At 55.6% G+C, this 49,843-nt stretch carries 43 protein-coding genes, 1 tRNA gene and 2 pseudogenes; 26 read left to right on the top strand and 20 right to left on the bottom strand.

From position 1 onward, the window contains the following. The 3 genes from HEQ34_RS10835 to HEQ34_RS10845 form a co-directional block, all read right to left on the bottom strand. A partial coding sequence (locus tag HEQ34_RS10835; protein ID WP_296200305.1) for a Ppx/GppA family phosphatase occupies positions 1-1,374 on the bottom strand: 1,374 nt, incomplete at its 3' end. Between the two features lie 5 nt (positions 1,375-1,379). Beyond that, positions 1,380-3,503, bottom strand: a complete 2,124-nt coding sequence (locus HEQ34_RS10840; RefSeq protein WP_296200307.1) for an RNA degradosome polyphosphate kinase — start codon at positions 3,501-3,503, stop codon at positions 1,380-1,382. A gap of 361 nt (positions 3,504-3,864) precedes the next feature. Further along, on the bottom strand, positions 3,865-5,121 hold the full coding sequence (locus HEQ34_RS10845) for an IS701 family transposase (protein WP_296195891.1): 1,257 nt from the start codon (positions 5,119-5,121) through the stop codon (positions 3,865-3,867). Between the two features lie 153 nt (positions 5,122-5,274). On the opposite strand from HEQ34_RS10845, the gene HEQ34_RS10850 reads away from it, so the two are divergent. The 10 genes from HEQ34_RS10850 (at position 5,275) to HEQ34_RS10895 (ending at position 13,960) form a co-directional block, all read left to right on the top strand. Beyond that, entirely contained in the window at positions 5,275-5,937 is a 663-nt protein-coding gene (locus tag HEQ34_RS10850; RefSeq protein ID WP_296200369.1) for a helix-turn-helix domain-containing protein, read from the top strand. A 100-nt stretch (positions 5,938-6,037) separates the two neighbouring features. Next, a complete protein-coding gene (gene ccoN, locus HEQ34_RS10855) occupies positions 6,038-7,696 on the top strand; it encodes a cytochrome-c oxidase, cbb3-type subunit I (RefSeq protein ID WP_296200309.1) in 1,659 nt (552 codons plus the stop codon). 12 nt (positions 7,697-7,708) lie between these two features. Continuing rightward, a complete protein-coding gene (gene ccoO / locus HEQ34_RS10860) occupies positions 7,709-8,455 on the top strand; it encodes a cytochrome-c oxidase, cbb3-type subunit II (RefSeq protein ID WP_296200310.1) in 747 nt (248 codons plus the stop codon). Further along, positions 8,452-8,610: a cbb3-type cytochrome c oxidase subunit 3 gene (locus HEQ34_RS10865; protein WP_296200311.1), complete on the top strand. Its 159-nt coding sequence runs from the start codon at positions 8,452-8,454 to the stop codon at positions 8,608-8,610. The genes ccoO and HEQ34_RS10865 overlap by 4 nt, the downstream gene beginning before the upstream one ends. Next, entirely contained in the window at positions 8,603-9,535 is a 933-nt protein-coding gene (ccoP, locus tag HEQ34_RS10870) for a cytochrome-c oxidase, cbb3-type subunit III (RefSeq protein WP_296200312.1), read from the top strand. Before HEQ34_RS10865 ends, ccoP begins: the two co-directional genes overlap by 8 nt. Continuing rightward, positions 9,522-10,991 (top strand): cytochrome c oxidase accessory protein CcoG, encoded by a 1,470-nt coding sequence (gene ccoG, locus HEQ34_RS10875; RefSeq protein ID WP_296200313.1) that lies wholly within the window; start codon positions 9,522-9,524, stop codon positions 10,989-10,991. Before ccoP ends, ccoG begins: the two co-directional genes overlap by 14 nt. Beyond that, positions 10,988-11,455 (top strand): FixH family protein, encoded by a 468-nt coding sequence (locus tag HEQ34_RS10880; RefSeq protein WP_296200314.1) that lies wholly within the window; start codon positions 10,988-10,990, stop codon positions 11,453-11,455. The genes ccoG and HEQ34_RS10880 overlap by 4 nt, the downstream gene beginning before the upstream one ends. After that, positions 11,452-13,581, top strand: coding sequence for a heavy metal translocating P-type ATPase (locus tag HEQ34_RS10885; protein WP_296200315.1), 2,130 nt, complete (start codon positions 11,452-11,454; stop codon positions 13,579-13,581). The genes HEQ34_RS10880 and HEQ34_RS10885 overlap by 4 nt, the downstream gene beginning before the upstream one ends. Next, positions 13,578-13,727, top strand: coding sequence for a cbb3-type cytochrome oxidase assembly protein CcoS (ccoS, locus tag HEQ34_RS10890; RefSeq protein WP_296200316.1), 150 nt, complete (start codon positions 13,578-13,580; stop codon positions 13,725-13,727). Before HEQ34_RS10885 ends, ccoS begins: the two co-directional genes overlap by 4 nt. Then, on the top strand, positions 13,724-13,960 hold the full coding sequence (locus HEQ34_RS10895) for a hypothetical protein (protein WP_296200317.1): 237 nt from the start codon (positions 13,724-13,726) through the stop codon (positions 13,958-13,960). The genes ccoS and HEQ34_RS10895 overlap by 4 nt, the downstream gene beginning before the upstream one ends. 63 nt (positions 13,961-14,023) lie before the next feature. On the opposite strand, the gene HEQ34_RS10900 is transcribed toward HEQ34_RS10895, so the two are convergent. Both HEQ34_RS10900 and HEQ34_RS10905 read right to left on the bottom strand, forming a co-directional pair. Next, positions 14,024-14,689 carry an OmpW family outer membrane protein gene (locus HEQ34_RS10900; protein ID WP_296200319.1) on the bottom strand — a complete coding sequence of 222 codons (666 nt, stop codon included), beginning with the start codon at positions 14,687-14,689 and terminating at the stop codon, positions 14,024-14,026. A 26-nt stretch (positions 14,690-14,715) separates the two neighbouring features. Beyond that, on the bottom strand, positions 14,716-14,904 hold the full coding sequence (locus HEQ34_RS10905; protein ID WP_296200320.1) for a DUF2892 domain-containing protein: 189 nt from the start codon (positions 14,902-14,904) through the stop codon (positions 14,716-14,718). Between the two features lie 131 nt (positions 14,905-15,035). Here HEQ34_RS10905 and hemN point away from each other — a divergent pair, with 131 nt between their 5' ends. Continuing rightward, positions 15,036-16,358, top strand: coding sequence for an oxygen-independent coproporphyrinogen III oxidase (gene hemN, locus HEQ34_RS10910; protein ID WP_296200321.1), 1,323 nt, complete (start codon positions 15,036-15,038; stop codon positions 16,356-16,358). 193 nt (positions 16,359-16,551) lie between these two features. Here hemN and HEQ34_RS10915 read toward each other — a convergent pair whose 3' ends face one another. Both HEQ34_RS10915 and traF read right to left on the bottom strand, forming a co-directional pair. Next, positions 16,552-17,133 (bottom strand): hypothetical protein, encoded by a 582-nt coding sequence (locus HEQ34_RS10915; protein ID WP_296200322.1) that lies wholly within the window; start codon positions 17,131-17,133, stop codon positions 16,552-16,554. A 95-nt stretch (positions 17,134-17,228) separates the two neighbouring features. Continuing rightward, positions 17,229-17,393, bottom strand: a pseudogene (gene traF / locus HEQ34_RS10920) (conjugal transfer protein TraF); the annotation flags it as partial. Between the two features lie 111 nt (positions 17,394-17,504). Between traF and HEQ34_RS10925 the strand changes: the two are divergent. Genes HEQ34_RS10925 through HEQ34_RS10935 form a run of 3 tightly spaced genes read left to right on the top strand, consistent with a single transcriptional unit; the run spans position 17,505 to position 19,318 of the window. Further along, positions 17,505-18,209, top strand: coding sequence for a transglutaminase-like cysteine peptidase (locus tag HEQ34_RS10925; protein WP_296200324.1), 705 nt, complete (start codon positions 17,505-17,507; stop codon positions 18,207-18,209). 36 nt (positions 18,210-18,245) lie between these two features. Then, entirely contained in the window at positions 18,246-18,845 is a 600-nt protein-coding gene (locus HEQ34_RS10930) for a hypothetical protein (protein WP_296200326.1), read from the top strand. Continuing rightward, positions 18,842-19,318, top strand: coding sequence for a nuclear transport factor 2 family protein (locus tag HEQ34_RS10935; protein WP_296200328.1), 477 nt, complete (start codon positions 18,842-18,844; stop codon positions 19,316-19,318). The genes HEQ34_RS10930 and HEQ34_RS10935 overlap by 4 nt, the downstream gene beginning before the upstream one ends. Before the next feature lie 227 nt (positions 19,319-19,545). Here the strand turns inward: HEQ34_RS10935 and HEQ34_RS10940 are convergent, their stop codons facing one another. Then, on the bottom strand, positions 19,546-22,059 hold the full coding sequence (locus tag HEQ34_RS10940) for a TonB-dependent receptor (protein WP_296200330.1): 2,514 nt from the start codon (positions 22,057-22,059) through the stop codon (positions 19,546-19,548). Positions 22,060-22,144: 85 nt separating this feature from the next. On the opposite strand from HEQ34_RS10940, the gene HEQ34_RS10945 reads away from it, so the two are divergent. The 9 genes and pseudogenes from HEQ34_RS10945 (at position 22,145) to HEQ34_RS10985 (ending at position 32,286) form a co-directional block, all read left to right on the top strand. Further along, positions 22,145-22,819, top strand: coding sequence for a GntR family transcriptional regulator (locus tag HEQ34_RS10945; RefSeq protein WP_296200332.1), 675 nt, complete (start codon positions 22,145-22,147; stop codon positions 22,817-22,819). 24 nt (positions 22,820-22,843) lie between these two features. Next, on the top strand, positions 22,844-23,773 hold the full coding sequence (locus HEQ34_RS10950) for a hydroxymethylglutaryl-CoA lyase (RefSeq protein WP_296200334.1): 930 nt from the start codon (positions 22,844-22,846) through the stop codon (positions 23,771-23,773). 10 nt (positions 23,774-23,783) lie between these two features. Beyond that, complete coding sequence (locus HEQ34_RS10955) at positions 23,784-25,832, top strand: hydantoinase/oxoprolinase family protein (protein ID WP_296200336.1); 2,049 nt, start codon at positions 23,784-23,786, stop codon at positions 25,830-25,832. A gap of 13 nt (positions 25,833-25,845) precedes the next feature. Beyond that, complete coding sequence (locus tag HEQ34_RS10960) at positions 25,846-27,720, top strand: hydantoinase B/oxoprolinase family protein (RefSeq protein ID WP_296200338.1); 1,875 nt, start codon at positions 25,846-25,848, stop codon at positions 27,718-27,720. Continuing rightward, entirely contained in the window at positions 27,717-28,898 is a 1,182-nt protein-coding gene (locus HEQ34_RS10965; protein ID WP_296200340.1) for a CoA transferase, read from the top strand. The genes HEQ34_RS10960 and HEQ34_RS10965 overlap by 4 nt, the downstream gene beginning before the upstream one ends. Beyond that, positions 28,898-29,539: an isochorismatase family protein gene (locus tag HEQ34_RS10970; RefSeq protein WP_296200342.1), complete on the top strand. Its 642-nt coding sequence runs from the start codon at positions 28,898-28,900 to the stop codon at positions 29,537-29,539. Before HEQ34_RS10965 ends, HEQ34_RS10970 begins: the two co-directional genes overlap by 1 nt. A 9-nt stretch (positions 29,540-29,548) precedes the next feature. Further along, a pseudogene (locus HEQ34_RS10975) lies at positions 29,549-29,632 on the top strand (VOC family protein); the annotation flags it as partial. A 342-nt stretch (positions 29,633-29,974) separates the two neighbouring features. Next, positions 29,975-31,087: a hypothetical protein gene (locus HEQ34_RS10980; RefSeq protein ID WP_296200343.1), complete on the top strand. Its 1,113-nt coding sequence runs from the start codon at positions 29,975-29,977 to the stop codon at positions 31,085-31,087. 512 nt (positions 31,088-31,599) lie between these two features. Continuing rightward, positions 31,600-32,286: a DUF1629 domain-containing protein gene (locus HEQ34_RS10985; protein WP_296200345.1), complete on the top strand. Its 687-nt coding sequence runs from the start codon at positions 31,600-31,602 to the stop codon at positions 32,284-32,286. 121 nt (positions 32,287-32,407) lie between these two features. On the opposite strand, the gene HEQ34_RS10990 is transcribed toward HEQ34_RS10985, so the two are convergent. The 6 genes from HEQ34_RS10990 to HEQ34_RS11015 all read right to left on the bottom strand — a co-directional run bounded on the left by HEQ34_RS10990 (position 32,408) and on the right by HEQ34_RS11015 (position 38,091). Further along, a tRNA-Lys gene (locus HEQ34_RS10990) sits at positions 32,408-32,483 on the bottom strand. An 88-nt stretch (positions 32,484-32,571) separates the two neighbouring features. Beyond that, positions 32,572-33,684, bottom strand: a complete 1,113-nt coding sequence (gene rodA / locus HEQ34_RS10995) for a rod shape-determining protein RodA (RefSeq protein ID WP_296200347.1) — start codon at positions 33,682-33,684, stop codon at positions 32,572-32,574. Further along, on the bottom strand, positions 33,681-35,588 hold the full coding sequence (mrdA, locus tag HEQ34_RS11000) for a penicillin-binding protein 2 (RefSeq protein ID WP_296200349.1): 1,908 nt from the start codon (positions 35,586-35,588) through the stop codon (positions 33,681-33,683). Before mrdA ends, rodA begins: the two co-directional genes overlap by 4 nt. Continuing rightward, the gene (gene mreD / locus HEQ34_RS11005; protein WP_296200351.1) at positions 35,585-36,139 is read right to left on the bottom strand and encodes a rod shape-determining protein MreD; all 555 of its coding nucleotides are present in this window, start codon (positions 36,137-36,139) and stop codon (positions 35,585-35,587) included. Before mreD ends, mrdA begins: the two co-directional genes overlap by 4 nt. Beyond that, complete coding sequence (gene mreC / locus HEQ34_RS11010; protein WP_296200352.1) at positions 36,136-37,038, bottom strand: rod shape-determining protein MreC; 903 nt, start codon at positions 37,036-37,038, stop codon at positions 36,136-36,138. Before mreC ends, mreD begins: the two co-directional genes overlap by 4 nt. Before the next feature lie 12 nt (positions 37,039-37,050). Then, a complete protein-coding gene (locus HEQ34_RS11015) occupies positions 37,051-38,091 on the bottom strand; it encodes a rod shape-determining protein (RefSeq protein WP_296200353.1) in 1,041 nt (346 codons plus the stop codon). 160 nt (positions 38,092-38,251) lie between these two features. Here HEQ34_RS11015 and mutL point away from each other — a divergent pair, with 160 nt between their 5' ends. Both mutL and HEQ34_RS11025 read left to right on the top strand, forming a co-directional pair. Then, positions 38,252-40,084 carry a DNA mismatch repair endonuclease MutL gene (gene mutL, locus HEQ34_RS11020; protein ID WP_296200360.1) on the top strand — a complete coding sequence of 611 codons (1,833 nt, stop codon included), beginning with the start codon at positions 38,252-38,254 and terminating at the stop codon, positions 40,082-40,084. A gap of 192 nt (positions 40,085-40,276) precedes the next feature. Then, positions 40,277-41,818 carry an anti-phage dCTP deaminase gene (locus tag HEQ34_RS11025; protein ID WP_296200361.1) on the top strand — a complete coding sequence of 514 codons (1,542 nt, stop codon included), beginning with the start codon at positions 40,277-40,279 and terminating at the stop codon, positions 41,816-41,818. 481 nt (positions 41,819-42,299) lie between these two features. Here the strand turns inward: HEQ34_RS11025 and ychF are convergent, their stop codons facing one another. The 6 genes from ychF to HEQ34_RS11055 all read right to left on the bottom strand — a co-directional run bounded on the left by ychF (position 42,300) and on the right by HEQ34_RS11055 (position 48,877). Continuing rightward, a complete protein-coding gene (ychF, locus tag HEQ34_RS11030) occupies positions 42,300-43,400 on the bottom strand; it encodes a redox-regulated ATPase YchF (protein ID WP_296200362.1) in 1,101 nt (366 codons plus the stop codon). Positions 43,401-43,492: 92 nt separating this feature from the next. Beyond that, a complete protein-coding gene (gene pth / locus HEQ34_RS11035) occupies positions 43,493-44,065 on the bottom strand; it encodes an aminoacyl-tRNA hydrolase (protein ID WP_295492613.1) in 573 nt (190 codons plus the stop codon). A gap of 115 nt (positions 44,066-44,180) precedes the next feature. Next, complete coding sequence (locus HEQ34_RS11040; protein WP_296200364.1) at positions 44,181-44,792, bottom strand: 50S ribosomal protein L25/general stress protein Ctc; 612 nt, start codon at positions 44,790-44,792, stop codon at positions 44,181-44,183. A gap of 109 nt (positions 44,793-44,901) precedes the next feature. Then, positions 44,902-45,678 (bottom strand): sulfite exporter TauE/SafE family protein, encoded by a 777-nt coding sequence (locus HEQ34_RS11045; protein ID WP_296200365.1) that lies wholly within the window; start codon positions 45,676-45,678, stop codon positions 44,902-44,904. Between the two features lie 142 nt (positions 45,679-45,820). After that, the gene (locus HEQ34_RS11050; protein WP_296200370.1) at positions 45,821-48,184 is read right to left on the bottom strand and encodes a TonB-dependent receptor; all 2,364 of its coding nucleotides are present in this window, start codon (positions 48,182-48,184) and stop codon (positions 45,821-45,823) included. Between the two features lie 255 nt (positions 48,185-48,439). Continuing rightward, positions 48,440-48,877, bottom strand: coding sequence for an Rrf2 family transcriptional regulator (locus tag HEQ34_RS11055; protein WP_296200366.1), 438 nt, complete (start codon positions 48,875-48,877; stop codon positions 48,440-48,442). 188 nt (positions 48,878-49,065) lie between these two features. On the opposite strand from HEQ34_RS11055, the gene HEQ34_RS11060 reads away from it, so the two are divergent. Next, positions 49,066-49,843, top strand: a 778-nt coding sequence (locus HEQ34_RS11060; RefSeq protein WP_296200368.1) for a TonB-dependent receptor plug domain-containing protein, incomplete at its 3' end; no start/stop codon positions are given.

Raw genomic sequence — 49,843 nt, forward strand, 5'->3', positions numbered from 1 at the left:
CCGCACCGCTGAGCCGCTTAAGTGCAGCCGTAACGTCGCGCCGTCGCCGTCGATGCGGCTGTTGGGTAATGCGCCGCCGGTGCCGCCGTCGAGGCGGTGGGCCAAGCGGATGGCTAGGCCCCAGATAACGGCTTGCGCCAGCGCGCCGGGCTTGGCCAAGGCAAGCAGCATTTCGGGCAAGGTCCGCTTTCCGGCGTGCACCGTCCACAGGGCCGCCGCGATGACCGCGCGGTCGCTGGCGCTGACGCCGGGCCAACTGCCGTCCAATGCAAGGTCGAGTGCGTGGTCGGCGCGATATTCGGGGTTCACGTTCCACACGCTGTCGGACAGCAAGCACGCCGCGCGGCACAATCGTGCGTCATGCGCGCTTTGCCCGGCAAAGACCGGCGCAATCCATTGGGCCAGCGTATCACCGTGAAAGGGAAAACGCCCCAGCCGTTCGCCTTCAAACCGGGCCGCCGCGATCAACGGGTCTTGGCTGCGCTCCTCTGCGGTCAGTTGTTCGTACAACAACCCCTCACGCAGGCCGTAGATGCTCGTCACAAGCTTGCGGGGCTTTAACAGCCCGATTATGCCACCCAATAAAGCGGTCGCCCCCGGCAGCGCCGAAATACGGCCCGCAGCGACGACGTTTGACCGCGTCAGGGCATCGCGATCTTGCGCAAGCGGCGCGAGCAATTCGGGTGCCTCCGGCGGCATTTCATAATTGGATAATATGGTCAGCGGATAGCCGGTTTCATGCATATACAACCGCGCAAAAGTCCGCCACGAACCGCCGATCATGTAAAAGGGCAGGCCGGTTTCTATCGGAAAGGCGCTTTTGCCCATCGTTCTGGCAATATCATCGCGCAGCATTTGCGTGATTTGCTTGGCCGATTTGCCCGTCAAAATGTCATGCCGTAATGTGCCAAGTGGCAGCGACACCCGCGCGCCCAATTTGCCGTCGGCTATGCGGATAAGTTCAAGGCTGCCGCCGCCCAAATCGCCGACATAGCCATTGGCGAAGGGATTGTCGCTGAGCACGCCATAGCCCGCCGCCGTCGCCTCGGCATCGCCGTCCAGCACATCGACGCGAATGCCCAAGGCAGCGGCCTTATCGACCAATTCCTGACCGTTTTTCGCTTCGCGCGTTGCGGCGGTGGCGACCACGCGCATGCTGTCGACCTTCATCGCGCGGGCAAGTGTTTCAAAGCGGGCCAATGCGGCCAGCGCCTTTTTCATCGTCACCTTGTCAATTTCGCCGTCGCCTGCAAGGCACGCACCCAGCTTTACGCGGCTTTTTTCATTGTAAATGGGCAAAGGTGCGCGCGGCGATCCGGCATACACCACGAGCCGGACCGTGTTGGAGCCAATATCTATGACGGCCTGACGCACCGCCTTCATCTTTGTCGGACGAGGCTCAGCGTTGGAACCTGCTTGTCATCCGCGAGCGCGCCTCCGCGTCCCGAAAGCGACGCATTGGTCATGAAATAATGATGCAGATTAAATGGCATGCTTCCGGCTTTCACCCTTTCATAACGCCCGTCCGGACGGAGCATCCAGCTTTGCTGATTGTCGAGCAGGTTTGCAACCATAACCTGATCAAGGATCTGGTCATGGACGGTAGGGTTTTCAATTGGCAGCATATATTCGACGCGGCGGTCGAAATTGCGCGACATCCAGTCCGCAGAGGAGATGAAGACCTTTGCATCGGGATTGGGCAGATCCGCGCCATTGCCCATCGCCCAGATGCGGCTATGTTCCAAAAAGCGGCCGACGACCGACTTTACGCGGATGCGCGACGACATGCCCTTTACGCCGGGCCGCAAACAACAAATACCACGCACCACAAGGTCGATTTCAACCCCAGCTTCGCTTGCCTGATATAATTTGTCGATGACCGCCTTATCGACCAGCGAGTTGAGCTTTGCCCAAACTGCGCCGGGCCGTCCGGCGGCGACATGGGCGATTTCATCGTCGATCAACGACATGACTTTTTCCCGCAAGCCAAGCGGGCTCATGGTCAACAGCTTCAGCTCCGATGGCGGGATATAGCCGGTGATATAATTGAATATCTGTCCGGCATCATGGCCGACGCGCGGGTCGGCGGTGAAGAAGCTGATGTCGGTATAAACTTTGGCTGTGATCGGGTGATAATTGCCCGTGCCCAAATGACAATAGGTGCGGAAACCATCCGCCTCACGCCGGACGACCAACGAAATTTTGGCGTGGGTTTTCATGTCGACAAAGCCGTAGACCACCTGAACGCCGGAATTTTCCAACTGCGACGCCCAATGAAGGTTTTGTTCTTCGTCAAACCGGGCCTTTAGCTCGACAATTGCGGTGACAGATTTGCCGGCCTCGGCAGCTTCACACAAAGCACGGATGACGGCGGATTGTTTTCCGGCGCGATACAATGTTTGCTTTATGGCCACGACGTCCGGGTCCACTGCGGCCTGTTGCAGGAACGCGAGCACGACGTCGAAGCTTTCATAGGGGTGGTGGATGACGATGTCTTTTTGGCTGATCGCCGAAAAACAATCGCCATCATGTTCCAATATGCGTTCGGGAAAACGCGGGGAATAAGGCGGGAATTTCAGCGTCGGGCGGTCTTCGTCGACCAACTGGCTCAAATCGCCAATGCCCAAGAACCCGACGGTTTCGACAACAATCGACGCGCCTGCGCCAAGTTCGGAACGGATCAACGTCGCCAATTCGCTTGGCAGGCCTTTTTCCAGCTTCAGCCGGATAATCCGCCCGCGACGGCGGCGTTTGATAGCGCTGCGGAAATAACGGACGAGGTCTTCGGCCTCTTCCTCCACTTCGATATCGCTGTCGCGGATAATGCGGAATGCGCCAGCGGCGATCAACCGATAATCTGGGAACATTTGCCCCACGAAATGCTTGATCAACGCCTCAATGGTGACGAACCGTGTGCCAAGGCCGGGCAGCCGGACAAAGCGGGCGAGCGATTGTGGGATCATCACCAATTGCCGCACAACCTCTCCATCATCCTTGCGGCGCATATCGAAAATGAGGCTCAGGCCTTGGTTGGGAATGAAGGGAAACGGATGCGCAGGGTCCAGCGCCTGCGGGGTGAGCACCGGCAAGATTTGTTCGCGGAAATATTTGCCCACTTGCGTCTGCAGGGTCTTGCCCATCGCGGATGGTTGAACGATCTTAATGCCTTCGCCGGCCAGTTCCTTCATCAACTTGCGCCAAAGCTTTTGCTGCTGGATCATCAACCGGTCAGCGGCGGCAACGGTGTCGGCGAGTTGTTCGGAAGGCGTGCGGCCATCGATCGACAGTTCTTCGATCTTTCGTTGCTGCTGCCCGCGCAAGCCAGCCACGCGGACCATGAAAAACTCATCAAGATTGGTGCCGGAAATCGACAGAAAGCGCAGCCGCTCCAGCAAGGGGTGCGCTGGGTTCGACGCTTCTTCCAACACGCGTTCATTAAATTTCAACCACGACAGCTCGCGATTAAAATAGCGCGCATCGGCTGGCGTTTTTTGGGCTTTCAATCTGCTCGGACCTGGCACGGACTTCACGAAAAACTTCCTTCTTCAACTGCTAAGGCGCGGTGCCATGGAAACATTGCATATTTACGGCAGCAGACCGCCTTACTGTAACAGCATTGTCGCGCATATGTTATCATTGTTGTGCGGACAAGTTGCAGCCCCTGTCAACCAACAGCAACTTGGCGTGGTGTCGGGGCCAATTAGGGTCAGGACCACTTAAATCCACCTTCGCGGTTTGAGACGATTTTGACGCCGCGAAGGTGCATTTAAGTGGTCCTGACCCTAACACTACTTTGGCACTTTCTCATTATTGATGAATTTTCGGCAATGCGGGCATAGTGTTGGCGGCGGTTGGGCGAGAGCGTTAAGGATGGCTTGGCGCACTGCTGGCAGGCTGGGTTGTGGCGGAGGTCCGGAGATTCTTTTTTTCCCCTTTGGCCTGTTTGAGCCGCCGGGATTGGAGGAAGGCGAGCGCGATCATGCACATGAGGCAGTGCCGGTGCAGTCCTTGCCATGACCGCCCTTCGAAGTGATCAAGGCCAAGCTCTTCCTTAAGCTGCTGATGGGCCTGTTCACAAACCCATCGTGCCTTGATGGCCCCGGCAAGTTGCTTGATCGGGGTATCGGCAGGCAGGTTCGAGAGATAATATTTGCGTTCGCCGGTCGAACGATGTTCACCGATCACCCAGACCTCCTCACCGGGCAGATGCTGTGCCCCCATATCGTGGATGCGCTGAGTTGGCCCGTCGGCGACGCGCACCCGCACGGCGGCAAATCGAGCGGAAAGCCGTCCTTTGGTTCCCTTGCGCCAGCTGACCGTCCGCCAATTTGCAGCTTCCAGCATGGCTTTTGCCGTCACAGACTTCACGTCCGGGATATGGCGCTCGCGTGGCCTTCCCCTTCCTGATACAGGAAAGATCATGGTGACGTCGGCTGGATAGACCTTCTGTTTGTAAGGGATGCCCACGGCCCATGTTAGCCCACGCTCAGAAAGGCCCTGCCGGAACGGCGCGGACAGACCATATCCGGCATCAGCCAGCACACAGCCGAAGCGGACATCTGCTTGCCGAGCCCGGTCGATCTCTTCAAGGGCAATCTCGGGCTTGGTCCGGTAATCGCGGCGCGCTTCTGGCACTTTGGCGCGGTCAAGCCGTGCCAGATCACTGGTCCATATCTCGGGCAGGAACAGCCGCAAGCCTATCATCACCGGCACCTCCCGCCGCGCCAGTGTCAGCGATACCAGTGTCTGGCAGTTGGACGTCTTGCCCAGCGTCGAAGCATATTGCGGCGCAACCCCCACCGAATGCGTTCCCTTCTTGGGCAAAGACGTGTCATCGATGATCAACCAAGCATCGTCCCCGCCGATTTGCGCGTCCGCTTCTGTCAGTAAAGCTGTCTCCAATGGGGCCGCATCCCAGACGCCGCTCGAAACGAAATGGTGCAACTGGTCGTAGCTCGCACCCCCGCTACGGGCCGCCATGGGCTGAACACTCTTGCGATCCCCGGGCCCGATCAAACCAGCCACATACGATGGACACATCCGCCCCCGCGTCTTGTGCCGAAGCGCCGCAACAAACGGCTCTAGCCAAGCCTCAAGATCATCCCGCCAATCACCAACCATCGCCAGCCTCCATAAGCTAGCTCCCTATGAATCACCGATCCTACAAAAAGGGAATCCCCTAAATTACAAATCTGCCAAAGTAGTGCTAATTGGTGTTTACATTCATGCTTCCCAATCGTGTAATTTTCTGATTCAAGCTGCCGAAACAGCGCAATATGCGCCGCTTTGTCGCATGATGAACTCGATGCGTTGAGCAGACTTGGGCGAAAGCAGCGCGTGGTGCGTGGCCAGACGCTGGTATGGGAAGGTGACGACGCCATTATCGTCGCCAATATCATTTCCGGTATCCTGAAAGTTTCGATGAGCATATCTGACGGGCGTGAACAGATCGTCGGGGTAATTTTCCCGGCCGACTTCATTGGCCGGCCATTCGGGCAAAAAAGTCCATATAGCGTGACCGCGCTCAGCGACGCCGAATTATGTATCTTTTCGCGCTCCAGTTTTGATGCGTTCGCACGCAATCATCCGGCGCTGGAACATAAACTGCTCCAGCGGACTTTAGAAGAACTGGACCGTGCCCGCGAATGGATGCTGCTACTTGGCAAAAAGACAGCTACTGAGCGGATCGCGACCTTATTGCTCGAAATGTCTATCCGTTTGAGCGAAACTGGCTGTTCGGTTGAACAGAATGAATTAAACGAGTTTGCGTTGCCGTTAGACCGGCAGCAAATGGGCGATGTTCTCGGGCTGACTATCGAAACGGTAAGTCGTCAGCTTTCCCGCCTGAAGGCCGATGGCGTCATTGGCCTTCCCGACCGCCGCATGGTTTCGATTCAGGATCGGCGCCGTTTGCAGGATTTGTCTGCCGCCGCTTGAGGCGTTGTTTTTCTTCTGTTTGATCTGAATCAAGGAAGATCATGCTGCGCCGCCGCATGACAACGACAGGAGCCGTCATTTTGCGGCTCGGGGAAAGACTATGGATAAGCTTCTAACACGCGTCGGCGTGTTGTTCGTCGTTGCGCTTCTGGCCTTTGTAGCAATGGTATTGGGCGTCGATCAGGCCTTTTCTGTTCATATGGGGATTGCCTGTGTCGCCGCATTGATCGCGATGGCAGTGTCGATGAAAAAGTTCGATTTTCTAACCCAGCGTTTCCCCGTGCTCAGCGGCCCTACTGTAGCATCACGCTATGATGATGATCCAATCCGCTGGGGGGTTATTGCTACGATGTTCTGGGGCATCGCAGGGTTCCTTGTGGGGCTGATCATCGCGCTTCAGCTGGCCTTCCCGGTGCTAAACCTCAATCTGGAATATACTACATTCGGCCGCTTGCGGCCGCTGCACACGTCAGCAGTTATCTTCGCATTTGGAGGCAATGCGCTGATCGCGACGAGTTTCTACGTCGTCCAGCGCACCTGCCGGGCGAGACTCGCTTTCCCCGGTCTCGCCCGTTTCGTCTTCTGGGGCTATCAGCTGTTTATCGTGCTTGCCGCCACCGGCTATCTTATGGGCGTTACCGAGGCCAAGGAATATGCTGAGCCCGAATGGTATGTCGATATCTGGCTAACCGTTGTCTGGGTCAGTTATCTGGTGGTGTTTGTTGGCACTTTGGTCAAGCGCAAAGAGCCGCATATTTACGTCGCGAACTGGTTCTACCTTGCCTTCATCATCACCGTTGCGATGTTGCATCTGGTCAACAACCTGTCGATGCCGGTCAGCCTCTTCGGCTCAAAAAGCTATAGCGCCTTTGCTGGGGTGCAGGATGCGCTGACCCAGTGGTGGTACGGCCATAATGCAGTCGGATTTTTCCTGACCGCCGGCTTCCTTGCCATGATGTATTATTTCGTGCCCAAGCAGGCTGAGCGTCCGGTCTATTCCTACCGGCTTTCCATCGTCCACTTCTGGTCATTGATCTTCCTCTACATCTGGGCCGGACCGCACCATTTGCATTACACCGCTCTGCCCGACTGGGCGCAGACGTTGGGGATGGTGTTCTCGATTGTCCTGTGGATGCCAAGCTGGGGGGGAATGATCAACGGCCTGATGACGCTGAACGGCGCATGGGACAAGATCCGGACCGACCCGATCATCCGTATGATGGTAATGGCGCTCGCCTTCTACGGCATGAGCACTTTTGAAGGGCCGATGCTGTCGATCAAGGCGGTGAACAGCCTGTCGCATTACACCGACTGGACCATCGGCCATGTGCATAGCGGAGCGCTCGGCTGGAACGGCATGATCACCTTTGCCTGTCTCTATTATCTATTCCCGCGGCTCTGGGGACGGGCCCGCATGTATTCGCTACGGATGATAAACTGGCACTTTTGGCTCTCGACACTGGGCATCGTCTTTTACGCCTCTGCCATGTGGGTTGCGGGGATAATGCAAGGCCTGATGTGGCGTGAGTACGGGGCCGACGGCTATCTCGTTTACTCGTTTGCCGAAACGGTGGCTGCGATGTTCCCGATGTATGTCATCCGAGCCTTTGGCGGGCTGCTCTATCTCTGCGGTGCTCTGATCATGGTCTATAATGTCTGGATGACCGTTGCGGGCAAGCTCCGCGATGAAAAGGCGATGACCGAAACGCCACATAATCCCGACGCCGACCGCCCCTACGTCGCCGTTCCGGCCGAATAAGGAGCCATCATCATGACAAGCGACACCAAAACCGGAATGTTCAGCCACAAGAAACTGGAGCGCAATGTCACGCTGCTGGGGCTGTGTGCGCTGGGTGCCGTGGCGATCGGCGGTATCGTCGAAATCGCGCCATTGTTCTGGATCGACTCAACCGTCGAGAAGGTGGAGGGAATGCGGCCATACACCCCGCTAGAGCTGACGGGCCGCAACATCTACATGCGCGAAGGCTGTTATGTCTGCCACAGCCAGATGATCCGCCCGTTCCGCGACGAGGTCGAGCGTTATGGTGCGTATAGCCTGGCGGCCGAGAGCATGTACGACCATCCGTTTCAATGGGGGTCGAAACGCACCGGACCCGATCTGGCGCGTGTTGGCGGACGCTATTCGGACGAATGGCATCGTGCTCATCTTAAAGACCCGCGCAGCGTAGTGCCGGAATCAATCATGCCGCCCTATGCCTTTCTAGCAGGAAGGTCGGTCAAGGCAGGCGACATGTCTGCGCATCTTACGGCGTTGTCGCGCGTTGGCGTGCCCTACACCGATGAGGCTATCAAAGCGGCCGATGCCGATCTGATGGGGCAAGCCGACCCCAATGCTGACGGCGCCGCGCTAAAACAGCGCTACCCCAAGGCGCAGGTTCGTGATTTCGATGGAAACCCCGCCAAGGTTACCGAGATGGATGCCATTGTCGCCTATCTTCAGATGCTCGGAACGTTGGTCGATCGTCAAAAGGCCCAAGCACACGAGCAGCCGCGATGAACTATAACGATCTGCGGCACTTTGCCGACAGCTGGGGGCTGGTTGCAATGGGGATGATTTTTCTCGTCCTGGTCGCGTGGCCCTTTCGCAAAGGGGCATCCGGGCGAAATCATGATGCGGCGCATATCATATTCAGGGACGATGACGATGACTGAAAACAAGCGGATCGACGAGCCTACCGGCACGCAAACAGTCGGTCATGAATGGGATGGCATAGAAGAACTCGACACGCCGATGCCCCGCTGGTGGGTGTTCACCTTTTGGGGAACGATAGTCTGGGCATTAGCATATATCGTGCTTTATCCCGCAATCCCGATGGTAAACAGCGCGACCCAAGGCGTGTGGAACTGGTCGAGCCGAGGGCAGTTCGAACAGGAATTACAGGCCGAAGCAGTTCGTCGCGCGCCGATCACAAGCGCGCTTGCGGCAATTCCTGTCGAACAATTGGCGGGTGACGAACGGCTCTATCAGGCGGCCGTCGAAGGCGGACGCGCGGCGTTCAAAGTGCACTGCGTCCAGTGCCATGGTTCGGGTGCAGCGGGTTCGGCTGGCTATCCCAATCTCAACGATGACGACTGGCTGTGGGGCGGTGATATGCCTGCAATTCATTATACGCTGACGAATGGCATAAGGCAGCCAGACCATGACGAAACGCGTTTTTCGCAGATGCCGGCTTTTGCGGGTGTGTTGAGCAATGGCGAAATCGATGCAGTGACATCCTATGTCCGCTCATTGTCGGGTCTTGAAAAGGCAAGCCCAAAGTCGGCCACCGGCGCTGCATTGTTTTCCAACAATTGCGCGTCATGTCATGGCGTTGACGGTAAGGGCTTACGCGAATTCGGCGCGCCGAACCTGACCGATGGCATCTGGCTATATGGCGGGGACAAAGCGAGCCTGACGACAACCGTCAACAATGCGCGCTATGGCGTGATGCCACGCTGGAACAATCGTCTCGATCCGGTGACGATCAAGATGCTGGCAGCCTACGTGCATTCGCTCGGTGGCGGGGAAGCCAATCCCGCGCCAGCGGCAACACCGGTACCCGACCCGGCAAAGGTCGCATCCAATGTCAAGCCCTGAGCACCTCACTGGCCCGAACCAGCCGCTCTATGAGGCACGCAAGGGCGTCTATCCCAAGGCAGTCGACGGATTCTTCCGTCGGCTGAAATGGGGCATTATGGCGGTCACGCTGGCGATCTATTATATCACGCCGTGGCTGCGCTGGGATCGCGGACCTTATGCGCCTGATCAAGCGGTCCTCATCGATCTCGCGAACCGGCGTTTTTACATGTTCCAGATCGAAATCTGGCCACATGAATTTTATTATGTCGTCGGCCTGCTGGTCATGGCGGGTATCGGGCTATTCTTGGTGACCAGCGCGGTTGGCCGCGCATGGTGCGGCTATGCCTGTCCGCAGACCGTTTGGACCGATCTGTTCCAGCATGTCGAGCGCTATATTGATGGCGACCGCAACGCGCAGACCCGGCTGGAAACGGCACCGTGGGGCCCGCAGAAAATCGCCAAGCGCCTCGGCAAATGGTCGGTGTGGCTGTTTATCGCTTTCTGGACCGGGGGCGCGTGGATCATGTATTTCGCCGACGCGCCGACATTGGTGCGCGATTTCTGGTCTGGCGAGGCGGCACCCGTTGCTTATGCGACGGTCGGCATATTGACCGCAACAACCTTCATCTTCGGCGGCTTCATGCGCGAACAGGTGTGCATCTATATGTGCCCGTGGCCGCGAATCCAGACTGCGATGATGGACGAAAAGTCGTTGCTCGTGACCTACAAGGAATGGCGTGGGGAGAAACGCGGCAGTTTGAAGGCGGCGCAAGCCGATCCGGCTGCATTCGGCGACTGTATCGATTGCAACCAATGTGTCGCTGTTTGCCCGACAGGTATCGATATTCGCGAAGGGCCGCAGATCGGCTGCATCACCTGCGCATTGTGTATCGACGCCTGCGACAATGTCATGGCGCAAATCGGCAAGCCGCGCGGACTGATCGATTATTGCACATTGGACGATGCAGAGGTCGAAAAGGCGGGCGGCACGAGCCATCCCGTGTTGAAAACGCTCTTCCGTCCGCGCACGCTCATTTATTTCGGCATCTGGGTGAGCATTGGCCTCGCTATGCTGTTCACTTTGGGCCAGCGCACACGGCTGGACTTGGCGGTGCAACCGGACCGCAACCCGGTCTATGTCCGCCTGTCCGATGGATCGATCCGCAACAACTACACGCTGAAAATCCGAAACATGGAAACGCGGCCGCGTATTGTCGATGTATATGTCGAGGGGCTGCCCGGCGCAGTCGTCTGGACGCCCGCAGGCAAGCGCGAATTCGCGACGCAGCATATACATTTTGCTGTGGCACCGGATGCAGTGCACAAAGTGCAATTGTTCGTAGCCGCACCCGCTGAAGGCCCCGAGCATAGCGAGTTCACGATCAGCACCATCGCACGCACCGGCGACGAAAGCGGCGATAGCGACGCGGTTGTGTTCGAAAGGCCGGAAAACGAAGAAGAAGAAGAAGAATGAAAATTTTGATAAACGGCAAGTTCACCGGCTGGCACATGACCGCAATCCTGGTCAGCTTCTTTGCCATTGTCATGGCGGTGAACTTTTACATGGCGCGCATGGCGCTTGGCACCTTTGGCGGAACGGTCGTCGATAACAGCTATGTCGCCAGTCAGAATTACAACCGCTGGCTGGCCGAAGGCGACAAGCAGGACAGGCTCGGCTGGGCCGTCAACGCGGTGCTGACTGCTGATCGGTTCGTGGTGATTGATGTTCAAAAAGACGGTCGGCCTTTGCAGGGTGCGACTGCGATTGGTAATGCCCTGCATCCTTTGGGCCGCGCTGTCGAACAGCCGCTGGCGTTTGAAGCCACACCCGATGGCAAACTGGTATCAACGACCGCGCTGCCCGTTGGACGCTGGAATGTGCAGATATCCGTGCGCCAAAGTGCCGACATCTACAAAGTCGTAGAGCAACTCCAATGACAGCCGCAACCCCCAACCGCGCCCCTGTCGAATTGCCGGTGTCGGATTTCGCGATACCGGGCATGCGCTGCGCCGGTTGCATCTCGAAACTGGAGAGCGGGCTGGCCTTGCGACCCGGCATCGTCAATGCGCGGGTCAATTTTACCGCCAAACGAATCAGCGTCACCCACCTGCCCGAAATGACGATGCCGCAGCTGCTTGAAGCCATATCCGGCATTGGCTTTGAGGCGTTCGCGATTTCGGAAAGTAGCGGTGATAGCGACAATCACGAAGCCAAGCGCCTGCTTAAGGCGATGGCGGTGGCCGGTTTCGCGATGATGAACATCATGCTGCTGTCAGTGTCGGTCTGGTCAGGAGCCGGTGGTGTGACTCGCGACTTGTTCCATTGGCTGTCGGCGTTGATTGCGCTACCGACCTTGGCCTATTCGGGGCAGCCGTTCTTCCGTTCGGCATGGAGCGCGCTGCGCAAAGGCCGGACCAATATGGATGTGCCGATATCCATCGGCGTGACCATCACCACCGCACTCAGCCTTTATGAAACCTTTACCCACGGCCCGCACGCCTATTTCGACGGCGTGGTGATGCTGCTGTTCTTCCTGCTGACAGGTCGCTGGCTCGACGCGGTAATGCGCGACCGAGCACGCGATGGGGTGAGCGCTTTGCTCAAACAGACTTCGGCAGGCGCGATGGTGTTGCAACCTGGTAGCAAAACAGCGTGGTTCGACGCGAAGGCATTGAAGCCCAACATGGTGATGCTGGTCGCCGCTGGAGAACGCTTAGCTGCCGACGGTATGGTGACGGAAGGCGTTAGCAGTTTTGATCTGTCGCTGCTGACCGGAGAAACCACCGCGCAATCGGTAGTGGTTGGCAGCATCGTGCATGCGGGCACATTGAACCTAGACGCCCCGGTGCATGTCCGGGTCACCGCAGCAGGCGCAGATACCGCGATCGCGGACATTGCGCGGTTGATGGAGCAGGCGTCGCAGGGCAAATCACTGTATGTCCGGGTGGCCGATCGAGCTGCACGCCTTTACGCACCAGCCGTGCATATACTCGCCGCACTAAGCTTTCTCGGCTGGATGGTGGCTGGAGCCGGATGGCATGAAAGCCTGCTGGTCGCTGTCGCCGTGCTGATCATCACTTGCCCCTGCGCACTCGGCCTCGCGGTTCCCGCCGCACAGATCGTCGTGGCGGGCGCGTTGATGCGCGCGGGCATATTGGTGAAAGACGGCAGCGCGCTCGAACGTCTCGCCGAAGTCGATCTGGCGATGTTTGACAAGACCGGCACGCTCACCATGGGACGGCCAACGCCAATCAATCTGGCGGACGCAAATGGCGAGCAAAAACAAGTCCTTTTGGCTCTGGCGCGGGCGAGCCGTCATCCTCTGTCCGAAGGCATCAGGCGGGCGCTGGAAACTGAAGGTGTTGCCGCCGCCAAAATCGACCAAGTCCGCGAAGTGGCAGGAGCGGGGGTTTTTGCGACGGCCAATGGCCGCGCCGTATCGCTTGGCCGTCCGAATACGGAGATATCGCATGAAGCCCTTGCATCCGAACTTCAGATTCAGGGTAAGCCTTCCTTCGCCGTGCATTTCTCCGACCAGATGCGGCCGCAAGCAGCCGCGACGTTGGTCGAGCTTCAGTCGCTCGGATTGGCCTCGTCGATTATATCAGGCGACCGCGCTGTATCGGTCGCGCCAATTGCCCACGCCTTGGGTATAACCGCGCAAACTTCGATGCTGCCACAAGAGAAACTCGATGCCATCGCGCGGCAAAAGGCGGCGGGGCATAAGGTTCTAATGGTCGGCGACGGTCTTAACGATGGACCCGCACTCGCCGCCGGATATGCCTCGATTGCGCCTGCGTCGGCGAGCGATGCAGGCCAGAACGCCGCCGATGTCGTATTCATGGGTGACGCGCTAACCCCTGTCGCAACCGCAATCCGTGCGGCCCGCCGAACCCAGCACATTGTCCGGCAGAATTTCATTCTTGCAATCGGCTATAATGTGCTTGCCGTGCCGCTCGCAATAGCAGGTTATGTCACCCCGTTGATTGCCGCTGCCGCGATGTCAGGTTCGTCGCTGGTGGTGGTCGCAAACGCGCTCCGCCTCAAGAATGCAGCGAAATGACGGGGCTTGCTCTGCTCATCCCGATCGCATTGGGTCTCGGGCTGTTGGGCCTCGCAGGCTTTTTCTGGTCGATCAAGAACGGCCAGTTCGACGATGCTGATGGCGCTGCCTTGCGCATCCTGATCGACGAAGAGGACGAACTGTGAAGCAGCTCGCTACAATCCTCGCGATCATGATACTGGTCATGCCGCCAGCGCCTGCGACGGCAAAATCCATCATGATCGGCGTCTGCGGCGATGGCGATGTGCGTATTTCGATTCCGGTCAAGGCACCGCTGCCCGGCGAACGTGGCGATCATGGCTGCTGCAAAAAGGGGTGCCATGCCGCCAATGAGCGCAGGAAAAAGGCCGATGGCACCGCCGACGACGGTTGCTGCTGATACAAAAAGAGCGGCGCCTCTTCCTCAAGAAGCGCCGCCCGTGGCGTGACGTTTTCGCTGACCCTAGAAACGGAAACCCAGACCAACCCCAAAGACGATCGGATCGAGACTGATTTTCACGCGCTGCGTGCCAATCGCCGTGGTCGCCAGCCGCGCGGTCGTATCGATGTCGATATATTTAACGTCGAAGTTGAGGAACATCTTCTCGTTCAGATCAATATCGATCCCGGCCTGCGCCGCCCAACCGAAGCTGTCCTTCATGTTGACATCGGTTTGCCCGACGGCCGCCTCAAGACCGGCGGAGGGCTTTTCCGAATAGAATATCGTATAATTCAGGCCCGCTCCGACATAAGGGCGAACCTTGGCTTCCGGGGCGAAATGATATTGTACGGTCAAAGTCGGCGGCAATACCCAGGTCGATGCGAGCTTTCCGATACCGCCGGTCGTGCCGGTCTTGCCCGACGCGTTATGCTTGGTGGTTGCGGCGATGAGTTCGAGGCCGATATTGTTGGTAACCATATGAGTGATATCGACTTCGGGCATGATGCTGTTGTTGACCTTGACCTCTTCGGTCGGAAAGGTCGGCAATATCCCGCCCGAGGTTTCGGTCGGCGCAACCACGATGGCGCGCACGCGAACGAAGGTGTCGCCTGCTTCGGCAAGGGCTGGGGTGGAAATGGCGCTCGCAGCTATGGCGACCGGCAGCAGGCTGTACTTCAACAATTTCATTACTTTATCCTTTGGGAAGTGGTTGATTATTTTTTGCAGGTGCTGAAGCCAAAAGGCAGATACGCAGGGCACCAACGAAAGAGGCCGGTGAAGAGTGGGACAAGTCCAACCCAGCCCCATGCCGACTTCGGACCGACAAACACCATCGCGATCAGGATGATACCTAGGCTGATCCGGATCATGCGATCAAAACGTCCGACATTTGCGGTGCCCATATGTGTCACTCCTGTGCAGTTAAACTTCGGAATCAGTTACGCGTCGGACGCGGGCATGACATTGATCTCGCTCAAGAAACGGCTTGATCAGGATCAAAGACCAGTCGCTTGATTTAATCCATTAAACGCCGATGTGGCCTTATTATCCCGAATTGCTCACCGGTAACGTGCCGCGCTACACCAGCTATCCGACCGCCGTCGAATTTCACGATGGCGTGGGCGGGCCTGAACTTTTGAAGGCGCTGGATGATATCGGTTCCGACGATCCGATCTCGCTTTATGTTCACATTCCTTATTGTCAGCAAATCTGCTGGTATTGCGGCTGCAACACTGGAGCAGCCAGCAAGACCCAGCGGCTGACGTCTTATCTGGAAGCCTTGGAGACTGAGATTGCCCTGATCGCGTGCAGCCTGGGGGGACGCGGTAAGGTGAGGAACATCGCCTTTGGAGGTGGCAGCCCGAATGCGATAGCCCCTGTGGACTTCGTCCGGCTTATTGATCGGATTTTCACTACCTTTTCTTGCGACAGCCCTAATATTTCAGTCGAACTCGACCCGCGTATTTTCACCGAAGAGTGGGCGACGACGATTGCACATTGCCGCGTTTCGCGTGTCAGCCTGGGTGTTCAGAGTTTTTCCGAAGAAATCCAGCGCGCGATTGGCCGGATCCAGCCTGTAGAAATGATTAGCGACTGCTTGAAACAGCTTCGCGACGTCGGCATCGACGCCGTCAACTTCGACCTGATATATGGGCTTCCCGGCCAAAGCAGCGACGATTTAAGCGAAACGCTCGTTACGGCAGTCGAACTGCAACCCAGCCGGATCGCGTTGTTCGGCTATGCCCATATGCCGCAACTTTTCCCGCGTCAGAAGCGTATCGATGATAGCAACTTGCCTGGTTCGGCCGAACGTTTTGCGATGGCGGACTTGGGGTATCGGCAACTCACCGCGGCTGGCTATATGGCAATCGGCTTTGACCATTTTGCCCTACCAAATGACAGCCTCTCAAGGGCCGCAGCGCAGGGCACTTTGCACCGCAATTTTCAAGGTTATACCGATGATAACTGTCCGACCATGATTGGCCTCGGGGCGAGTGCGATTAGCAACTTCCCCGATTTCATCATTCAGAACGAGAAGCACCCCGGAGCGTTCCGAAAGCTTGCGCTTGCGCATAATTTTACAGTGTCGAGAGGCATTAGGCGATCGGCGGATGACAAGTTGCGCGGGGCATTGATCGAACGTTTGCTGTGCGCAGGTACTTCTGGAGCTATTCCGGAACATATTCTGGACACAGCTAGATCAGGATTGGCTGCATTTATCAAACGGGGTCTTGCACGCATTGAATCCGATTCCATCGTAATCCAGCCGGATGGCTTACCCTATTCGCGCGCCATCGCGTCGTCACTGGACAGGCATCGGGTTCCAGGCGGAAAGCAGTTCAGCCTCGCCATTTAGTACGATTTGTCTGTTATCCCACCAACTATCCTAGGGTCAGGACCACTTAAATCCACCTTCGCGGTTTGAGGCCATACTGTTCAGTTCAAGGCGGCAAGCGCAGGACTTAGTGGTTCTAAGGCCAAGCTTGCCAACGCGGCAATGGACAGTATGGGTCAAATCCGAAGGACGTCTTGACGCCGCCAAGGTGGATTTAAGTGGTCCTGACCCTAGCCTGTTTGCTGACAGCGAAATCATGCAAAGTCATTGCCGCCGACCGGGCCGTTCCCGGCAGCTCGTGAATGTCCGACACAATATCATGACGCGACAGATAGCAGTTGGCATCGGTCTGCGGATAAGTTCCTTCTTCCACTCCAACCGAAGCGATGTGAACACTCGATGCTGCTTTCAGGAATGGCACTGCCCTTCGAATGTTGGGAGCGGACTCTGTGGTGCTGTTCCAGCCAATCACAGCATTATCAATGCTTTGCAGTCGATTTACGTCATCCGGAACAACCAGTAAAGCACAGCCTGCGCTTACCACTACATCGTCGATGATGGGCAACAGCATGTCCTTGGAATTGGCCGCGTTGCTGCGTTTGCTCAGAATTACGAGATCTGATAACTTCGAAGCAGCAATAATGCTTTCGGCGACATCCTCGTCCATTGTAACCCAGTGCCAGAGAACATCTTCGTGTTGCAATTTTGCGAGTATATCCTGATGTAATTCAGATTCTCTGCCGTTTAAGTCGGCAACGATCGCACCTTGTGCAAATACTCTGCCCCCCGCCAGCATTCAATAGACACACTGGCTGCATAATATTAACCAACCGGATGAGCCCAAACACTCGCCTGTTTTAAACTGCCATATGTCTCAAATTATCTGACGACGGACACCGGACGCTGCAAAGTATAATCGAGATCAGGGTTTTGCCAAACGGAGTGCTGCCAAACATCGGAAAACATCGATGCGCGATCCAGTTGCTCACGCTGAAACATGATATATGCAGTTACATTCTGCTCGGAAGGCTCCAATATGGCTTTTGCTTTCAACTCTTACGGGGAACATATTTAGTCTAGCCCGTTTTAGTAATCATTGTGGACGGCCGATACTTTTCAAGTGAAAAGGCGTCTGTTGGCTTTTCGCCTGGCAAAAGGCATGTGACTATGAAAATCCTCAAAGATCCAAACTTTGATGATATTTTCTTTTCTTCCGTATTCGAACTGCTGAAATGGTTTCGTCAGTTTGGTATATTCCCGCTTGCGCTGTCTCTTATTGCAATTGCGTTGATCGTTGTGCTGCGGCTCACGGCGGGCACAGGAACCAAATCAGCCAGTTTACCTAAGATTTACAATTCCGTCGGCATAGCTGTTGCGCACTCGCCATTTGACGCCAAATACCTTCGCGCAGCGGTGCCAGCAAGCGGCGCGCAATGGTCATCTATCGTGCGACAGGCGCGGCGCATCGAGAATCCTAAGCAGCGGATAGCGTTCATTCACACGTTCGTTATCTCCTACATTCAATATGCTGAGGATATCGACGTGTATGGGACCAGGGATTACTGGGCAACTCCAGCGGAAACGCTTGCCCGCCGACGCGGGGATTGCGAAGATTTCGCCATTCTCGAACTTATGCTGTTAAAGGGATCCGGCATACCCGCGACCGATATATATTTTACAGTGGGGGCCGACCTCATAGCGCGCCGTGACCACGCGTTGCTCTCGGTTCTCATCGGAAATAGCATGTGGGCATTAGACCAGCGAGCGCCTTCTCCGTTTCTAACAACGTCAATGACGGACTTTCGTCCGATTTTGACACTACAAGGTACGCAGGTTTGGCTGCACGGCTTTACAATAAAATCGGGTGGATAAGTTGTATATCAGATTTGGCTGATGATAGGAGGCCGCATGTTTTTCGAAAATGAAATAATTAATTATTATAAATACAAACTTGAAATTATTGATGTCAATCAATACACATTTCAAATAATTTTAATATGGACATTATTTAAAATAATTTTTTACGTATATCCAATTTACATACTATTAAGAAATAATGAAAAAGAGCAATTTATAAATAGAGGAATAAAAACATCAAATATTAAAAAATTATCTGTTACAATAATATTATTATCTATATTGATACCTTTATTGGACTGCTTTGTATTTTTTTATATAGTAGTTGGATTAATCCCTCGTATAAAGGGATTATATAACAAAACAGAAGTGAGTTGTAAGATATATGGCATTTCTGCTGGTGTATTGAATCTCATTATCATTTCTAATTTTCAAGATTTGATTATGTTTTCGTCTGGAATAATTTTCGTTGATCAAAGTCAATTTTTTATAGCTTTTAATCTTTCCGTATTTTCTGCGTGGGCTCTCCTTTCGGCACGTCACCTTTTCTACATATATAGCCTGAATGATGAAATTCTTCAAAAGCTCCGGAATCCGGACCTGTTTTCGGATTACCAACGCGGGCGTCCTTTTACGGGGGATCATTTATGAAAAGTCCACATCAGCACAATGCGGTAAACAGCGACCTCAATGCGCGCCACTTTAACGGCCCAATCGAAGATAGGCTTGCTATCCGAGAGCTTCTCGACAGCTATAGCGATGCGGTCATACGCCGCGATCAGATGCTGTGGTCAAGTTGTTGGGCAATGAACGCCAGCTGGCACCTCGGGAGCCAAATAATCGAGGGACGAGATGCAATCATAAGCCACTGGATAGACATGAAAACAAACGGTCGGGGCTTCAAAGGCTCTTATACTCGGGCGTTTCTCAATTTTCCTGGAGCCGTAAATATTGATGGTGATAAAGGTCAAGGTTGGTCCTACACAAATGAGTTGTTGGTCGATGATGAAAACATGACCTATCATCTGTATGGCATGTATTCCGATCTATATGTCCGGGAAAACGGACAGTGGGTTTTTGAAGAACGTGTATTTGCAAAGCTGCACATCGATCACCCTTACTGAAGGTTCCCCAGAAGATGGGCGATGCCGCAGAGCGGCCATTCCCTTTCGATTCCGGTTTAGGGTCAGGGTCACTTAAATCCACCGCCGCGGCACCAAAATGGCTTTGATCTCAGAGCAAAATGCCCTTGCAGGCAGAATGACTGCCTGCGGCGGATAGTTTGCTTGCGATATCTTTGCCATTTTGACGCCGCGAAGGTGATATGTATAAGTTCACGGCCTAAAAGACCCTAAAATTTGTAGCCCACTTCAACACCCATCAAGCGCCGCGCGCCCGGTGAGATGAAGGAACCGCCAAACTCAATGGCGGGAATCGCTTCGTTGATGTATTTGCGGTCAAGCAAGTTGTCGGCGAAAGCTGTCAAATTCCAGTTGTCGCCTTCAATGCCGACGCGCAAGTTGAGCACACCGAATGGATCACGCTTGGCGACGCTGTAATTGGCGTTCCCGACAGAGCCGGGGAGGGCGAGCGCCGAAATCGGCAGTAGCTGGCTGAAAATCGTCGACCGTGTTTGGTCCTGCACAGTGTGGAACCACGTCGCGCCGGTAATCCGGTAATCGGCACGCACAACAAGATCCATATTGTCATTAAGCGGTGCGTCAATCTGACTGCCCAAGTTGATCGTGTAATCAGCGGTATAAGGCGATTTGTTCCCCACGGTATAAGGCCGCGAGGCATTTGCCTTGATTTCGCTGTCGGTCAGGTTGACCGAACCAAAAACCTTCCAGCCATCCACAATTTTTGCAGACGTGTTCAACTCGACTCCTTTAACATCGACCTTGTCGATGTTGGAAACAACGCGCAGCAAGCCAAAGGAGCCGACGAAGAATTCGAAGAACTGCATGTCTGTGACGCGGGTGTAATAACCAGCAATATCAAACGTGACGCGGTTGTCGAACAACGATCCCTTGATGCCCGCTTCAAAAGAGCTCGACCGTTCTTTGCGGAACTGGTCATTGATCGTCACACCTGCACCAATCGCAGGAATGTTAAAGTTCGCGTTGACGAGAGCCGACGAACCCGTGTTGTTGAAGCCGCCCGACTTAAATCCGATGCCCCAGTTCGCGTAGATATTTGTCGAGCTATTGGGCGTGTAGCTAAGCGTTACCTTTGGCTGCACTTGCTTGAAGCTAGCTGATTTATCGGCAATTCCGCCTGTTGCAGGAAGGCCGGGATTGATCTTCGCACCGGTAATGGGATCAAACACATTTGGCACGAGGTTGGACGTTGTCCGATCCTCTACGTCATAACGAAATGCGAAGCCAGCTTTGAATTGATCCGACATTTTATAGTCGAGCGAACCAAATGCAGCATAGACGTCAGTTTTGAACGTGTCGTTGAACAATTGCGATGTCGGGTTGCTGCTACCGGGGGCATTATACAATGCCGAGCTAACGCCTTGACCCAAATCAGCGCCAAGGCTCACGCCAACCGTTCGGTCGATGTGCAGGCCGTAGACGCCAAATTGCCAATCCAACGGCCCACCGTCATTCGACGCCAAGCGGATTTCTCCGCTGATGTCTTTTTGATTACGGATCTGAAGCTGCGTACCATCGCAGGTTGTCGGGCTATAGGCACCAAACGTCGAACCTGTTGCGGGTGCAAAAATGAACGGCACTGGAATTTGCCCGATGAAGCCTGGCGGATTCAACGGAAATCCGGTCAGCGACGCAGTCGTGGCAAAACATTTGCTCTGAACGGCCAGATTTGTCGCATTGGAAGACGCACCCAAGGCAGGTGCAATATAGCGCGCGAAGTCGGCCGAAGTGCCATCGGCGGTAAGGTTTTGGTCAACGTCCGAGTATAGCGCCCATGCGGTCAGCCGTGTCGCGCCGAAGTCATGTTCAACCTTGGCGGAAAAATCAATTGTCCGCTGATCATTCGTTGGCCGGATATTGCTGTAATATCGCAGCTCATGCGCATCAACATCTTCGAAGAATGCCCCACCAAATGCTTCGATATGAAACACCGAGTTAAAGTTGATCGATGCGCCAGACAGCTTTGAATAACGTGCTTTCACGTCGAGTTCAGTTGCATCGCCCAATTGCGCCATGAAACGGCCGTCAATCGAATATACTTCCTGATCATCGACCACTTTCCGGTCAAGATACAGGTTGCGATAAAATCCGTCTGTTTTGCGGTAGTTGCCCGAGAGCACGAAACCGGCATTATCGCCCAACGGCGATGACACATAGGCCGAACCCTCCATTGTCTTTTCGTTGGCGTAGCTGAATTTTACTGCGCCTTCGAGCGTGTCGCCTGGCTTTACCGTAGAAACAACAATCGCACCGGCAGCCGCGTTTCGGCCATAAATTGCGCCTTGTGGTCCTTTTAGGATTTCAATTTGACGCAGCGTGCCTTGTGTCTGGTTCAACTGCGCGGTGTTGGTTTTCAAAATACCGTCAACCACGAGCGCAACGGAGCTTTCCGCGTCGCGCGCACCGTTGATGCCGCGAATGTTGATTTGGGTGTCACCGGCTTCGGCGGTACCCGTCACAATAGTCACACCTGGCGTAAGCTGGGCAAAGCCTTGCGCATTATCTGCACCGGTTTTCGCAAGTGCGTCGGCGTCTATAACGGAGACCGAAGCAGGGACATCAACCAGCCGTTCATTTTGGCGGCGTGCCGTTACAATAATTTCTTCAGCTTCTACGCCCTCTTCAGCCGCCTGCGCGAATGCCGTTGTCGGCACTAACACGCTGATTGCTATTGATGAGAGGAGTGCACTTTTCCCGATACGCATGTAACTTACCCCTTTTAACCCCAATATTGCTTTGCGTGCAGCTTATTGTATACAAATGCCATTCGTCAAGAGGAGCGTTAAAACCATGTCGCGGGCATCGGATCGTGCATATAATCTCATTCGCAGCATGATCTTATCGGGTGAGTTGCAACCTGGATCGCAAATTCGCGAAGAGGCACTGGCAGAATTATGCGGCGTATCGCGCACTCCGGTGCGAGATTCGCTTCGGCGGCTTGAGGCTGAAATGTTTATACGCCGAAACGATTCGAAGCGTAGCTTTGTTGCGGCTTGGTCGCTGGACGATTTAGAAGATGCGTTTCATTTGCGCGCAATGCTTGAATCACATGCCGCCAAACGCGCAGCGACTAGGATCACACGTGACCAGTTGGCGCGTATGCGGTTCCAAAATGCGCAACTGAAGCAAGCTGTTGACGCCATTCACCCCGATGTACCGCGCTTCATTGATCATAATCGGCAATTTCATGCGATATTATTGAAGGCAGCAGCATCTGAACGGCTTACGAGCATGCTGTCACAAGTGACTGAACAGCCAGTGGTGTTACGCACTGCGCGACAATATGACCTCGAAAATCTGCGCCGCTCGCACCACGAACATGAAGAATTGTTGATTGCATTTGAAAATCGCGACGGGGACTGGGCGGCGGCGGTTATGACGGCGCATATCCGGCGCGCGTTTCATGCTTATGCGGAAGCGCATTCTTCCTATACTGAAATTGGAAAGTCGAATTTGGCCGCATAATCCTGTTTGATTTTGTATACAATTATGGCATCACCCTGCGCGATGAACATCCCCAAGCATATTGAATTTGTCGAAGTTGGACCACGTGACGGCCTGCAAAATGAGGCTGTACTGGTGTCGACTGACAACAAAATCGCTTTGATCAATCGCGCGATCGGGGCTGGCGCGCGCCGAATTGAGGTTACCAGCTTTGTGAACCCTAAGCGTGTCCCGCAAATGGCGGACGCGGAGGATGTGTGCGCAGGCCTGCCGGATCGCAGCGATGTCACTTATATTGGCTTGGTCATGAACCTGCGCGGTGCAGAACGCGCCATCGCGACAGGAAAGATAGATCAACTTGGCGCTGTCGCAGTCGCGACGGACAGGTTCGCAATGGCCAATCAAGGACAAAACAGCAACGAATCGGTCGAAGCGGCGAAGGCCATTATTGCGCTCGCGCATGCCGAAGGACGCACCGCGCAATGCACCATAGCGGCATCTTTCGGATGCCCGTTTGAAGGTGAGGTATCTGACCAGCGCATCGTCGATATGGCCGTGGCCATTGCCGAGGCTGGTCCTGTCGAAATTGCGCTTGCCGACACCATTGGAGTTGGAAATCCGGCTCAAGTGGCACGGCTGGTCGAGCAGATAAAGAAAGCAGTAAATCCGCTGCCCGTTCGGGTGCATTTCCACAACACCCGCAACACTGGCTTGGCCAATGTTTGGGCCGCAGTTGTTGCAGGGGCTAGCGTTATCGATGCTTCGGTAGGCGGGCTTGGTGGATGCCCGTTCGCACCGGGTGCCGCGGGCAATGTGCCAAGCGAGGACGTGGTCTACATGCTGGAACGTGCAGGCGTGTCCACGGGAATGAATTTGGATAGCCTTATTGAGGTTAGCCATTGGTTATCAGGCATCATGGGTAGAAAACTACCCGGCATGGTGGCGCAATCGCCATCATTTCCAAAAGTAGCGTGAGGAGAATTTAATGGGGTATCGTTTGGGCGTAGATGTCGGCGGGACTTTTACTGACCTGTTGCTGTTCAATGCTGACACAGGCGCGTTTTGGAGGCACAAGACCCCCTCCACGCCGCATGATAGTAGCGAGGGTATCCTGACCGGCGTGAATGCCATCTGTGCCAACGCGGGCGTCGATGCGGCAGGAATCGAATATTTCCTGCACGGCACAACTGTCGCGACCAACGCCGTGCTTGAAGGCAAGGGCGCACGCGTCGGCCTTATCGTGACCGAGGGATATCGCGACATCATGCAGATCGCGCGCTCGTACGTGCCCGGTGGACTTGCCGCATGGATTATCTGGCCAAAGCCAACACCGTTAGCTGCTTTGGAAGATACCGTGACCGTCGGTGGCCGGATGAATGCGCAAGGCGGTGAAGTGCGTCCCTTAGATGAAGCTTCCGCCAGAACCGCTTTGTCCTATCTTAAGGCGCAAGGCGTCGAGGCAATCACCGTCAGCTTCATGAACGCATATACAAATGGCGCGCATGAGGCCCGCGTGGGCGAATTGGCGCGTGAGCTGATGCCAAATGTCCCGGTGTCGCTCAGCCATGAAGTTTTGCCGGAAATGCAGGAATATGAGCGGACACTGACGACCGTTGCGAACGCCGCCGTGCGCCCAGTGGTCGGCAAGTACATCTCAAATTTGCGGAGCAAGCTGGCTGACGCTGGCTTTACTGGCAAACTGTCATTGTTGCGGTCCGATGGTGGATTAATGTCAGCGCAAAAAGCGCAGGAACATCCTGTCGATATATTGATGTCGGGGCCGGCTGGCGGCGTCACCGGTGCGCTTTGGGTCGGCAAGAATGCAGGTATCAAGAATATCCTGACGCTTGATGTTGGCGGCACGTCGACTGACGTTGCGCTTATCGAAAATCTTGAACCTCGGCGCGTACGCACGACCGAGGTCGGCCATTTGGCGGTGCGTGCATCTTCGCTTGATGTCAAAACCGTTGGCGCAGGCGGCGGGTCAATCGCCTATGTGCCCGAACTGACGAAGGCCCTGCGCGTCGGTCCGCAGTCGGCGGGCGCGGTTCCTGGGCCAGTCGCCTATGGCAAGGGCGGTGAAGCGCCTACTGTCACCGACGCTAACGTCGTATTGGGTTATCTTCCTGAAAACCTGTTGGGCGGAACTTTCCAGCTTGACCGCGAGGGGGCCAAAAAAGCGGTGCAGACCATCGCCGACGCACTTGGCATTGACCTGATGGCGGCTGCGCGCGGCATCATTGATATTGTGAACGAAAATATGTTCGGCGCGCTGCGCATGATTTCGGTTCAGCAGGGTTATGACCCACGGCATTTCGCCCTGATGGGCTTTGGCGGCGCTGGACCGTTGCACGTGAACGCGGTTGCAAGGCTGATGGGCAGTTGGCCTGCCGTGTCACCTGTTTCGCCAGGCGTCTTGTGCGCATTGGGCGATGCCACGACGCGGATGCGCACCGAAACAGCGCGCAGCTTTTCACGGTTAGCTTCAACAACTGATGCGGCCGAACTGATTGCTATTTTGAAAGAGATGGCAGAGCAGACCCGCGCGCAATTGCAATCCGACGGCATCAATGACGCCGACATCAGCAGCGAATTCGAAATCGACGTTCGCTATGCGGGGCAAGCGTTTGAAGTGCCGTTGACGATCACACCCGACGTTTTGGAACGTGATGGCGTTGCTGGAATTCTGGCGCGTTTCGACGAAGAGCATCTGCGGTTGTTCACCTTCAACATGGATACGCCGCACGAAATCGTGAACTTGCGCGCCGTTGCCTTGGGACAGCCGCTCGATTTGCCAGCTGCCGAACTGCCCAAGGGCGATGGAAATCCCGCAGCCGCCAAAATGCGCGACCATGTTTTGTGGATGGATGGCGAGGAACAAGCTGCGGTCATCTATGATCGATCCAAGTTGCGTCAGGGGGATATCATTCCGGGTCCGGCCATTGTGGTCGAAATGGATTCGACGACACTTATCGAAACTGGCTGCGTCGCAATCGTCGACAAGGTCGGCAATATCCTGATCAATCTGGCTTGAGGAGGCGAACGACATGCCCGCCCAAATCATACAAACGAACAACACCCCCTTCAACAAGATCGCTATCGATCCGGTTACGCTAGACATCATCGAAAACGCGCTGCGAAATGCCCGCATTGAGATGGATGCGACGCTGGTGCGTACGGCAATGTCGCCCGGTATTCGGGAACAGGGAGATGCATTCCCTTTGATTGCGGACCACACCGGCAAAATGATTGTCGGCCAGTTCGGCAGTTTCATAGGTGGCTTTTTGGATAACTGGGACGGTACGCTGGAAGACGGCGACATGATCCTTCTATCTGACCCTTATTCCTGCGACGGTGCTGTCAGCCACTCAAACGATTGGTTGGTGCTTTTACCCGTTTTCAAAGACGGCAGATTGATTGCCTATACATCCATGTTCGGCCATCAATCCGATATTGGCGGCAAGGTTGTTGGTTCGATGCCGATCAATGCCCGTTCGATTTTTGAAGAGGGCGTGCGCATTCCGCCCGTAAAAATATGGAAAAAGGGCGCGTATAATGATGACCTGATGAAGCTGGTCATGCATCAGACCCGCAAACCGGATTGGTGTCAGGCGGATCTCAATGCGCTTATTGCCTCCTGCCGGGTGGCTGCACGCCGAGTCATTGAAATGGCCGGGCGCTTTGGTGACGATGTCTACATTTCTGCCACGCAAGAGCTGCTCGCGCGCAATCACCGTGCGATGAAATCGCTCATCGCCATGGCGATTGGCGAAGATCCAGTCAGTTTCGAAGACTATATCTGTGACGACGGCATGGGCGCTGGCCCGTATAAAATTAAGTGCACGATGTGGCGCGAAGGCGAAAAGGTTGTGCTCGATTTTGCCGGTACTGACCCGCAAAGTCAGGCATCGATCAACTTTTTCCTGAATGAAAACATGTTCAAAATGTTCTTCGGCATTTACATGATCATGGTCTTCGATCCGCAGATTCTGTTCAACGATGGCTTTTATGATCTGATCGATGTCCGCATTCCGGATGGATCACTACTGAAGCCCAAATTTCCAGCAGCGCTTTCGGGTCGCACGCACGCGCTGGGCCGCATTTTCGATATTTTAGGTGGTCTCTTGGGACAAAAAACACCGGAATTCTTAAATGCGGCCGGATTTTCCTCGAGCCCACATATGTTCTACTCGGGCAATGACAAAAAGGGCGATTGGTTCCAGCTCTTCCAGATCGGCTTTGGCGGTATTCCAGGTCGGCCCATGGGCGATGGGCCAGATGGTCACTCGCTGTGGCCAGGCTTTACCAATGTTCCCAATGAGTTTCTGGAACGGTATTTCCCGTTGCTGATCGAACGTTATGAAACCGAACCCGACAGTGGCGGCGCTGGCCTGCATCGGGGCGGAAACGGCATTCACATGACCTATCGTTTCCTCGCCAGCGGCACGATTTCGATCCATGATGATCGCTGGTTCGTGCCGCCGTGGGGCGTCAATGGCGGAGAGCCGGGCAAACGTGCCCGGAAAATTCTCGAAAAGGCCGACGGCAGTTCGCAGATCATCGGCAACAAGGTTGAAGACGTTCATGTCGAAGAAGGCGATCAATTGCACTTCATCACATGGGGCGGCGGTGGCTGGGGCGATGCGCTTGACCGCGATCCTGCCCTGGTTGGCAAAGAGATTCTCCAAGGGCTCGTCACCGTAGGCGGCGCAAAATCCTATGGCGTAATCGCAAATGCAGTTGGCGAAATAGACGTTGAGGCCACTGACGCGCTGCGGGCCAAGTTACGGCAGGAACGCGCGGCGCTTTCGCTGTTCAATTATGGCCCCGGTATTGAACAATTACGTGCCAATTGCGAAGCGGAAACGGGCCTTAGCGCGCCAGTCCAACCGGTTTGGACAACATTGGAGGCTGCCGAGTGAGCGCATTAAAGGGGTTGCGTGTTGTTGAACTCGGCCAGCTGCTCGCGGGACCGTTTTGCGGACAGCTGCTTGGCGATATGGGCGCTGAAGTCATCAAGGTGGAACCACCGGGTGCGGGGGACCCCATGCGTGTTTGGGGCCAAGGCGCAGAAAAGGTGCAGTGGGAAGTTGTTGCACGTAACAAAAAATCTGTTTCGGCCAATTTGCGGATTCCAGAGGGTCAGGCGCTTGTTCGCAAATTGATCGGCAAAGCGGACATTCTGATCGAGAATTTCAAACCCGGCACGATGGAAAAATGGGGTTTTGCGCCAGACGCGCTGTTGGCGGAGCATCCCGGCCTCATCATCGCGCGCATGTCGGGCTATGGCCAGACCGGGCCCTATTCGGACCGTGCAGGCTTTGGCGGCATTGGAGAGGCTATGGGCGGCTGGCGCTATATAGTTGGTGAGCCTGATCGTTCGCCAAGCCGCATGGGCATTTCCATCGGCGACACCTTGACCGCCACTTATGGTTGCATGGGCGTACTTGCGGCATTGCACCATCGCAGCCTCACGGGTCAGGGGCAGGTTATCGACGCGGCTCTGTATGAAAGCGTGTTGCAGGTCATGGAAGGGCTGGTTCCCGAATATGACCATAGCGGCTTCATTCGCGAACGATCGGGTTCTATCCTTCGGGGCATTGCGCCCTCCAATGTCTATATCTGCAAAGACGGCGAATATATGATCGGCGCGAACAAAGACTCGCTGTGGCAAAGATTGGCAGAAGCTATGGGCATGCCTGACCTTGGGACGAATCCGCGGTACGCGACGCATCTTGCACGCGGTCACAACCAGCTTGAGCTTGATGAACGCATCAATGCCTGGACCGCGACATTGACCGTCGATGAAGTCGATGCGTTGATGATTGCACATTCCATTCCCGCAGGCCGGGTATACCGCGCACCAGAAATGTTGGCGGATCCGCATTTTCAAGCGCGCGAAGCCATTATCGAGGTCGAAACAGAGCGGTACGGAAAGCTGAAAATGCAAGGTACGTTTCCGAAGATGTCGGCCACACCCAGCGGCGTTCGTTCACCCGCACCATCCATGGTCGGCCAACATAATGCCGAAATATATGGTGGCTTGCTTGGTATGGAAACCGCAGAGTTGGACAGGCTACTGGCGGCTGGCGCAATTTGATGACACAGAAGAACGACGATCTAGCAGCGAACTATGTTGGCGCGTTCGACGGCCGTCTTTCTTTTGGTAAACGCCCGGCACTTCTGATCGTCGATTTTGTTATGGCGTATCTGGACCCGGCATCTCCCTTATACGCGCAGGTCGAGGATGCGTTGGCCAGCAACGAACGCCTGTTAGCCGCTGCGCGAGCTGCCGCGATCCCGGTCTTCTTTACGAATGTCGTGTATCAGGCAGATGGTGCAGACGGGGGCTTATTCTTCAAGAAAATTCCGTCGCTTCGGGTGTTTGTGGAGGGGTCGGCATTGGGCGCGTTTCCCCCGTCGCTTGCACCAGTCGATGGTGAGCGCGTCATATCAAAACAGTTCGCATCAGCATTTTTTGGTACGTCGCTTGCTGAGACCCTTTCGGGTGAAGGTATAGACACATTGCTCATAACAGGGCTGTCGACCTCCGGATGCGTGCGTGCAACGGCGCTGGACGCATTGCAGTCGGGCTTTGCACCCTTCGTCGTGCGCGAAGCCTGTGGTGACCGACATCCTGCACCCCACGAAGCTAATTTGTTCGACCTACAAGCAAAATATGCGGAGGTTGTTTCCGAACAAGAGGCATGTGCGCTGATACGCTCGGCAACGTCTGATTAAATGTTTGCGGCCCAAGGCATTGATGTGTTGGGCCCGACCTTTCACGGCATATTCCGGTCGATCTATTTCCTTGACGCCAATGGCCACCGGTTGGCTTCATGCCGATCCGGATAAGCAGGCTTAACCCAAAGCGAAGCTATTTCGGGGCGATGCACCTTTTAGGGTGATTCCGTGTTACCGTAATTCAAATCTCGAACCGCCGCCATTCACACCGACCCTGCTACCGACGAGCCTAAGACCATTCGCAAAGGCTCTTGATTTTCCGCTTTCGTCAGAATTGATCAACCGTTTGTCGATAACCGATGGCTCTTTGTCGAAAGCGGCGATCGCGGCAATCCGCACTTATGTCATCACGTGTGCGAATGAGGATAAGGCGCTGGAGTTAAGCAGGAAAATAGACCGCTGCTAGCGCCGCAAAACAGGAGGTCACACGATATGAAGGCTCAGTTCGCCGCGGCGCTCGCCGCTCTTATGATTGGCGCGCCGGTTATTGCGGAGGAGCCCGCTCCCGCTCCTGTTGCTGCCAGCACTGCGGGCGAATGGCGCACCTTTGTCACCGAAGCCTATCGCGGCAAGCGTGACAGCGTCAACTTCGTCGATGCCGACCATGGCTGGTATGGCACCGGTGCGGGCGACCTGTTCGTCACGAAGAATGGCGGGGCGAGCTGGGAGAAGGTCGCCAGCCGCCCGGGCACCTTTGTGCGCGCGGTCGGCTTCGTTGACCGCGATAACGGCTTCATCGGCAATGTCGGCACCGACTATTACCCCGGCGTCACCGACGAAACCCCGCTCTACCGCACCCGCGACGGGGGCCGGACGTGGGCAGCGGTCAATACCGGAGCTGCGACGATTAAGGGCGTATGCGCAATCGATATCCTCACCGTGAAGCGCATCTATCAGGGCAAGCTGCAGCCGCGCACGGTGATCCACGCCGCAGGCCGGGTCGGAGGACCGACGGGTATGCTGCGCTCCACCGACGGGGGCGAAAGCTGGCAGGTGATCGACATGAGCGCGCACGCGGGGATGATCCTCGACGTGAAGTTCTTCGACGAGAACACAGGCCTCGTCTTCGCCGCTACCCATCCCGATCCCGCCCAGGCCGAGGGGCTGGTGCTGCGCACCACCGACGGCGGCAAGACGTGGAGCGAGGTTTATCGCTCGGGCCGCACGCTAGAGCTGATCTGGAAGGCGAGCTTCCCCGAGGGCGGCGACACTGGCTACGCCACGGTGCAGTCCTACGATCCCGAACGCACCACGCAGCTCGTCATCCGCAGCGACGACAAGGGCAGGACGTGGCGCGAGATCGAGATGGCGCAGGACAAGACCGCGCGCCAGTTCGGCATCGGCTTCGTCAGCAAGGATGTCGGCTTCGTCGGTACCGCGGCGGGCGGATTTGCCACGAAGGACGGCGGCAAGACTTGGGAACGCGCCCCAATCGCACCGGCCGCCAACAAGTTCCAGGCGTTGCCGCTGGGCAAGGGCATGCGCCTCTTCGCCATCGGCACCCAGGTGCAGGCGATCGACCTGCCAGCTCCCCCGAAAGGGTGAGCATTGCGCGCGATGTCATCAATCCCGATGCGCGGAAGCGGAACCGTTCTTTTTCTTGGCTCCCATAAAATTTAGACGCATCTCCGCCCCTCGTCATCACACCCCCTTTCGTCATCCTGAACTTGTTTCAGGATAACAAACAACGGTCGCATGTTATCCTGAAACAAGTTCAGGATGACGAGGGGTGGGGTTCAGGATGACGAGGGGTGGGGTTCAGGATGACGAAAGGGTGGGGTTCAGGATGACGAGGGGCAGGGTTCAGGATGACGAGGGACGGGGTTCAGGGTGACGAAAGGGCGTGTGATGACCAGTTCTTACCTCCCCCAAACGCCGAAATAAAGCGCAGCTATTTCGGGGCTGATGCACCTGTTAGGGTAATTCGTAATTCCCTATTCCGGCGGCGCAGGCGTTTGCGTTTGAAGTGTAAGGTAATTGTGGAACATGATTTATAGATGCAGAACAACCAAACTCGGCGCGGGAGCTCCGAGTAGTTCAGCAAAAGGAATAAGCATATGACCCGCACGATCACTGACCTGCTTGCCGAAGTGCCCGAGGGGCAATCGCGTTTGTTCAAGGCGAAGCACCCTTCCGCCGATGAAGATCGTTTCGTCGAGGTAGGCACTAACTGGAATTACGGCGCTGCTGTCTCATGGACGAACCCTCCGGAGCCTTTGCAAGGCCTGTGGATAGGAGCGCGGGGTACGCCCCGTGTCGGATTGGATACACTTGTTGAGCAGCCAGACTTCCGGTTTAGCAAAAAGCTTGGAAAACTTGTAGATTTTTTCCACTCGCAGGGCGCTGCCTATCTTGTTTCACCAGCGCTGCTGGCGGTTATTGAGCGGCTAGATCCGGGATCATTGGAGATAAAGCCTGTTATGATCAAAGCTAGGGATGGCGAGGTGCCATTTAATCTGGTTATGCCTAATCGGTTGTTTGAGGCCGTCGATCCAGACCGTTGTGATATAGATATTACTGACCGAAAGCTCGGGGATCAGTGGTTCAGGCGGGTAAGTTTTCCAAATGGCTCGGCGTTCAATTCTGAGGCCACCAAAGACATACATAATTTTGCCGATATCGACGCTTTTCAAAAATGGTTCTGGTCCAGAGAATTGCTAGTTGCGGCAAAGGAAGCCGGGATCAGGGGCGTTCTTGCCACAGTACCCTCAACGCTGCCAACGAAAGACGTTGATCGGTTTTAACAAATATTTTGGAAGTGGGGAATTTTATGGCAAACGATATACCTAAGGGTTCTGCCTCACGGAAGCCGCGTTCATCGGGCACGCCCGACGCCGTCACTATATCCGTGTATATTGAAAAATATGGTAGACGCTGAGGGGTTCGAACCCACGACCCGCTGATTAAGAGTCAGCTGCTCTACCAACTGAGCTAAGCGTCCCCATTTCGGGATGGCCAGATGCGCAGTCCCGTTTGGAGCGCCGCCTTTGATGGGTTTGGCGGGCTTTGTCAAGCGCGCCTTACCCGATTTATTGGAATTGGCCGCGCTTTGCGCCAGGGTGACGTTCGATGGACATGATGATGCCGACGCACAGCATCATCGTGAGCATGGACGATCCGCCGTGACTGACAAAGGGCAAAGGAATGCCGGCAACAGGGGCAAGGCCCACGACCATCAACAGGTTGATCATGATGTAAAAGAAAATCGTGCAGGTCAGGCCAGCGGCGACCAATTGGCCATAGCGGGTCTTGCTTTGCATCGCGACGGTTAAGCCCCAGCGCATGAGCAGGAAATAGAGAAACAGGATGAAGAAGCCGCCGACTATGCCCCATTCTTCGGCCATGGTGGCAAAGACGAAGTCGGTATGGCCTTCGGGGAGATAATCCAAATGGCTTTGCGTGCCATTGCCAAAGCCTTTGCCAAATATGCCGCCCGAGCCAATGGCGATTTTTGACTGGGTGATGTGATAGCCAGCGCCCAAAGGGTCATTTTCGGGATTGAGGAAAATGAGCACGCGGTCTTGCTGATAGGGTTTGAGGCCAAAGAAATAGACCAAGGGCGCAAGAACGGCGATGCCCGCACCAGCGCCCCAAAAATAGATCAGCGGCAAACCGGCCATAAAGCCCACAACGCCCAAGCCAAAGGCATAAGCAATGGCCGCGTCAAAATCCGGCTGGATAATCACCAGCACACTTGGCAGCAACAATAATGCGCCCAGCGGCCAAACGGCCTCAATGCCAAATATGCGGTTCGGCGGAAGCCGGTCGAAAAACCACGCGGCGGCAAGAACCATCACCGGTTTCATCAGCTCCGACGGTTGCAGCGTGATGATGCCCAAGTTGATCCAGCGCTGGCTACCGCCGCCTACAAACCCCAAAAGTTCGACCACTATCAGCAGAAAAAGCAAAAGCAGATAGAGCGGGAAGGTGATGGATTTCCAAAATTCCAGCTTCATCCGCGACATGATGATGACCATGCCAAGCAAGATGCCAAAGCGCAGGACATGCTTGCCCGCCCATGGGTCAAAATGCCCACCCGCAGCGGAATAGAGCACCGCCGCGCCAAAGCCCACCAACGCCATCAGGATGAAAATCACACGCCACGGCAGCGCAGCAATGGGGGCTGGAACGATGCCGTTCATGCGGTTGGGTCCAATGGCGGAGGTGGTGCCGGCTGGTTTTGGAACACGGCATATTTGGCCGCCATGCGTTGTTCGATATTGCCGCCCCAGCCAGCCTCCAACGCCTCCAGCGACGCCATCGCCTGTGCACGGTCATAGATGAAGGTCAGCACATCCTTGGCAATCGGGGCCGCTGCGCGCGCGCCGCCCATGCCATGTTCGATCACGACCGCTGCGCCGTAACGCGGCTGATCCACCGGGGCAAAGCACACGAACAGGCCATGATCACGATATTTCCATGCGCCGGACTGTCCACGTTGCGACCCTGATATGCGACGGACCTGCGCTGTTCCGGTTTTGCCCGCCATCGCGATATTGTCGAGCATTAGCCTGCTGCGCACGGCGGTCCCTGCGCCGTTGACGACCAAATTCATGCCTTCACGCACGACATCGAGATGCGCCTTGGGAAAGGACAAAGGCTTGGCCGCCGCGCGTTTCTGCAACAGAATTTCCGGCTGTATGTTCAAGCCAGAGGCTATGCGCGCCGCCATCAGACCCAGTTGGAACGGGCTGGCGATAATATAACCCTGACCAATGACGGCATTGAGCGTGTCGGACTCGGTCCATTTCTGGTCATATTTGCGCATTTTCCATGCGCTGTCGGGAACAGTGCCATAACGTTGCGACGGAAAGGGCAATGGAAATTCCTGCCCCAGCCCAAGCTCGCGCGCGACAGGTGCGATATTGTCATAGCCAATCCGCCGCCCCATGGAATAAAAATAGGTGTTGCAGCTTTTCATGATCGCGGTGGTCATGTTGACTGGGCCATGCCGCCCCAGGCATTTGAAGACGCGATTGCCAAGCCGGTATCCGCCATTGCAGATGACTATTTCTTCAGGGTCGATCCCGTGGCGCAGCATGGCAAGCCCAGCAACGGGTTTCAACGTCGAACCTGGCGGATACAGCCCCTGAAGCGCCTTGTTCAACATGGGGATGTGGTCGTCACTATTCAGCATCTTCCATTCGACGCGGCCGATGCCGTCGGAAAAGCTGTTGGGGTCGTAACAGGGCATTGATGCCATGGTAATGATGTCACCCGTCAGGCAATCGAATACGACCACGGACCCTGATTCAAGGCCAAGCCGTCGTGCGGCGTAATTGTGCAGGTCAATATCAATGGTCAATTGGACGGGCTTGCCCGGCGTATCGGGCCGTGTGGTCAGTTCACGCACGATCTTGCCGCGTGCGGTGACTTCGGTCCGCTTGGCACCAGGTTCGCCCTGTAGCCTGTCTTCAAGCGTTTTTTCGAGGCCGTCCTTGCCAACCTTAAACCCCGGCGTAATCAGCAGCGGTTTTTTGTTTTTCTGATATTCCTCAGCGGACACCGTGCCGACATAGCCGATCAGATGGCCGACCGCTGCGCCGCTGGGGTAGAAGCGCGAATAGCCTTGGCGTGGGCTGACGCCGGGTAGGTCTGGTAAGCGCACGCTGACCGCTGCGAACTTGTCATAATCAAGGCCGTCGGCGACTTGCACCGGTTGAAACCCTTGTGCATTTTTCAACTCGCGATGGATGCGGTCGACATCGTCTGTTGAAAGCGCCAGCAATTCGGCCAAAGTCTGAACTGTCTCGTCTTTTTTTGCCAGCCGGTCGGGAATGATGTCGACGCGAAAGTCGGCGCGGTTGGTTGCTATAGGCTTTCCAAAACGGTCAATGAACCAGCCCCGGCGCGGCGGGATGATGGTCAGGTTGACGCGGTTACTTTCGGCGAGCAGCTTGTATTTTTCATTATCCGCAACGGCGATATAGGACATGCGCGCGGCAACGGTCAGGCCAATTGCGGCCTGCACGCCGCCCACAAAAGCGGCGCGGCGGGTGAAGGCGAAGTCAAGCTGTCCTGATGTTACCTGTTTTTCGACTTTCATGTTGCCAATCGCCAGCTGTCGAGCCGCGCGCATATTCGCACGACGAGCGGATATAGCAATATGGACAAGATGATCTGCGGGAATAAAATCATCGGGTCAGGCGCGGCGTGGGCGAGACCTGCGATCCACCAACCGCCCAGCAGCACGGCCGTGATGAGTAATGCGGCAATCAACCAATCCTGCAGATAATCGCGCCATATGGCCCGAGAATCGATAATTTCGACAATGAGCATCGCGAGGGACCAGAGCAGGCCAGCGCTGCCAAAAGGTTGGCCGCTGAAGAGATCATCCATCAATCCAAATGGAACGCCAGACCACACGGGCAATAACCCGGGCCGCATCAGACGCCAGCTTAAAAACATCAATAGCCCGAATGGCGGCAAAAGCGGTCCGGAGCTAAAAATGGGCAGGGTGGTGACCATCGACGCCAAAATTACCGAGGCAATCGGAATCGCCAACATTTTGAGCATCGACTGTTCCCGGTCAAAACGACTTTCATATTCCCGTCCTGGCCGTGTCGGCAATCGAATGGCGCTGACCGGAATTTTCACTCCGCGACCTCTTTGGTTTTGCCATCGGGGGCTATGGCTTGCTGTTCGGCTCTCGCCGCACCCATATAAGGTTTCATCACAACGGCGTATGGCGTGTTGGCTGGATCGGCAAAGGGCAGGCCAAGCGCACCGTCACTGGTTTTGCGGATCACCCGCGCAAACGGAATATTCGCGCTATACAGCCCGCCATTGCCAGAGGTGATAATGATGTCGCCGACCTTGAAAGGGCTTTCGCCAAGGTTCAGCGGCTTGATAAGGACGAGTCCGTTGCCAAGGCCCGCCGAAAATGCCGGAAGACCATCGCTGGCCCGCATGACCGGAACCAAGTTGTCGCTGTCTGTTACCAACAGCACGCGCGCGGTCGTTGGCCCTGTTTCTATCACGCGGCCGATAAGTCCGGCCGGCCCACGCACAGGTTGGGCGCGTTCAACCCCGAAGTTACGCCCAATGGATAAGGTGGCGACCCGCCTTGTGCTTGATGCGGTGGAACTGATCAGGCGACCAACGGCCACTTGCTGCGGATCGTTAGCAGATATGTTGAGCAAACCGCGCAGCCGGGCATTTTCCACACGCAGGGCCCGTGCCTCGATTAATGCGCTGCGGTTCGCTTTCAGTTCTTTTTCGAGCGTTGCATTTTTCGATCCTGCGTCGATATAGGCTGAAAAATTGCGCGTCAGGGCTTGGGTGGATTGCCGTGCAACACTGACCGCGCGCGCAACCGGAGCGGTAATTTCCGAACCAAAGGTTCGCAACGCAGAAAATCCAGCCGGATCGACCACTGAAATCATCAGAAGCAGCGCAGCCACTATCGTCCCTGCAATTGCAACCACATAGGTCACGAACAGGCCATATTGCGCCTTCCGGGAAAATCCGGGGCGCCGATGTGGCGGCGGCGCCATCCTAACCTCGCCTTAGGCGGTGAGCAGGACGCCGCGGAAGATCGGGTCTTCCATGGCCCTGCCGGTGCCAATGGCAACGCAGGTCAGCGGGTCTTCGGCAACGGTGACAGGAAGGCCGGTTTCGTCGCGCAGAAATTCGTCAAGGCCAGCCATCAATGCGCCGCCACCGGTCAGAACGATACCTTGATCGACGATATCTGCCGCAAGTTCGGGTGCGGTGTTTTCCAACGCAACGCGCACACCTTCGAGGATGGTGCCGATCGGTTCGGATAAAGCTTCGGCAATCTGGCCCTGATTGATCGAAATTTCCTTTGGCACGCCGTTCACAAGGTCGCGGCCTTTGATGAACAAGGTCTGGCCAATGCCGTCGGCTGGCGGACGGGCGGTGCCGAAATCTTTCTTGATCCGCTCCGCCGTGGCTTCACCGATCAGCAGGTTATGATGTCGCCGAACATAGGACACAATCGCCTCGTCCATCTTATCACCACCGGTGCGAACAGAGGTTGTGTAAGCAAGGCCGCGTAAGGACAGGATAGCGACTTCAGTCGTGCCACCGCCAATATCGACAACCATTGATCCAATGGGTTCGGTTACGGGCATATCTGCGCCAATCGCGGCCGCCATCGGTTCTTCGATCAAGAACACTTCCGATGCGCCCGCGTTCGATGCGGCATCGCGAATCGCGCGCCGTTCTACCGAGGTTGATCCCGACGGAACGCAGATAACGATTTCGGGGTAGCTAAACATGCGGCGCTTGCCGTGCACTTTGTGGATGAAGTGCTTGATCATCTGTTCGGCAACATCAATGTCGGCAATCACGCCATCGCGTAACGGGCGTATGGCCTCAATGCTGTCGGGCGTCTTGCCCATCATCAGCTTTGCGTCATCGCCAACGGCCTTTACGCGCTTGATACCATTTATGGTTTCAATCGCCACGACAGACGGTTCGTTCAAGACGATGCCCTGGCCGCGCACATAGACGACCGTGTTGGCGGTGCCGAGGTCAATAGCCATGTCCTGTGATGCGAAACGGAAAAACTTGCCAAATACCATGTAATATCCACCCAATCCGGTTTGGTGAGAGTCCTTTGGAGCGCGCTCAAATAATCGCGCGGTCCTAGCGGAATTTGCTGTTTTACAAAACAGATATTTGGCTGGATTGCGAACGATTAAGGAGTCGCCTGAACTGTGCGCTTGGGCTAGGAACCTACGGATGTCAATAAGAAGGCTCCCCGAAAATCTGGTCAACCGGATTGCCGCCGGTGAAGTGGTGGAAAGACCAGCCAGCGCGTTGAAGGAACTGGTGGAAAACGCCATCGATTCGGGTGCGCGCAATATATCGGTGCGCTTGGGTGCAGGCGGCATTGATCTGGTCGAAGTCACCGATGATGGCTGCGGCATGTCGCCATCGGACATGGCATTGGCGCTTGAGCGGCATGCGACATCGAAATTGCCCGATGAAGATATTGAAATGGTCTCGACTTTGGGTTTCCGGGGGGAGGCTTTGCCCTCGATCGCCAGCGTCTCCAAAATGACGATGGAAAGCAGGCCCGCAGGTGCCGAGGGCTGGACGCGAACGGTGGACCATGGCGTGGTGACGGGTGAGGGGCCAGCCGCCTTGCCGCAGGGCACACGGGTGCGCGTTGAAAACCTGTTCGGCAATGTGCCCGCACGGCGCAAATTCCTGCGCAGTGCGCGCGCCGAATATGCCGCAGCGCTCGACACGATGAAGCGGCTTGCCATGGCACGGCCCGACATTGGCTTTGTGGTCGAACATGACGGGCGGCGCGTTTTGGCGGTGCAGCCTACCTCCGCGCGGCCTGAACGTGTGGCGGCTTTGACCAGTCATGAGTTGATCGACAATAGCGTTGCGCTCGATTTTGAACGCGAGGGCGTGCGACTTGGCGGCGTGGCCAGCCTGCCGACCTATAATCGCGGCGTTGCCGACCATCAATTCCTGTTCGTCAATGGCCGTCCGGTGAAGGACCGGCTGTTGATCGGCGCAGTGCGCGGCGCGTATGCCGAAATGCTGGCGCGGGACCGGCATGCTGTTGTGGCCTTGTTTCTGGACCTGCCGCCGACGCAGGTCGATGTGAACGTCCATCCCGCCAAGACCGAAGTGCGCTTTCGTGACCCAGCGCTCATTCGCGGAATGATCGTATCGGGCCTGCGTCATGCGTTGGATCAATCCGGCTTTCGCAGCGTGCAACGGCCAAGCGCCGATGCGCTTGCCGCGTGGCAGCAAGAACCGATGCAAACCGCGCAAGGCGACATATTTGCGCGGCCTGCCACTTTGGGGGCACCTGCGTATCAGGGGAATTATGGGCAGCGTCCCGCCTATCCATCGACCCATGAAAGCCGCAGCAGCTTTGCCGATTTGGGCGCGATACCCGGCGAAGACCTCGCGCCCTTATGGGGCAGGGCCGCCGAAGCGCATGCACCCGTCCCCGACCGCGCGCGCAATCCGCTCGGCGTTGCACGCGGACAAGTCGCCAACACCTATATCGTTGCCGAAGCCGAAGACGGCCTTGTCATCGTTGACCAACATGCCGCGCATGAACGGCTGGTGCTTGAACGCATGCGCAAGGCGATGGCGGCAGCGGGCGGCTTTGTGCCATCGCAAGCCTTGTTGTTGCCCATAGTCGTGGAATTGGAAGAACCCGCCTGCGACCGGCTTGAGGCGCGGGCAGACGAGCTTTCCGCCTTCGGGTTGGACGTCGAACGCTTTGGCCCGGGCGCAATGCTTGTGCGCGCGACGCCCGCCGTGCTGGGCGATGGCGATGCCAAGGGGTTGTTGGAGGACCTCGCCGACGATCTCGCCGCTTATGACGACGCGCTATCGCTGAAGGAACGCATCGACCATGTCGCCGCCACCATGGCCTGCCACGGCTCCGTCCGCGCAGGCCGCGTGCTGTCCGTCACCGAAATGAACGCCCTGCTCCGCGAAATGGAAGTCACCCCGCATAGCGGGCAGTGCAACCATGGCAGGCCAACTTGGGTGAAGCTGGCATTAGGCGATGTGGAGAAGCTATTTGGGCGGAAGTGAATTGTTTCGGTTTTTAGTTTTAACGCAGGGCTGCCTTGATCGGCGAGCGTCTGTTTACGACAACTTTTCGGGCGTTTAGATTGAGATATAGCCGCCCAAAAGCTGCCATTTGTTCACAATGGCTTTTGCGCTTGTTTTAATGAAAACAGATATTAAGCAGAGCCATATCGAATGTATGTTTTTGGGGGATTAATGCAAACTGCCCATAAGAATTTAGCCGCAAACGACACAACTTTAGCCAACGAGATCACGGATCGACTTTCGCAGGAGCTGGTTATTGCGTTTGTTGGCCCTGTCGGATCTGGCGTCTCTACAGCAGCCGCTCAAATTCGAGATGTTCTCGCAGGCGACTTTGGCTATGATGTTGCCCCAATTTTCAAACCAAGCGATATAATTTTACGGCAGTGCCCGCTTGTCGAAATCGTTCCGCCCAGCAAAGATGACCTTGCCGTCTACATTCAAACGATGCAGGACGCCGGTAACGCTATTCGGCAGAGGTTCGGAAACGAGTATCTCGTCGAAAAAATCATAGAAAAGATAAAATTGTACCGTGAAGAAAAAGGGGGATACACAGCCAACGTAGAGCAGCCAGGGCGTCGCGCATATATCATCGACTCGTTGAAAAACATCGAAGAACTTGCGCTTCTGCGGAACATATACCGCGAAAGCCTTTGCGTGGTTGGCGTGTTCGCACCTGACGAAATACGACGTCAACGCCTCATCGATGGTGGTGCGATTGAGAACAGCGTAAATCAGCTCATGACCCGCGATCAGGCTGAACTGATGACATTTGGGCAAAATACCCGAAAACTGTTCGTCGAAGCCGACCTATTCGTTTGTAACGACCGCCGCCCCGAGGAGCTTAATACGAGTATCAAGAGGTTTCTGGATATCGTGTTTGATACCGCCATCCACACCCCGACGCGAGCAGAATCGGCAATGTATGAGGCCGATGCTGCATCAGCCAATTCGGCATGTATGTCGCGCCAAGTTGGAGCTTCGATAGTCTCTTCTCGGGGTGAATTAATTGCGGTAGGCTGGAATGACGTACCAAAATTTGGCGGTGGCCTCTACATCGAGGAAGATCGTTCACGTTACGACGAGGTGCAAAAAGCCGTCGTAAATAAGGACCACCGTTGCCACAATTGGGCAGGTGGAATTTGTCACAACGAGACTCGAAGGACCAAAATCATCTCAAAGGTAAGCGAAGCGGCTGCCGCAGTTGGTAAAGTTTCAGGCGAGCTTGCTCCAGCTGTTCTTGAAAGCGTCGGAAGGAGTGAAATCGCTGACCTAATTGAGTATTCTCGCTCGATCCATGCTGAGATGGAAGCTATCCTATCAGTCGCACGTGAAGGAAAGCATTCACTTGTCGGAGCGACGTTGTTCACGAACACGTACCCCTGTCACAATTGCGCAAGGCATATTGTTGCTGCTGGAATCGTAAACGTTATCTATATCCAGCCGTATATGAAGAGTCTTGCAACCAAACTGCATGCTGATGTTGTCACAGAAATACCTGACAAAGTGGGAATGGTTGTGTTCCGTCAATTTGACGGCATTGCTCCAAGAAACTTTATCCGGCTATTCAAGCCAGCTGCGCCACGAAAAATGGGTGGGCGTATCTCGCGGACTGAGAGAGCAAACGCAGTTCCGATTTTTCGTGTGCCTCTCGACGCACGGTCGCATTATGAAGATAAAGTGATTGCAGATTTGGCTCAAAAAGAGCATGTTTAGGAAGCAGGGGAAAAGGATACGGCCATGGCGAAGGGAAAAAGCGACGAAGCGCAACTGAGTCTCGAATTTAAATCCCTTGAAATATCCGAACCCGCGCAACGAAGGGCTGCGATTGTGCAATTTGTTGACGGACCGACTCGTCGGCTCCGAGCTGAGGCAATTCACCGCGTTGCAGCTGCAGGTATTTTTGAACCACCTGTTAGATATAAATCCCACTAAACCCGGCGATCTTCGGGAAAATTTGGCGTTTTGCTCGGTAAAGCCCTCTATCGGCGGGAACGTCTGCATTTTTAAATTTCTCGCTAATAGCGGACTGTCTACTCCCCACCCAAAGCGAGAGATAATCGCCCGAAGCTATTCCAGCAGCTCAACCAAAGCTTGTATTGTGACTTCCGTTACGCTGGGGGTTGGCCGTATTTCGTAAGCCGCCGTGCGTTATCCCGACACGAGTTCAGGATGACGACTGGCCAGCGCACCCACCTCAAACATTAAACCGGAACAACATGATATCCCCGTCTTTGACGAGATATTCCTTGCCTTCTGAGCGCCATTTGCCCGCTTCTTTCGCGCCTGCTTCGCCATTATATTGGACATAATCTTCATAGGCCATGGTTTCGGCGCGGATGAAGCCTTTTTCGAAATCGCTGTGGATCGCGCCTGCCGCATTGGGCCCTGTCGCGCCTTTGGTGACGGTCCAAGCGCGGGCTTCTTTGGGGCCGACGGTGAAGAAGGTGATGAGGTCAAGCAATTCATAGCCTGCGCGGATGACGCGGGCGAGGCCAGTCTCGGTGAGGCCCAAATCTTCCAAGAAAACCTCGCGGTCTTCGGTCGGCATCGTGGAGATCTCGGCCTCAATCGCGGCGGATACGACCACGGCCTCTGCGCCTTCGGCCTTGGCCTTTTCAAAAACGCGTGCGGACAAAGCATTGCCATTGGCGGCGCTCGCTTCTTCGACGTTGCAGACATACAATACCGGTTTCGCGGTCAAAAGCTGCGCCATTTGGAAATGGCGTTCTTCTTCGGCATCGTCGCGCTTGGTCAGGCGGGCGGGCTTGCCATCGCGCAATAGGTCAAGCGCGCGGCCCAATACAAGCGCGCTGATTTTGGCCTCCTTGTCGCCCTGCGTGCCTTTTTTGACGAGGTTGGGAACGCGTTTTTCAAGGCTTTCCAAGTCGGACAGCATCAATTCGGTTTCGACGGTCTCGGCGTCCGAAATCGGGTCGATCTTGTTGTCGACATGTTGAATGTCGTCATCTTCGAAACAGCGAAGCACGTGGACAATCGCGTCGACTTCGCGGATGTTACCAAGGAACTGGTTGCCAAGGCCTTCGCCCTTGGACGCGCCGCGCACGAGGCCAGCAATATCGACAAAGCCCAATTGCGTTTCGATAATCTTCTGACTGCCGCCGATTTTGGCGATGGTCTGCAAGCGCGGGTCGGGGACGGCGACATTGCCGATATTGGGTTCAATCGTGCAGAAGGGATAGTTCGCCGCCTGCGCCGCCGCCGTTTGCGTCAACGCATTGAACAAGGTGGACTTGCCCACATTGGGAAGGCCCACAATACCGCATTTGAAACCCATGTTGTCCTCGTCAATAATGATATGCAGCGGCCCTAGGCGACGTTCGGCAGCAAGTCCATCTAATGCGATGACGCAAGTGTCGTTAAACGGCCTTAATCCTGCTGCAACCGCATGGCGACGTCGTTCATGAAGCGGACGTCATCGCCCTTGGCCAGCCAATCGGCTTCGGCTGAGACTGCGCCCAGCAAATCCGCCAGATCGTCAATCTCGCTTTTGTGGAAATTGCCAAGGACATAGCCGGTGACGCGGTCTTTGTTGCCCGGATGGCCAATGCCCAAACGGACGCGGCGGAATTCTGCGCCGATATGGTCGGTAATCGAACGAATGCCGTTATGGCCCGCCGCGCCGCCGCCAAATTTAACCTTCACCTTGAATGGGGCAAGGTCGAGTTCGTCGTAAAAGACGGTGACGTCTTTGGGTTCAAGCTTATAAAAATCCATCGCCGCGCGCACGCTGCGGCCGCTTTCGTTCATGAACGTTGCGGGTTTTAGAAGAATGATTTTGTCGGAGCCAAGCCGAAGTTCCTGCACCCAGCCCAAGAATTTCTTGGCAGGTAGCGGCAGTTCGTGAATTTCGGCCAGCGCATCAAGCGCCATGAAACCGATATTGTGCCGGTGCATCGCATAAGTGGCGCCTGGATTTCCGAGACCTACCCATAATTGCATATGCACCCCTCCCCTTCAGGGGAGGGGAGGGGGTGAGGCCGTTCGACACCGCACTACCCTATAGACCCCACCCCAACCCCTCCCCTGAAGGGGAGGGGCTAGTGTAGATTTAAGCTTACGCTTCGCCCTCGACGGTCGTGTCACCCTCGGTCGACTTCAGCGCCGATGGTGCAACGATGGTCGCAATGGTGAAGTCGCGATCGGTGATCTTGCTTTCCGAACCCTTGGGCAGCTTTACATTGCTGATGTGGATCGAATCGCCAATGTCAAAGCCGGAGACATCGATCTGGATGTCGTCAGGAATCTTGTCATTTTCACAGATGAGTTCGAGTTCATGACGCACGATGTTCAAAACACCGCCGCGCTTCAGGCCGGGTGACGCGCCTTCGTTGACGAACATCACGGGAACCTCAACATCGACCTTTGCGCCCTTGACGATGCGCAGGAAGTCTACATGCATGGGACGATCGCTGACAGGATGAAAGGCAACATCCTTTGGAATCGTAATCTGTTTTTTGCCACCAAGTTCGATCTCGACGACGCTGTTGGAAAAATGGCCAGTCATCAACAATTTGATGAGCGCCTTTTCCTCAACGTGGATAAGTTCGGGTTCTTGTTTGTTGCCGTAAATTACGGCGGGCACTCGGTTTTGACGACGCAATTCGCGGGAGGCTCCCTTGCCTGCCCCATTGCGCGTCTCTGCCGACAATGTCAGCTGATCGCTCATGTTGATTCTCCAAAAAAGTTACTTTGCCGCCACGCCTCCAGGGATGACCATGGACGGCAAGCGCGGGCCTATATGTGGGTTGCCCGCGAAAAGCAAGCTTACAGCGGAATCAGGTGAGCGCTTTGTAGAGGCTGAATAGGCTCGTTGCGATAAGGACGATGCTGACCGCGAACAGCAATATGCGCGGTTGAATGCGTTTTGCGACCAAGGCACCAAAGGGCGCGGCGAGCAATCCGCCGATCAAAAGGCCGCCAGTTACCACGGTAAAGGCTTCTAACCCGATGGTCAGAATGAAGGTGAGCGACACGGCAACGGTCAGGAAAAACTCCGCCGTATTGACCGTGCCGATGGTTTTGCGGGGGTCTGCGCCTTGGATCAGTAGGTTGGACGTGACCACTGGTCCCCAGCCACCGCCGCCAGAGGCGTCGAGAAAGCCACCGATCAGGCCAAGTGGCATGGTGACCTTGGGATCACGCGGCTTATGTGCATGTGTAAAGTCCCAAGCTTTATACAAAAGGTAGAAGCCGATAAGCGTCAGATATCCCATAACGAACGGCCGCGCCGCTTCGGTGTGGATGCTGGCCAGCAAATACGCGCCCGTGCAGCCACCAATGACGCCGGGAATCGCAATGCGGGCAAACAGTTTCCAATCGACATTTTTGTGCAAGACATGGCTGATGCCCGATGCGCCGGTGGTAAACATCTCAACGAAATGGACACCAGCCGATGCGCGGGCAGGTGCGACGCCCATCACGCTGACCAGCAAAGTGCTGCAAATCACGCCAAAGGCCATGCCAAGCGCGCCATCGACCAATTGCGCTGCAAAGCCAACGGCGATGTAAGGCGCAACCGCCGCCCAATCGATATTGGCAATATATTCAATCATCCAAATCTCGCCTTTTGCGATGGAACGGCGAATGCATAATCGGGAGTCACTTCTTTAGCCACCGCTTTGTATCTCACGAATTTGTTTGGAACACCCAAGAATGTGTTTAGCGCCGGATACTGCTTTGCCTGCCGTGCGTGCATCAGAAGTTGAACTTGATGGTCGCACCCAATGTGCGCGGATCGCCGGGCTGTCCCGCAATCAGGCCGACATTGCCTGGGGCGACCTGAAGCAGTTCGAAATATTGCACGTCAAAGACATTGCGAACCCAACCGTAAACATCGAAATTATCCGAGCGGAAACCGACGCGATAATTGGATAAAGCATAGCCTTTTATATTCGTATAGATTGAAGACGAGGGGTTCGACGAGAAACCCGACCGGTAATTGCCGTCAAATCCGACATATATTTGCCCATCGGTCGCAAGCAACGTCAGCGGGATATTGACCTCCGCGCCATAAGACGTGGCCCATTTGGATACGCCAGGAAGGCTCTGCCCGGAAATATCACAATTGGCCGGGCTTAGTCCGCCGGGGGTTCCGGGCGCGCTTGGTGTCTGGCCCGCGCCAACAATCGTGCCGCCAGCCAATTCTGGCGGGCAAGGTGCGTCGACAAATTGCGCATATTGCGCGTCGGTATATGCGCCATTCACATACGCGCTAAACCGGTCACTTGTCCGGATTTTGAAGTCTGCCTCTAACCCTTGTGACCGCACCTTGCCCGCATTGGCGAGGTAGCCGCGTAGCACGCCCAATTGGCCATTGGTTACCGTCGCCTGATAATTTTTGATGTTCGTGCGGAAAGCGGTGAGGTTAAATGTCGCTCTGCGGTCCCAAAACTGGGTTTTTATGCCCAGTTCGAAATGATTGACCGATTCTGGCTTTACCACGCCCGAGGCGGCAATGGGCACGCCCGCGCTATCCAGTGGAAGGCCATTTTGATTGATGCCGACAGTTTTGAAGCTTTTGGCGTAGCTTGCATACACAAGAACATCCTCCGCCAGCCTGTAGTTTGCATTCAGGTCATAGCTGAAATTCCAGTCGCTGACCGAAGGCGCGCTGATTTGCGGGGTAAATACCCCGCATTGCGCCGCGCCGATCGATCCAGCCGGTTGCGGACAGGTCAGCGTTGTCCCAGATCCGGTTGTCACCAAACGCTGATAAAATCCCGATTTCTTGTCATAGTTGATCCGCGCGCCGGGTTGAATCGTTAGCGCATCGGTGACTTTCCAACTGGCCTGCCCGAAAAGTGCAAAGCTGGTGCTTTTGAGAAACTGCGTGTTGCGGGCGGTAAGGCCAGCCAAAACGGCGGGATTGGTTGCAAACGCGCCTGTCAGGTTCCAACGGCTGGATGCTGCGCCTTGTTGTTCAAAGCCTTGCGTATCAATCCGCTGATTAAAGCCAAAGGCGCCAATGACGAAGTCGACACGGTTGCCTGCATAATTATAGCGGAATTCCTGGCTATATTGGTCCTGCTGTGACGGGTTTTGCGACGCGCTCACAATCGGCAGGGCGGTGAAGTCGCGGTCATTTTCCGGCTTCCAATCCCAAAACCGCCATGCCGTAATCGACGTCAGCGTGCCGGGGCCAACATCCCATTTGGTCCTTAACGATGCGCCCCCAATGACGTTGCCGGCGTTGAGCGGTGCATCAATATCCGTAAGTCGGTCGAATGGGTTGCGCGATACCACGCGGAAATTCTGTGCCGCAGCCAGCGCCTCATATTGGCGCGCCAGGGGCCGCTGTGTGGTTCCCACGCGCACAAAAACGGTGCCGCAGCATTCGGGGTTTTGGCGGCTATAGTCTCCGGACAAAGTGATATCGAGATCATCATTTGGCCGGAACAATAATGTGCCACGTAGGCCGAAATTGTCCTGTTCATTTATGTAACGGTCGCTGGTCACGTTGAATATCGTGCCCCGCCGCGCGGTTGTCGACACGGCAATGCGCGCGGCCACACTATCCGACAATGGTCCCGAAACTGCGGCTTTGGCTTGTTTGAAATTGAGGTTGCCAAATGTCACTTCTGCGCGGGCTTCCAGGTTGAAGGTCGGCTGGTTGGTGGTGATGTTGATCGCTCCGGCTGTGGTGTTTTTGCCATATAAGGACCCTTGCGGCCCGCGCAGAACCTCAACCTGTTCGACGTCGAGAAAGTCGAAGGTCGCGGCGGCGACGCGGGCGTTGTAGACATCGTCAACATAGATGCCGACGCCTTGTTCAAAGCCATCGCTCGTCAGGCCAAATGGCACGCCGAGTCCGCGAATGTTAACGGCGGTATTGCGTGGGTTTGACGCATAGACCTGTAGAGTAGGGGCAAGCTGCTGTAGCTTCACCACATTGAAATTGCCGGTGGATTCAATGCTGTCGCCACGGATGACTGAGATGGCCAGGGGTACTTCTTGCGCAGTTTCTTGGCGGCGGCGTGCGGTGACGATGATCACATCACCGCGATTTGGTTCGTCCTGCGCCTCTGCGCCGCTGTTGGTTGCCGTTAGATCAAGGGCCATAGCATTGGTGGCTACATCTTCGGCATAAGCCGGGGTTGATAGCGCAAGTATAGTTATCAGGGCCAGTGAAGGCCCGGTGGCACGAAATCGCATAGGTCTATCTTTCGCAAAAACAGATGCATCCGGATGACCCGTCTGCCTCTAGGACAAGAAAGGGATAAACTCAACTAATTTAATTGACAATATGATTCGCTAACAGATTTTGCTTTCAACGCCGAAAGGTTCTGTTTGTGCGCCAGCCGGATTATGGGCGCTTTATTCCGCCACCTGAAGGTAAGTGTCGGCGTCCACGACATCCGTCAGATTGATGCCGTCGAGCAGATTGGCCGTCTTGTCGCGCACCTGAAGCATCAATGCACGTGTGCGGCAATTTTCTTCCTCCACGCAATTTTTGCACGTTTCGTGGGCATAGCGGCTGGCGCAGGGAACCAATGCCAATGAACCCCGCATGATGCGGATGAGGTCGCCGTAACTGATGTCAATGGGTGAAACGCCCAGCCAATAGCCACCGTCCTTGCCACGTTGCGACGCCACCAAGCCGGAACGCGACAGTTCGGACAATATGACGGTCAGAAATTTCGGCGGAATTTTTTGCGCTTCGGCAATATCGGCGAGCTGCACCGTGCCTTTGCCATAATGGTCGGCAAGATGCTGCATGGCGCGAATGGCGTAGCGGGTTTTTTGAGACAGCATAGGTTTCCTTTGCGCCTCATATGGCCAATTTTCAACCCGCCAAGTAGACAAAGTGCTGAACAAGGCGCAATCTCGTTAGGTTTCTTTGTCCTTTAGGCTTAAATGCAGTTGCATTGCCCGATGGGCCGGAATAACTTGCCAACATAATCAAGGTTCGGGACCGAGCCGGAACGAGGAAGGGGATTTTTATGAAAACTTCAAAAACGGCGATATTGTTGTTGGCCAGTTGCCTCACCGCGCCAGCATTTGCGCAAGATTCATTGCCGCGGACATCTGCTGAAACGGCTGAGGATGAAGGTGCCGCCATCATCGTGACCGGATCGCGGATTAAGCAGGATCCGACGAAGAGCGCCTTGCCGTTGCAGGTCATCACAACGGATGACCTCACGCGTGAAGGGATTAACAGCCCTGAACAGCTTATCTCGTTCCTGTCGACCAACGGCAATGGTGCGGACAATCTGGCGTCGAATGCCGACGTGACTTCCGGCGCGCAGCGCGGCACCAATGGTTTGTCGGCGGCCAATTTGCGCGGACAGGGTGCTGCCTCGACATTGGTGCTGCTCAACGGACGCCGTGTCGCGGCGCACGGCCTGACGGGCTCTGCCGTCGATGTGAACCAAATTCCTATTGCCGCACTTGAGCGGGTCGAAATCCTGAAGGATGGCGCATCGGCCATTTACGGAACCGATGCAATCGGCGGCGTTATCAACTTCATCACCAAAACCAATTTTCAGGGCCTTGCTCTCAACGCCTTCACCGATGTAACCGAAGCGGGCGGAGGCAATATTTACCGTTTGTCGGCGACTGGTGGCTATGGCGACTTGGACGAAGATGGCTTCAACATCATGGGTGCGGTCAGCCGCAGCATCAGCCAGTCGCTGAACGGTTCGGAGCGCAGCTTCGTCAACGGCAATCAGCCCAATCGTGGATTGTCGGTCGATACACGCGGAACGCCAATCGCGACCG

The organism is Sphingorhabdus sp. (assembly GCF_023910635.1).
Lineage (GTDB): Bacteria > Pseudomonadota > Alphaproteobacteria > Sphingomonadales > Sphingomonadaceae > Sphingorhabdus_B.

Excerpts from the sequence above, each read along its gene's own strand:
- HEQ34_RS10905 (WP_296200320.1), bottom strand. The coding sequence starts at position 14,904 with ATGGGCACCGCAAATGTCGGACGTTTTGATCGCATGATCCGGATCAGC.
- HEQ34_RS10845 (WP_296195891.1), bottom strand. The coding sequence starts at position 5,121 with ATGGTTGGTGATTGGCGGGATGATCTTGAGGCTTGGCTAGAGCCGTTT.
- ychF (WP_296200362.1), bottom strand. The coding sequence starts at position 43,400 with ATGGGTTTCAAATGCGGTATTGTGGGCCTTCCCAATGTGGGCAAGTCC.
- ccoN (WP_296200309.1), top strand. The coding sequence starts at position 6,038 with ATGGATAAGCTTCTAACACGCGTCGGCGTGTTGTTCGTCGTTGCGCTT.
- HEQ34_RS11045 (WP_296200365.1), bottom strand. The coding sequence starts at position 45,678 with ATGATTGAATATATTGCCAATATCGATTGGGCGGCGGTTGCGCCTTAC.
- HEQ34_RS10970 (WP_296200342.1), top strand. The coding sequence starts at position 28,898 with ATGACACAGAAGAACGACGATCTAGCAGCGAACTATGTTGGCGCGTTC.
- HEQ34_RS10955 (WP_296200336.1), top strand. The coding sequence starts at position 23,784 with ATGGGGTATCGTTTGGGCGTAGATGTCGGCGGGACTTTTACTGACCTG.
- hemN (WP_296200321.1), top strand. The coding sequence starts at position 15,036 with ATGTGGCCTTATTATCCCGAATTGCTCACCGGTAACGTGCCGCGCTAC.
- HEQ34_RS10960 (WP_296200338.1), top strand. The coding sequence starts at position 25,846 with ATGCCCGCCCAAATCATACAAACGAACAACACCCCCTTCAACAAGATC.
- HEQ34_RS10880 (WP_296200314.1), top strand. The coding sequence starts at position 10,988 with ATGAAAATTTTGATAAACGGCAAGTTCACCGGCTGGCACATGACCGCA.
- HEQ34_RS11050 (WP_296200370.1), bottom strand. The coding sequence starts at position 48,184 with ATGGCCCTTGATCTAACGGCAACCAACAGCGGCGCAGAGGCGCAGGAC.
- HEQ34_RS10935 (WP_296200328.1), top strand. The coding sequence starts at position 18,842 with ATGAAAAGTCCACATCAGCACAATGCGGTAAACAGCGACCTCAATGCG.
- ccoO (WP_296200310.1), top strand. The coding sequence starts at position 7,709 with ATGACAAGCGACACCAAAACCGGAATGTTCAGCCACAAGAAACTGGAG.
- HEQ34_RS11055 (WP_296200366.1), bottom strand. The coding sequence starts at position 48,877 with ATGCTGTCTCAAAAAACCCGCTACGCCATTCGCGCCATGCAGCATCTT.
- HEQ34_RS10985 (WP_296200345.1), top strand. The coding sequence starts at position 31,600 with ATGACCCGCACGATCACTGACCTGCTTGCCGAAGTGCCCGAGGGGCAA.
- HEQ34_RS10930 (WP_296200326.1), top strand. The coding sequence starts at position 18,246 with ATGTTTTTCGAAAATGAAATAATTAATTATTATAAATACAAACTTGAA.
- HEQ34_RS10945 (WP_296200332.1), top strand. The coding sequence starts at position 22,145 with ATGTCGCGGGCATCGGATCGTGCATATAATCTCATTCGCAGCATGATC.
- HEQ34_RS11025 (WP_296200361.1), top strand. The coding sequence starts at position 40,277 with ATGCAAACTGCCCATAAGAATTTAGCCGCAAACGACACAACTTTAGCC.
- HEQ34_RS11040 (WP_296200364.1), bottom strand. The coding sequence starts at position 44,792 with ATGAGCGATCAGCTGACATTGTCGGCAGAGACGCGCAATGGGGCAGGC.
- mutL (WP_296200360.1), top strand. The coding sequence starts at position 38,252 with ATGTCAATAAGAAGGCTCCCCGAAAATCTGGTCAACCGGATTGCCGCC.
- pth (WP_295492613.1), bottom strand. The coding sequence starts at position 44,065 with ATGCAATTATGGGTAGGTCTCGGAAATCCAGGCGCCACTTATGCGATG.
- HEQ34_RS10900 (WP_296200319.1), bottom strand. The coding sequence starts at position 14,689 with ATGAAATTGTTGAAGTACAGCCTGCTGCCGGTCGCCATAGCTGCGAGC.
- ccoP (WP_296200312.1), top strand. The coding sequence starts at position 8,603 with ATGACTGAAAACAAGCGGATCGACGAGCCTACCGGCACGCAAACAGTC.
- ccoS (WP_296200316.1), top strand. The coding sequence starts at position 13,578 with ATGACGGGGCTTGCTCTGCTCATCCCGATCGCATTGGGTCTCGGGCTG.
- HEQ34_RS10865 (WP_296200311.1), top strand. The coding sequence starts at position 8,452 with ATGAACTATAACGATCTGCGGCACTTTGCCGACAGCTGGGGGCTGGTT.
- mreC (WP_296200352.1), bottom strand. The coding sequence starts at position 37,038 with ATGGCGCCGCCGCCACATCGGCGCCCCGGATTTTCCCGGAAGGCGCAA.
- mrdA (WP_296200349.1), bottom strand. The coding sequence starts at position 35,588 with ATGAAAGTCGAAAAACAGGTAACATCAGGACAGCTTGACTTCGCCTTC.
- HEQ34_RS10885 (WP_296200315.1), top strand. The coding sequence starts at position 11,452 with ATGACAGCCGCAACCCCCAACCGCGCCCCTGTCGAATTGCCGGTGTCG.
- ccoG (WP_296200313.1), top strand. The coding sequence starts at position 9,522 with ATGTCAAGCCCTGAGCACCTCACTGGCCCGAACCAGCCGCTCTATGAG.
- HEQ34_RS10950 (WP_296200334.1), top strand. The coding sequence starts at position 22,844 with ATGGCATCACCCTGCGCGATGAACATCCCCAAGCATATTGAATTTGTC.
- HEQ34_RS10940 (WP_296200330.1), bottom strand. The coding sequence starts at position 22,059 with ATGCGTATCGGGAAAAGTGCACTCCTCTCATCAATAGCAATCAGCGTG.
- rodA (WP_296200347.1), bottom strand. The coding sequence starts at position 33,684 with ATGAACGGCATCGTTCCAGCCCCCATTGCTGCGCTGCCGTGGCGTGTG.
- HEQ34_RS10980 (WP_296200343.1), top strand. The coding sequence starts at position 29,975 with ATGAAGGCTCAGTTCGCCGCGGCGCTCGCCGCTCTTATGATTGGCGCG.
- HEQ34_RS10925 (WP_296200324.1), top strand. The coding sequence starts at position 17,505 with ATGAAAATCCTCAAAGATCCAAACTTTGATGATATTTTCTTTTCTTCC.
- HEQ34_RS10915 (WP_296200322.1), bottom strand. The coding sequence starts at position 17,133 with ATGCTGGCGGGGGGCAGAGTATTTGCACAAGGTGCGATCGTTGCCGAC.
- HEQ34_RS11015 (WP_296200353.1), bottom strand. The coding sequence starts at position 38,091 with ATGGTATTTGGCAAGTTTTTCCGTTTCGCATCACAGGACATGGCTATT.